The sequence below is a fragment of the Hassallia byssoidea VB512170 genome, assembly GCF_000817785.2.
Lineage (GTDB): Bacteria > Cyanobacteriota > Cyanobacteriia > Cyanobacteriales > Nostocaceae > Hassallia > Hassallia carrinoi.
This window is the reverse complement of record NZ_JTCM02000030.1, coordinates 1-57,547: the sequence shown is the minus strand read 5'-3', so window position 1 is coordinate 57,547 and position 57,547 is coordinate 1. Positions and strand designations below refer to the sequence as shown.

The window sequence follows — 57,547 nt, the reverse complement described above, 5'->3', positions numbered from 1 at the left end:
CCCTGGATCAACTTCACTCGCTGAGAAAGTTGATGATCAGACATTTTTTGTTTTGCGATCGCTTGCATCTTTTCTGAGGGGTCAATTCCTAGAAAATGCCATTGAGGACAAGCGTTACCTAAGCGTGCTAGTTCCATTCCCGTACCCGATCCTACCACAAGTAAGTCGGCAGTTTCGGGTAAATAAGCCTGCAAACACGCCAGAACCATTGTATGCATGACTTCATACCCAGGTAGCGCTAACTGAGCACCTTGATCGTATTCATCGGCAGAAATAGGTGGATTGTTGTCAAAATCTATTGGTTGAGACATATCTCATTCATTTGTGTTGTTTTGACTGTTGTTTCCAAAAAAAAATCATTGTTTAATACTAAGACAATTGTTAAAAATGAGAATACACTTGCCATAGTATTTTTCCTGACCAACAAGGTGAGCAAGGCAACCAGAGTAAGATAGCAGTAGCTTTTGACAGATGGACACTATCAAGTACACGCTTACAGAAGACCAGATGCCTGAATTCTGGTATAATATCCAGGCAGATTTGCCCGCTCCCATGCCGCCAGTGCTACACCCTGGTACAGGTCAACCGATTACACCAAAAGACTTAGAACCGCTTTTTCCAACGCAGCTGATTGAGCAGGAGGTAAGCCAACAACGTTGGATTGAGATTCCTGACCAAGTGCAATCAATCTACCGTCAGTGGCGACCAACTCCACTCTACCGTGCCAGACGCCTAGAAAAAGCTCTTGATACTCCTGCCAAGATTTACTACAAATACGAGGGAGTAAGTCCTGCTGGCAGCCATAAACCAAACACCGCTATTCCTCAAGCTTATTACAATAAAATTGCCGGAGTTAAACGCCTAATCACTGAAACTGGTGCAGGACAATGGGGTTCTTCGCTCTCTTTGGCTGGTGCTTTTTTTGGTTTAGAGGTAGTGGTTTACATGGTAAAAGTCAGCTACCATCAAAAACCCTACCGTCGTGCCTTTATGGAATCCTATGGAGCGCGGGTAATAGCTAGTCCCAGTAACGAAACTGAAGCGGGACGCAACATTCTGAAACAATATCCTGACAGCAATGGCAGTTTGGGCATTGCTATCAGCGAAGCGGTGGAAGTGGCAGTACAGGATGAGCAAACTAAATATGCTTTAGGTAGTGTGCTGAATCATGTGCTGCTGCATCAGACTGTAATTGGTATTGAAGCATTAGCACAGTTGGAAATGGCTGGTGATTATCCTGATATTATTGTCGGCTGTACGGGTGGTGGTAGTAACTTCGCTGGCATTGCCTTTCCTTTTATGAGTGCAAAGTTAAAAGGCGATCGCGATATCAAATTTGTCGCAGTCGAACCGGCAGCTTGCCCTACACTGACTAAAGGCAAATATACTTATGACTTTGGCGACACTGCACATCTGACTCCTTTAGTCAAGATGCACACTCTCGGTAGCTCGTTTGTTCCCCAAGGCTTTCATGCCGGCGGGTTACGGTATCATGGCATGGCACCGCTTTTAAGTCACGTTGTCGATTTAGGTTTGATTTCGGCAAAAGCTTATGGACAACTTGACTGTTTTGCAGCTGGTCTTACCTTTGCCCGCGCTGAAGGCATTTTACCTGCTCCTGAAGCCAATCATGCAGTGAAGGGTGCGATTGATGAAGCATTGCGCTGCAAAGAAGAAGGTGCTAGCAAGACTATTTTATTTAACTTATGCGGTCACGGTCACTTTGATATGCAGGCTTATATGGATTATCAAGCCGGGTTGTTACGCGATACTGAGTATAGCAGCGATGAAATAGCAATGGCGCTGGCTGGGTTGCCTGTAATTAGTCAATAACTATTGCCTGCCAAAGGCAGCAGCGCACTCGTGTTTCATCACACGCTAAGACATACTGTCACAAAATCTCTACAATAGACCTCTTGCAAAAGTCCTAATTTTCGGGTTCTTCTTTGCGTCTTTGCGCGGCAGTCGCTACAACGGGGGGAACCCCAACGCCAGATGCGTGACTGTCGGCATCTCCGACGGCAGGTGCTACAACAGGACTCCACCCCCCTTCGGGTTCGCCACTACGAATAGACGGTACAGGCAACCGCGCCCGTGGACTCACCGCAACGCACTGCCGGACCAACGCACTGGCTTTGCAACGCGCTGCCTTGACGAGTGCGATCGCTTTTCACACTATATTCAACAACGCCAAAATATTTATGCAAGAAGTCTAATGGTGCGATCGCCATCACCTAGATTTTAAATTGCTAAACGCAAGCAACAACACTTTTGCAGAAACCCAGACGCTTTTTGTTCAGCATCTGCATTATCAATATGTGCTGGTGTCGGTCGAATAATGCCGCCAAACAAGTCATCTAAGCCGTAGGGAGTTAAAAATTGCCATTTTCCCTCTGCATCTAGCTTCACGCCTACAGCAGTGGCGGTGTGGAGCCAATTTGCAATGCCATCTTCAGCACTGGTGTAGGTTTGGCGTCCATCACGCCAACGAGCGAAACTAGCTTGATTTTTGACATCAAATTTGTAGTCAGGAAATTGATTTGTCAAAGTTGTTTTTGCTGCTAATTCTTGAGAACGATTTCCTTGTTCATCAAAGAAGGCAATATCAAAGTCATTGATAACTAACTCACATTCTTCACCAAATATATAACGCCAAACAGTATTTCGCACCGCACCCCCTGCTAACCACCAATTTGGGAGGTTGCTTTGCGCGATCGCACTCAGTACCATCCCAACAGGTGAATCAACCAAAATCATCTGTAAGCGTGTGTTACCGTTCATTGTTAAATTTATATTGTAGTAAGCGCTTCAGCGCTTTATAAGCGCTGAAGCGCTTACTACGTGTTAAGCAGGCAATTTTCGTTGACTGGGATTGACAACAACTTCTTCCGGGGCTAAAAATTCCCGAATTAGTCTTGCTATGGCTTTTTGTACTAAGAGACTGCTAACTTGCTGACCCAATCGCTGCACACCTGGATTTACTACCAACTGTGCAAGTTGGGGAACAAGCTGTTTTGCATCAAAACCACGGGTTTCTTGAAGAATATTAAAGATACGTTTAATATGCTCTAAGGTTTGTTGCTGTTCAATTGATGCTGAGGGAGTTTCGTTAATTGCTGTCAAACCTACCCGTTCCCGCAGCAAATATGTAAAATTATGCAAAGCGTTTCTGCCTAAAGCATCGACTCCTTTGACAATTTCATCGACTACGCGATCGCGAATAAAAGCTCCTCTATCGGAAGATAGAAACTCCAATCCTTGATTCAAAACCACATTCAAGTCATAATCTTGATTGTTACGAGCATTTTTTAACAGATTTTCCAAACGATTCCAGCGGAATGTACCTTCTTTAAACAGCAAATCTTGCAAAGATGCTCTTAATTGCGGTGCTGGGTCGGTTAACAAGCGTTTGGAAACGTAAGGATAAGCTTCGCTGAGAACTTTGAAGTTCGGGTCAATATAAATCGCAATGCCTTCCAGCGTTACCAATGAACGGATAATTAAAGCGTAGTAAGGTGGAACGCGGAAGGGATACTCATACATCAAAGCTGATAATTCATCGGTGATGCTTTTGATGTTGAGGTCAGCAACGCTAGCACCTTCAGCATCGGCAAATACTCTGGCAAAAGCGGGAATAATTGGGGTTAAGTCGGTTTCTGGTGATAAGAAATCTAACTTGACGTAATCTTTCGCTAAACCTTCAAAATCGCGGTTGACGACGTGGACGATCGCTTCAATTAAACCATATCTTTGCGGCGGCTTAATTTCGCTCATCATTCCAAAGTCAAGATAAGCTAGTTTACCATCGGTTGTGGCTAACAAGTTACCTGGGTGCGGGTCAGCGTGGAAAAATCCATGCTCTAATAATTGTCGCAAAGAACACTGCACACCCACTTCAATTAAATAACGTGCATTGATGCCTTGGGCGCTAAGTTCTGCTGTATTCGTTAATTTAGTGCCGTTTATCCACTCCATCGTCAAAACGCGACGGTTCGTATATTCCCAGTAAATATTCGGCACATAAACGTCTTTCATGTTACCGTATAACTGAAAAAATCTCTCCGCGTTTTGTCCTTCGTGGATGTAGTCCATCTCTTCAAAGATGCGATCGCCTAATTCATCCAAAATCCCTACAAGGTCACTTCGCACTCTTTTGAAGTTTCTCTGCGCCCACCCCGCAAGGCGACGTAAAATATACAAGTCAATTGTTATACCTTCGCGTAAGTCGGGACGCTGCACTTTAACAGCGACTTCCTCACCAGTACTTTTCAATTTACCTTTGTAAACTTGTCCCAAAGAAGCTGCGGCAATTGGCTGTGGGGAAAGTTCCGAGTAAATATCTTCTGGAAGCGCACCTAATTCTTCTTCTATAAATTGATAAGCGATTTCATTGGGAAAAGCCGGTAACTGATCCTGTAGTCGAGTTAATTCTTCTAAGTATACTGGGGGAACCAAATCCGGTCTGGTAGATAAAGCTTGCCCAATTTTAATATAAGCCGGTCCCAGTCGTGTCAGCAGTTGTCGCAACTGAACCGCACGACGCTGGTCATTTTTGACGACAACTCCCCGTTTGCTGTCCAACCACAAGCCAAAAGCAAAGGATAAAGTCGGTGTCAAAATTGTGAAAATACGCCGCAAAACTTGCAGCGGTCGTCTTTTATAATACGCGGCGAGGGCGATCGGTTCGTAACGCAATTCCGGTTTGTGTTCTGGTGCGATCGCTATTTGAGATACGCTTGGTGTCACTACAGGAACTAGCGCACTATTCTCTGGCACTACTTCAACATCAATCGGTCGGTCAGTTGGGGAAATTGTCTTAGCACTCATGAAGTTAACCACCGCGTCGATACGTCCACGTTAAGTATTGTAACAATTTATTACAGTCGAGCATTGGGGGAAATAGGCTTTGATTTATGCCAAGTTGCGTTTACGGAGAATAAAACCGCCCTTCTCCCAAAGGGAGACGCTGCGCGAACGGGTTCGCCACTTTGCCATCGTGACGGAGACCGCCAAGACGGCAAGTGGACTCACAGAGGCACAGAGAGCGCAGAGAAAGAGATGAACGCAACTTGGTATTACATCGTCAATTCACGTCAAAGTCAAATTAAACTAGGTAGTGGGCAGAAATAAACGTAACTTGCTTTTCCCCATTCCCCATTCCCTATTCCCCATTCCCCATTCCTTTCTATTTAGTGTCTCTTAATTTAGAAAATCCGGCGTCTGCCTTAACGGAGAAATTGGTTTCATGTTACTCTGTCTGAGAATAGAAAATTTTGCCTTGGTTGACCAATTAGAATTAGACTTTGGCGCTGGACTAAATGTATTAACAGGTGAAACTGGCGCGGGAAAGTCGATTATCCTGGATGCGATTGATGCGGCTTTGGGAGGTAAAGTCTCTAGTAGGCTGATTCGCACTGGTACAAGTCGAGCGATGGTAGAAGCTACTTTCACGTCTAATTCTGCTTTTGCAGCTTGGTTGAGCGAACAAGAAATTGATTCAATAGATGATAACTGTGTAGTTATTAGCCGAGAAATCACCGCGACTTCGGGAAATATCCGCAGTCGATCGCGTGTAAATGGAGTGTTGGTAAATCGACAATTGATGACGGGGTTACGCGATCGCTTGGTGGAAATCACCGCTCAAGGTCAAACTGTACAAGTAGGACAATCTGCTCAAGTTCGTGACTGGTTGGATCTTTACGGTGGGGAAAAGTTGATGCAACAGCGTCAAGTTGTGACAACCGCCTTTACAGCTTACCAAATCGCGCATCAACAAACTGAAAAACGCCGCACCTCAGAAAGAGAACGTTTACAACAATTCGATTTACTAACTTATCAAGTTCAAGAATTGGGAACCGCAAATTTGTGCGAACCTGATGAATTGGAACAATTAGAACAAGAACAGCAGCGCTTGAATCATGTAGTTGAGTTGCAACAAATGAGCTACAAAGTTTATCAAGCGTTGTACCAAAACGATAATGAAGCTTTAACTGTCGGCGATTTACTCGCAGACAGCGAAGCCGCATTAAATCATATGGTAGAATACGATTCGCAGTTACAATCGCTGTTAGATTTGGTGAGAGATGCTCAAACTGCGGTGGTAGAAGTAGCGCGACAAATTAACGCTTATGGTGAAGGTTTAGAAGCAGATCCGCAACGATTAGAAGAAGTAGAAGAGCGAATTCGCGAGTTGAAGCAAATTTGCCGCAAATATGGACCGACACTTACCGAAGCGATCGCTTACTATCAGCACATCCAATCAGAATTAGCCGAACTTAACGACAGCGAACAATCCATAGAAACTTTAGAACAGCAAGAAAAAGTTTGTTTAGAAAAGCTGACTCAAGTTTCTGGGCAATTAACTGAATTACGTCGCACAGCAGCAGCAGCTTTAGAATTACGATTGCTAAATGAACTCAAACCTTTAGCGATGGAAAAGGTAAAATTTAAAGTTGAAATAGTGCTGACTCCTCCCACCGCATTTGGTGCTGATAAAATCACTTTTATGTTTAGTCCGAATCCGGGGGAACCGCTGCAACCTTTAACAGAAATCGCTTCCGGTGGAGAAATGAGTCGCTTTTTATTAGCGTTGAAATCTTGTTTTTCTCTCGCTGATAGTGCGGGAACAATGGTATTTGATGAAATCGATGTTGGTGTTTCTGGCAGAGTAGCACAAGCGATCGCCGAAAAATTACATCAACTCAGTCAACATCAGCAAGTATTGTGTGTTACCCACCAACCTTTAGTAGCAGCAATGGCAGATCGTCATTTCCGCGTAGATAAGCAAACCATCAATAATAACGGTAACGATCAAGTGCGTACAGTCGTGCGCGTCACCAGCCTAGATAATATTACCACCCGCCGCGATGAACTCGCACAACTAGCCGGAGGTAAATCAGCAAATGAAGCGATCGCTTTTGCCGAATCTCTCTTATTACAAGCTGCCAACCACCGACGAAGAGGAGGGGGAGAGGGGGACAAGGGGACAAGGGGACAAGGGGGACAAGGGGGAGCAGGGGGAGCAGGGGGAGATGGGGGGAAATCATAAAATCCTCTTTATCCTCTTCCTCTGTGTTCTCTGTGTCTCTGCGGTTCGTTATCTAAAAATTAGGAATAACCGGAAGTTTAGATTTCTCCGCTTGCAATATACTTAGAGTTAGATTACGAGCGTCTATAGCTTCCTTGTAATCTGGCTTAAACTTAATCGCTTGTTCATATGAAGCGATCGCTTCTTGATATCGTTTCAAATTATATAACGCATTGCCTCGACTATACCAAGTTTCGTAAGAATCTGCTTTGTAACGAACTGCTCTATTATAAGATGCGATCGCTTCTTGGTATTTCTTTAAATTAAATAGCGAATTTCCCAGATTGTACCAAACTTGATAATCGTTCCGTTTAATTTCTATCGCTTTATTATAAGATGTAACAGCATCATCATAACGTTGCATTTTATGCAGTGCCCAACCGCGATTAAACCATGCTTGATAGCTGTTGCGATTGTATTTAATTACTTGGTTGAAAGATTCAATTGCTTCTAGATAGCGTTGCAAGTTAATCAGCATATTGCCTCTAGACAACCAAGCTTGGTAATAATTATCTTTATATTGTACAGCTTTATCATAAGCTGTAAACGCTTCTTGATAGCGTTGTAAATTAACTAGCGCATTGCCGCGATTATACCAAGCTAGCGAATAATCTGGTTTTAATTCTACAGCTTTGTCGAATGCAGTAATTGCCTCATCATATCGTTTTAAATTTTGCAAAGCCAACCCTTTATGATACCAAGCTTCGTAATAATCTGCTTTTAATTCAATTGCTTTATCATAAGCTTTAATAGCTTTATCGTATTGTGTTAAATTACTTAAAGCTTCACCTTTAGCATTCCAGACATTTGAGTGATTGTTTTCTAATTGTAAAGCTTTATCAAAAGAAGCGATCGCCTCATTGTAACGCTGCAACTTATCTAAAACAAAACCTCGTCCACTCCAAGCATCTAAATAATCAGGTTTAATTTGAATTGCCTTATCGTATGCAGTCAAAGCTTCTTTATATTGCTTTAACTCATACAGAGTTTTCCCTTGACCATTCCATCCTTGAGCATATTTGGGTTTAATATCTACCGCTTGTTCATACACAGATAAAGCATCTTGATAGCGTTGCAAATCATAAAGCGTATTTGCTTGATTATATAACTCAATCGCATTATTAGAATTAATTTTATGAACAATCGCTAAAGAAGCTCCAATACTTACCCCGATAAAAGTTAACGCGATTACAGATTTTAGTAATATACCTTTTTGTTTTTCTTTAACTTTGCTTATTTGATTTTTTATCGGAGAAAAAGCTAATGTAACTGTTTTAGATTGTGGTTTCTGTAAATCCTTGAGTGTTTGTAATGCTAAAGTTGCCGAAGCATAGCGTTGTCGAAAGTCATAACGCACCATTTTATCGATAAAGTTTGCGAAATCTGGTATTACCGAAATATGATTTTGCCAGATAATTTCATTTGTTTCCGCATCTTTTTCAATTTGGTCGGTTGATAAACCTGTTAATGCTTGAATAGCAATTATCCCCACAGCATAAATATCACTACTATATTTGGGACTACCTTGAGCTTGTTCACCAGGGATATATCCGGGAGTTCCGATCGCAACAGTAGATTTTGTTTTTAGTTGCGGATTAATTACTTGGGTAGTAATTTCTTTAACCGCTCCAAAGTCGATTAAAATTAACTTATTATCTAGCTTTCGTCTGAGTATATTTCGCGGATTGACATCGCGATGAATAACCTTTTGTCGATGGACAAATTCTAATATTTCTAAGATTTCTTCTAAAAGAGAAATAACTTCCGCTTGAGTGATTTTTTGTGATGTTAACTCTTGACTAAGGTCATGACCTTCGATAAATTCTTGAACGAGATAGAATTCTTGATTTTCCTCAAAGTAAGCCAAAAGTTGGGGAATGCGATCGTGTGTACCCAACTTATAAAGAACTTGAGCTTCCGTATCGAATAAACGTCTAGCTGTTTGCAAAGATACCGGGTCATTTGACTGAGGTTTGAGTTTCTTGACAACACATTGAGGTAAACCTGGTAATTGAGTATCACAAGCAACAAACGTTTCCCCAAAACCACCACCTCCCAAATGTCTAATAATTTGGTATCGTCCAACAAGTGTGTTTCCCAGCATTTGCCTTGCCATTTCCAGCGCGATATTATCACAATTCCAATCTTGCCACAGGCAAACCGGATGAAGGGATGGGGAGGAGGGGGGGAGGGGAGCAGGGGGAGCAGGGGGAGCAGGGGGAGCAGGGGGAGAAATATTAATCTTAAATCCAAAATCTAAAATCTAAAATCCAAAATCCAGATGATTCCTATTAGTGATAACATTTATACGCGCAGAAAGCCGATTGTTAATTACTGGCTAATTGGCATTAACATCGCTCTATTCTTATGGGAATTAAAATTAGAACTGACTGGGGAATTGAGCTACTTTATCAGCAATTTAGGCGTGATTCCGGCACAAATTACTGAGGCGGCTACGCAAGCGTTAAATGGCAATCCAGCAGCTTGGATAGTAGTAGTGATGCGTTCCACTTCACTGCTATTAAGTATGTTTCTACACGGCAGTTTTAGTCAAATATTAGGCAATTTACTATTTTTGTGGGTTTTTGGGAAGACTGTAGAAAACATTTTCGGGGCTAGACGCTATTTAGGATTTTACCTGGCTTCTGGGATATTGACTGGGGTGATACAAATTATCGCCCAACCGAATTTGAGCGTATCATTGATTGGGGCGAATGGTGCGATCGCATCCGTTTTAGGCGCATATCTAGTAAAATTTTCCAAAGCGAAAATCGACTCAGTTTTACCCCTGCTGATTGTCTATATCCCCGTTCAAATACCAGCAATTTTCTATTTATTTTGGTGGTTTGCCCAACAACTTTTTTACGGCATCGGTAGTTTAAACATTCCTACCAGCATTAATCAACCTAGCATTGCTTATTGGGTACATGGCGTAGGATTCTTGATTGGTGCAGCTTATATGAGAATACAGCAACGACGTTAATATAAAGTCAGAAATTTACACTTTCAAGCTCAACTGCCATGTCAGAAATTATCTTAGCTGAATCTAGCGTGGCACTGCCCCCAACGCAAGCAGAACTGATAAGCGACGACGGTATCCCAATGGAAACTCAACGGCACAAAGTCCAAATGGACATGCTTATTGATACCTTATTTCTTTGGTTAGCGAGTCGTGATGATGGGTATGTCGGGGGCAATATGTTTGTCTACTACAGCTTGGCACAAGTCAAAAACCAAGATTTCCGAGGACCCGATTTCTTTGTAGTATTGGGAGTACCGAAAAAAGAACGTCTTTGTTGGGTTGTCTGGGAAGAAGGAAAAGGACCTGACGTAGTAATTGAATTGCTATCTGACAGCACCGCTACCCAAGACAAACACGAGAAAAAGCTAATTTATCAAAATCTGTTACGTGTCTCTGAATATTTCTGGTTTGACCCCTTTAATGCTGATGATTGTGCTGGATTTTTTCTCAATCGCGGAGTTTATCAACCCATTCCAGCAAATGCCCAAAATCAGCTTGTGAGTCAATCATTAGGTTTAGCGTTGGTGCGCTGGCAAGGAATATACAAAGGCATTGATGCCACTTGGCTGCGCTGGGCAACTTTGGATGGACAATTGCTGCCAAATGCCGAGGAAATAGCCGACTTAGAACATCAACGTGCCGAACAAGAACGTCAACGTGCCGAACAAGAACGTCAACGTGCTGAACAAGAACATCAACGTGCTGAACAAGAACATCAACGTGCCGAACAAGCAGAATCAATAATCAGGCAGATAGCTGTAAATTTGTTGCAGCAAAAAATGGGTATACAACAGGTAGTCCAGTTAACGGGTTTGTCGGAATCTGAGATAGAACAATTGCGATAAGCGAAATCACACATATTGTAGAGACGTTCGGTGCGGAACGTCTCTACGACGGTTACGCTGTTTTTATTAATGTTAATTTTTGGACATGATTTTCATCGCTTGATGCAAGATGTGCCATTACCTTCTACGTCTAAATTTTCTTACCTGCTTCTTCAAAAAGCCCAAACTGAAGTATTGCCGATAGCGTTGTGCGACTTCTTTACCCACCAACAGCAGACCCAACCAAAACAAAATTTCCGCAAGAACCAGCAACACAGGAACACAAGCCGCTTTTTGGGCAGCAGAAAGCGGTAAAAATGGCACAACAAAAGGAATTGCGACCCACGGCACAAATGACAGGACAATTAAAATTAAACCCAGTCTCTGCATATTTCCTGATTGTCACAGATTCTGAGTTTAGCGTTGTTGAATTCTGAAAAACTCCACCATGAGAGTTAACTTGATTGAGATTCTCAAAGGGGATTGATACGCGCGTTGCCTTCAGATAATAGCATCTAGAGGGACACAAGGGAGATGGGGACAACCCTGCAATGTCAATACATGCCGATGTTATCTTATAACGCCGCGATGTTATCTTATAACGCCGCGATGTTATCTTATAACGCCTCGATGTTATCTTATAACGCCGCGATGTTATCTTATAACGCCGCGATGTTATCTTATAACGCCGCGATGTTATCTTATAACGCCGCGATGTTATCTTATAACGCCTCGATGTTATCTTATAACGCCTCGATGTTACGCAATGTACTAAACTTTGCCTATCTCATTAATTCTAGGAGTCCGCCACAGCAACTTTGCGGGGTTTATGGTAAGAAAATCAAGTTATTTTCTCCCCCCGCTTCCCCTGCTTCCCCTGCTTCCCCTGCTACAGAAAGCCTGCCTTCACCCGTCATTTTTGGGTTGGTCGAGTACTAGGGTGTTCCATGCGAACATCTTGCCTGCCTTAAGAGCTTAATTCTTTATCCCGGTTGTCGCAATACCCTGGATGAACTGACGCTGCCCAATTAGAAATAATACCATGACAGGTACTGTTGCGATCGCCACTGCCGCCATCATCAAAGACCAATTACTCGTAAATTGCTCTTGAAACTCTGCCAAAGCAAGTTGCACCGTTCTTAATTCCGGACGTGTCGTAAACACCAAAGGCTTAAATAAATCGTTCCATTCACCGATAAACGTGAACAAAAACAATGTTACCAGAGCCGGACGCGCTAAAGGTAACATCACCCGCCACAAAATTTGTAGTCGGTTTGCCCCATCTATCGCTGCTGCTTCTTCCAACTCTACCGGAATTGTTTGGAAATATTGACGTAACAGAAAAATGCCAAAGCCACTAACCGCAGTCGGTAAAATCAATGCCCCGTAAGTGTTTATCAGGTGTCCCCACTTCAAAACCAAAAAAATTGGAATCACCAATAACTGAAAGGGTATCACCAACGTCGCCAAGATAATTAGCAGCAATGCTTGCTTACCTCGAAATTTTAACCGGGCTAAAGCGTAACCTGCTAGCGCCGAAGTCACAATTTGAAAAGCCGTCACAGCCACTGCCACCAAGGTAGAATTAGCAAACGCCAGCAAAAAATTACCTCGTTGCCAAGCCTCACGGTAATTGGCTAAAGATAACTTATTCGGTAAAATTTCCAAAGATGAACCAGTTGGTGCAAAGGAGGTAACAAAGACGACCACACACGGCAAAATAACGATAAAAGCCCCTAATATAAGCACTCCCAGGCTGAAAAAATCGGTATATTTAAAATTCCAACTTTGTTTTGACATAAATTTTGCTAACCGTATTTGTTTCTCTACCACTAGAGCATCGCGCTACAGAACCGCTAATCTATAACATAGTAAGTTGTTAAGTTAAATTAAATCACGGCAACTATTACCCTGAAAGATAGGGTCTACTCAACTCTGGTATCAATTAGATTCACATTTACAGGAGCGTTCATTTCATGCAGCTTGCAGCCGAATCGGAAATTAATTTTCAAAGCGAAATTTACAAAGATGCTTACAGCCGGATTAATGCAATTGTGATTGAAGGGGAACAAGAAGCACACGAAAATTACATTAAACTGGCTGAACTGCTGCCAGAAAGCAAGGATGAACTAATTCGCTTATCCAAAATGGAAAGTCGCCACAAGAAGGGATTTGAAGCTTGTGGACGCAATCTCAAGGTTACACCGGATCTGCAATTTGCTCGCGAGTTTTTCTCAGGATTGCACCAAAATTTCCAAGATGCAGCAGCCGAGGGTAAAGTTGTTACTTGCCTGCTGATTCAATCTTTGATTATTGAATGTTTTGCGATCGCTGCATACAACATCTACATCCCCGTTGCCGATGATTTTGCTCGTAAAATCACTGAAGGTGTGGTAAAAGATGAATATAGCCATCTCAACTTTGGTGAAGTTTGGTTAAAAGAAAACTTTACCCAATCCAAAGCCGAATTAGAAGACGCAAATCGCCAAAACCTCCCCATCGTCTGGAAAATGCTCAATTCTGTTGAGAAAGATGCCCACACCTTGGCAATGGAAAAAGAAGCTTTGGTAGAAGACTTCATGATTCAATACGGAGAAGCTTTAAGCAACATCGGTTTCACCACCCGCGACATTATGCGTATGTCAGCCTACGGACTCACAGCCGCCTAATTATTGCCCAGAGTTGGGGAAGCGTGGTGTGGGAGACAAGGGGACAAGGGGACAAGGAGACAAGGAGACAAGGAGGACAAGGAGGACAAGGAGGACAAGGAGGACAAGGAGGACAAGGAGGAATTTCTTTCCTGTCCTCCCCCTCTCCCTTGTCTCCCTTGTCTCCCCCATCTCCCCCTCTCCCACTCCCCCTCCCCCCCCTCTCCCCATCCCCCACTCCCCACTCCCCACTCCCCACTCCCCCTCCCCCATCCATTCCACGCTTTCGACAAAGCACACGTTTAATAACACTACATGTTTGGTCTAATCGGACACCTCACTAGTTTGGAACACGCGCAAGCGGTAGCTAAAGAATTGGGCTACCCAGAATATGCCGATCAAGGTTTAGATTTTTGGTGCAGCGCCCCGCCGCAAATTGTTGATACTATTACTGTTACCAGTGTTACTGGGCAGAAAATTGAAGGACGCTATGTAGAATCTTGCTTTTTGCCGGAGATGCTAGCGACTCGACGCATCAAGGCAGCAACTCGCAAAATTCTCAATGCTATGTCTCATGCCCAGAAGAATGGCATAAATATCACGGCTTTGGGTGGGTTTTCCTCAATTATTTTTGAAAATTTTAACTTGGAGCAGTTTCGGCAAGTCCGCAACATTAAACTAGAGTTTGAACGCTTCACGACAGGGAATACTCACACTGCCTATATTATTTGTCGGCAAGTAGAGCAAGCTTCAAAGCAATTGGGAATTGAACTCAAAAACGCGACTGTTGCTATCTGCGGTGCTACTGGAGATATTGGTAGTGCTATCTGCCGCTGGCTAGATGCGAGAACTGATGTTAAAGAACTATTGCTGATAGCGCGTAACTGCGATCGCCTGAAAAATTTGCAAGATGAATTGGGGCGGGGCAAAATCATGTCTTTGGATGAAGCACTGCCACAAGCTGATATAGTGGTTTGGGTTGCGAGTATGCCCAAAGGCGTGGAAATTGACCCCACTGTATTGAAGCAACCTTGTTTGCTGATTGATGGAGGCTATCCGAAAAACCTCGCCATGAAAATTCAGCATCCAGGCGTGCATGTATTAAATGGTGGCATTGTCGAACATTCTCTAGATATTGACTGGAAAATTATGAACATAGTCAATATGGATGTTCCCGCAAGGCAGTTATTTGCTTGCTTCGCCGAATCAATGCTGCTGGAATTTGAGAAGTTATATACGAACTTTTCTTGGGGGCGCAATCAAATTACCGTAGAAAAAATGGAGCAGATTGGTCAGGTGTCAGTCAAACACGGATTTAGACCGCTGCTAGTCTAGGGAGTGGAGAGTGGGGAGTAGCGAGTAGGGAGTAGGGAATAGGGACTAGTAACGCTGTCTTGTCCCTAACTTCCATTCTATTTCCTCATCTTCCCTCTAGCCCCTAGCCCCACTCCCTACTCCCCACTCCCCACTCCCCTCTTTCTTACTCCCTAAGTTATGACTACTACTGAGCGCAAACCGCTGTTGTTGGATTTTGAAAAGCCTCTTGCAGAACTTGCTAGCCGAATTGAGCAGATTCGTCAACTTGCTGAAGAAAATGGCGTCGATGTTTCTAGTGAAATTCGTAAATTAGAAGCTCGTTCTATGGAACTGCGTGAGGAAATTTTTACTAGTTTATCGCCGTCTCAGCGGTTGCAAGTGGCTCGTCATCCCCGTCGCCCCAGTACTCTTGATTACATTCAGGCAATCAGTGATGAATGGATGGAGTTACATGGCGATCGCTGTGGTTCTGACGATCCGGCTTTAGTTGGTGGTGTGGGTCGTTTGAGTGGAATGCCGGTTGTCATGTTGGGTCATCAAAAAGGACGCGACACTAAAGATAATATTGCCCGTAACTTTGGGATGGCAACTCCTGGCGGTTATCGCAAGGCAATGCGCTTAATGGAACATGCTAACAGGTTTGGGATGCCGATTTTATGCTTTATTGACACCCCAGGTGCTTTGCCGACAGTAATCGCGGAACGACAAGGTGCAGGTGAAGCGATCGCCTACAATTTACGAGAAATGTTCTGTTTAGATGTGCCAATTATCTGTACAGTCATTGGTGAAGGTGGTTCTGGTGGTGCCCTCGGTATTGGTGTAGGCGATCGCCTGATGATGTTTGAACACTCCGTTTATACCGTAATTACTCCCGAAGCCTGTGCCGCCATTTTATGGAAAGATGCCAGCAAAGCTCCTCAAGCTGCGGCTGTATTAAAAATGACTTCACATGACCTGAAAGGTTTGGGAATTATCGACCAAATATTACCTGAACCCATCGGTGGCGCTCATTCCGACCCCCTCAAAGCCGTTAATACTCTTAAACAAGCTCTGCTAGACAATTTGGAAGAACTTTACCGCTTAACTCCTGCCGAACGGCGTCAATTGCGTTATGAAAAATTCCGCAAAATTGGTGTTTTCACGGAAGTTTCTCATTCTTAAGGCTATGAGCTAATTTATTCGTTTTGCAGCAATGCTATAATTGCCTGTGGTATGTAAAGATTTTTAACAATCTTCAACAGCCATAGGTATTCACATTTTTGGTGTTTTAATTGACTAACTAATCAATTTTCACTTTGGACAAAGAATTTCTGTAGCGAAAGCTGTACAGTCTTCCTTTGGAAAACGTAAAACTGAGAACATACCTATCTTGGCAATGCAATATTAGCAGTTGTTGAGGAAAACTTATCAGATTTTCAGAATTGTTTAATCTATTCATTGGAAAAGTTTTGAATAATTAGGTGGCGGTGCAGTTTGGGAACCACCAAAAAAATTGGAGATAGCATGAGTGTTACGCAAAAACGACGCGCTCTAATTACTGGGGCAAGCAGTGGAATTGGCAAAGCAACAGCATTGGCATTTGCGAAGGCAGGAATAGATGTCGCCTTAGTGAGCCGTTCTGTTGAGAAGTTAGAGGCAGTAGCAGTAGCAGCTAGGCACGCAGAGGTGACAGCGAAAGCTTATACTGTTGATCTAGCAAATGTTGCCCAAGTACAAGAGTCGATGAGCGCGATCGCCCGTGACTTTGGCGATATAGATATTCTAGTCAACAACGCTGGGATGGGATATACAGCCACCTTGAGTGAAACTTCTTTAGCTGACTGGCAGCAGGTAATCGACTTAAATCTGACCAGCGTATTTCAGTGCATTCTGGGTATTTTACCTTCAATGCGCGATCGCGGGCACGGCACAATCATCAATGTTGCCTCTGTTGCCGGCAAGCAAGCCTTTGCCAGTTGGGGAGCATACAGCGTCAGCAAAGCTGGTTTGATATCTCTTTCTCAAGCTTTGGCACAAGAAGAACGCGCTCGCGGCATTCGCGTCACAGCTATTTGTCCAGGTGCTGTCAACACCGAACTCTGGGACACAGAAACTGTCCGCGTCAAACTTGACCGCGCAAGTATGTTAACTCCAGAAATCGTCGCTCAATCGATTCTTCACACCGCACTTTTACCACAACAAGCTGTTGTTGACGAATTGATTATTATGCCCAGCAAAGGCGTTTTATAAGTGCATCTCTTGAATTAGGAATTAAAAGTTAGGAGTTAGGAATTAAAAGTTAGGAATTAGGAATTAAAAGTTAGGAATTAGGAATTAGAAGGCGTGAAGTTAAAAATTAGAAGTTAAAAGGCGCAGAATTAACTCATAACTCATAACTCATAACTCATAACTCATAACTCATAACTCATAACTCATAACTCATGACTCACAACTCATAACTCATAACTCATAACTCACAACCCAAAAGTAATTCAAACCCTAATAAAGATTGACCTTTTATGACTACTGCTGGTTTCAACGGTTCCAATGCCTCTCAATCTCCTTTAATTCCCGACTTGTCAGAAGCCATTAATCCCAGACCCGATCGCAATACCCGCGACGGACGGGAACCTGATTTGCACGAACCCTCAGACGAACACATAAAGCAAATGAAGGATGCCGTGCGGTCAATTCTGGTGGGTGTCGGAGAAGATCCCGAACGTGAGGGACTTTTGAAAACACCGAAGCGCGTAGCAGAAGCAATGCGGTTTCTTACCAGCGGGTACAACCAATCTCTAGAAGACCTCGTGAATGATGCCATCTTTGATGAAGGGCATAACGAGATGGTGTTAGTCCGCGATATTAATTTCTTTAGCTTGTGCGAACATCATATGCTGCCGTTTATGGGTAGAGCGCACGTTGCTTATATCCCCAACCAAAAAGTAGTAGGACTGAGTAAGCTTGCTCGCATTGTAGAAATGTATTCCCGTCGCTTGCAAGTACAAGAAAGACTAACTCGCCAAATTGCCGAAGCCGTTCAAGCTATTTTAGAACCTCAAGGCGTTGCCGTTGTTATGGAAGCTAGCCATATGTGCATGGTAATGCGGGGTGTGCAAAAACCCGGTTCTTGGACTGTTACCAGTGCGATGATTGGTGTGTTTCAAGATGAGCAAAAAACCCGCGAAGAATTCTTTAATTTAATTCGCCATCAAGCAGCGTTTTTTTAAGGTTAGGGGTTAGTTGTTGGTTGATAGTGGTTAGTTGATAGTTGTTGGTTGTTGGTTGTTGGTTGGAGCGTTGATATTTGTTAGTTTTTCTACTAACAACGCTCCCACTACCCACTAACCACTACCCACTAACAAACAACCACGCTCCCCCTACTCGTCAAGAATCAATTACTCTAATCACTTTGTCAGTATAGAGGTTGCCATTTGGTAACTTGATAACTAGCTGATTTTTGTTTAAGTCAAGGGTGTAAGTATACTCGCCATTTTTGGCAAGATATACATTCTTTGCCTTGTTATAAGATACGGGAATAACTAAGCGATCGCCTGATTTCTTAGTTCTTCCAACGTAGAAGCTACCTTTATTTGTGTAGCAAATACCTACATAATAATTTCTCGTTTCCACAGAGAAACCTTCTGATATATCATTAACACAATCATTAAGAGCAGCTATCTGCACTGTTTGAGGTCTAGTTGAAGCCGAAACTACTGTTGGTAAAGAAAGCAACGGTATCAAGCACAGCAATGCACCTGCGCTAAATAACCCTAGCTTTAACATATATTGACGATTATAATTAGATTTCATAGCAGTTATTTTTACTTTTCTATAAGGCATTGACAGCAGGCGATTAAATCACCTCTAATTCTAGACTTCCCAAAAAGTAAGGACTGTTCCAGAAATAGCGAAAAATTTTCGTAGTCGGCGCTTCAGCGCTGAAAAAGGCACGCTTCGTGCCTACTACGAAATAAGCTTACCCATCCAATTGCGTTTTCGCTCGCAGTCGCGCAAACAACTGCGCTACCTTGTCTAAATCTTTATCACCAGGAGCGCGTTCTACACCGCTGGATAAATCTATACCACTGGGTTGAACTTGATTTAGAGCCTCAACAATATTATCTGGCGTTAGTCCCCCTGCTAAAAACCAAGGGCAACTAGGGCTAAATTGCTGTAGCATGTTCCAATCTAAGGTTTTACCAGTACCGCCTAACTGTTGGGGATGATAGGCATCAAGTAGCAAAGTATTTACTGAAGTTGTGTAAGTAGCAGCTAATTCAAAATCTTCTAAGCTGCGTATTCTTAAAGCCTTAATAATTTCTACCTTGGGTAGTGATTGGCGTACTTGGTAGCAAAAATCGGTTGATTCGTCTCCGTGGAGTTGAACCCCAGTTAAACCAGAATCGGCAACAGTTTGAGCGATTTCGTCAACTGTAGAGTTAGCAAAAACACCAATATTGTCAATATTTTCGGGTAGTTGTGTCACCACTGCGCGAATTTGCGCCGCACTGACGTAGCGCGGTGAAGATGGGACACAAATAAATCCTAGTGCAGTTGCACCTTCTGTTGCGATCGCTTTCCCTTGTTCTGGTTGAGTAATTCCGCAAATCTTAACCCGCATAAAAAATTAAAATATTTGTAACAAAATTACATTAAGTTTAACTTATACAAACAATTCCTAGTTTTCCTCTTTTTTTGTCTTTCTAACTTTATAATCTTTTATGAATCGGAAGGAGATACAAACTTGATTTCATCAATCTTACTTGCAGCTGCTACGACTGTTCCCGCTACACCTGAGTGGAATCCCACCGTAGCTATTATCATCAGCGTCAGCTGTTTAGTGGCACTCTTGCTAACTTTCAAAATTGAAAAACCCTTAGTTGGTCCCAAACTGCCTATACTGCCTATCAGCATTCCGGCATTCATCGGTGCGATGTGTTTCGGTCATGTTGTCGGCATTGGCATCGTTTTAGGATTGACCAATATCGGTAGTTTGTAAGTTTTATCACACATAGAGACGTTACATGTAACGTCTCTACATAAAGAAAATTCTCACCGATCCGCAAAGTGGGGATAAAGCAACTATTGTCACCCTTTCTGGGGGAGGAGGTATAAACCTCTCCTTTGAAGGAAGACTTAGCGCTTCATCAGACGCAGCATGAATGTAGCTGTAAAAAAACGAAATATCAGTTTTCTACAGCTTTAAATAAATTTGTTCATGCAGGAGAAGCAACTATGATGATGTCCTCAATCTTATTCGCTGTTCAATCAACTGTCGCTAAGACTAGCACCGAATGGAACTGGAGTGGAACACCATATATCATTGGCGCTTGTGTGTTATCTCTTTTAATTATTCCCCGGATAGTTCGCTTTCCCCACGTTGGTCCGAAGATGCCTTTACCTTTCCCCGAAGTCTTTAATAATCCCAGCGTGGGTGCATTCCTCGCTTCAATGAGTGTTGGTCACTTAATTGGCATTCCTGCGGTTTTGGGGTTGACCAATCTCGGCGTTTTGTAAATTTTTTTGCTTAACATATCGCTACTAATGCCCTCAAAAGGTGGCAGGTCTTTTAACCTTCGTTTGCTAATCACAGAAGGCGATCGCCTGTTACCTTTTTGCATTTTGACTTGAAAATGGGGCATTGGGCATTGGGCATGGGGCATGGGGCATTGGGCATGGGGCATTGGGCATTGGGCATTGGGAAAGACAGATTTTCATCCTTCTTTATAAACTGCGTTATTGTCTATTCTAGAAATTGAAGCGTATGGTTTCTTTGGCGTTGCTGAAGCGGCAAAAATTATTATTTTGTAGAAAAAATAACTTAAAACTCAAACGTCGAGACTGCTGCAAATATTGAAATTGTCGGGTGATGTAATGCAAAAAAGTTGGAAAATCGGGTCTTTGTTTGGAATTCCGCTATTTTTAGATCCTTTATGGTTTTTGATTGTCGGGCTGGCAACTCTCAATTTTGGGGTAGCTTACCTAGAATGGGGACCCGTCCTAGCTTGGAGTTCTGGGGTGGTGATGGCACTATTGCTATTTGGTTCTGTGTTGTTGCACGAACTTGGTCATAGCTTGGTTGCTAAATCACAAGGTATTAAAGTTAACTCAATTACCCTGTTTCTTTTTGGTGGCATTGCTGCTATAGAGGAAGAATCGAAAACTCCTGGAAAAGCATTTCAAGTAGCGATCGCTGGTCCATTGGTTAGTGTGACGCTGTTTTTTCTACTGGGTGTTATAGCTTATGTGTTGCCTGACACCAGCCCAGCGAGTGTAATGGTGGGAGATTTGGCGCGAATTAACTTAGTTTTGGCGCTATTTAACTTAATTCCTGGCTTACCTTTAGATGGAGGACAGGTATTAAAAGCAGCAGTTTGGAAAGCCACAGGAAACCGCTATCAAGCTGTACACTGGGCTTCGCGGGCAGGGCAAATTTTGGGTTATAGTGCGATCGCCTTGGGATTTGTGGTAGATTTCTTTACCAGGGAATTAGCATTAGGCTTGTGGATTGCTTTGTTGGGTTGGTTTGGTGTTCGCAATGCCAAAAACTATGACAGCGTGACTACATTGCAAGAAAGCTTGCTGAAATTGGTTGCGAGTGAAGCGATGACTTGCGAGTTTCGCGTAGTCGATGCCAATCAAACTTTGCGTTCTTTTGCCGACCTATACTTATTAGAAAGCACCGCACCACAGATTTATTTTGCTGCGGCTGATGGACGTTATCAAGGGATGATTTCAATTGATGATTTGCGCTCTTGTGAAAGAAGCGAATGGGAAACTAAAACTTTACAAAGTATTGTGCATCCCTTGACAGAAATACCAACTGTTGCTGAGTCTACAAATTTAGCGCAAGTAATCAACAAGTTAGAAAACGAACAGCTATCTTATATTACCGTGCTTTCTCCCGCCGATGCGATCGCTGGTGTAATTGACAGAGGTGACATTGTGCGAACTCTAGCACAAAAGTTGAATTTGCGGTTTAGCGATGCTGATATTAAGCGAGTGAAAGAAGAAGGAAGTTTTCCACCTGGGTTGCAGTTGGGAGCGATCGCTAAATCAACCACAAACTAATAAAATGTCGGATGCCGTATTTTCGTGTAATGCATCCGACAAAAATTAATTCCCAGTCACTTAACATTCACGCAGAAACTTTCTTTCCGCAGCTTGGACAAAAAGTGGGTGAAAGCTCAAGTTTAGCCCCACAATGACGACAGAAACTAGGTAGTGAAGTTAGCTGTATTTTGGTTTTGCGTTCTCGAACCGCTTGGTAATCCCCAGAGTCAATCCACTTTAAAAGTTCATTTGTTCGTGCGATATTTCCACAAAAGCTACTTCTTCAGGCAAAAGTTCCAGAAAGTCGGTTGCATCTCCAACAGAAAAACCCGCTGCTTCTAGTCGTTTACGCTTCTCTGCATCCATAGTTAAGCCTCAATCAAGGAATAAATTAAGAGAGAATATTTTAGCAAGGTAATTCCCAAAGATGGAAGTGCAAATCAACCGACTGACTCAACAAATTCAATTCATCATCGAAATCGACAAGCTAAAGTTGATTTTGCGTCAAACGCTGTTAACTGACGGTTCACGTCAAGAAAATAGTGCCGAACACTCTTGGCATTTGGCACTGATGGCAATAGTATTAGCAGAATATGCGCCGTCAGGAGTCGATCAGTTGCGTGCGTTGAAAATGCTGCTGATTCACGATTTAGTAGAAATTGATGCGGGTGACACTTTCTGCTACGATGTGCAGGCAAACGAAAACAAGGCAGCAAAAGAAGAATTAGCAGCATTGCGGTTATTTGGACTTTTGCCAGTCGATCAAGCAGATGAAATGCGATCGCTTTGGCAAGAGTTTGAAGCACGAAAAACGCCTACAGCTAAGTTTGCCGCAGCTTTAGACCGCATACAACCCTTGCTGCACAACCAACAAACTCAGGGTGGTACTTGGCGCATTCATGGAATTACAGGCGATAAAGTCATGAAACGGATCGCACCAGTAGAAACAGGTGCCCCTGAACTTTGGTTCTTTATTCAGCAACTAATTGAGGATTGTGTTGCAGCTGGTTATCTCCAAGAGACTGCTGCAAAGTAAAGTTTTGTGTAAAAAGCGCGTTTTTAAATGCAGGTCGATGCAATGGCGTTGTCACCCGATGCAATGGCATTGTCACCCGATGCAATGGCATTGTCACCCGATGCAATGGCATTGTCACTCGATGCAATGGCATTGTCACCCGATGCAATGGCATTGTCACCCGATGCAATGGCATTGTCACCCGATGCAATGGCATTGTCACCCGATGCAATGGCATTGCAGGGTATTATTGCCCAATTTAAAAAAGCGATCGCATTAATCAAATGCTCAACCTTGTCTGAATCTTGAGAAAAATTTGCGTCTCGCAATACTGTAGTATATATGTATCGTCGGTTCTTGTGGAAAACTGCCACCAGAGGTAACGGGGAAAGTTCGGTGCAAATCCGGCACTGTCCCGCAGCTGTGAGCAAGAATTTTCTTGTAAGTCAGAATGCCCGCCGACAAATAGGTAAGTTCCAACTCATCTACGAGGTATAGATGAAAACTCAACATGCTTTGTTTGTTTGTACCACTTGCTCAAGTGTCTGGAAAGATGGAAAGCGAGTTGGCGAAAGTGGCGGTGATAAATTATTCAAGCAATTGCAAGAACTGCACCAAGACTGGGAATTGCATCAAGAATTTCCGATTCAGCCTGTAGAATGCATGAGTGCTTGCAATCGCGCATGTGCTATTTGCTTTGTGGCAAATGGTAAATACACTTATTTATTTGGTGATGTCTCGCCAGATTTATCAACTTCAGAAATTGCGAATGTGCTGGAGTGTGCCAGTAAGTATTACAATCATTCTGAGGGATTGTTGCCTTGGGCAGAAAGACCGGAACCACTGAAAAAAGGAGTTTTGGCAAGAATTCCTTCTCCAAAAGCTGACGCAGGCGAATTAAACTAGTTTATCTTGCGTTAAAGAAAGCAGATGAATTAAAAATTAAAAAAGTTTACCTTCTGCCTTCTTTAAAAGCGCGATCGCATATTTCTTCAGTTCCCCGACTTCGTAAAAGTTGTCGGGGATCTTGTATGTTAAGTTGCCCGGAGCGCATTTCTGCGAAGGCTGCTAAGTTACTATTTAAGGAGTTAGTCAAAACGATTTGAAAGAGAGTGAATATTTTTATTTTTATGTTACAAAGCTTGACCGAGACCAAAAAATATAGTACAAATATACTATAAATAATTTCCCAAATTGCACCTCAACGTCAGTAGGAGAGTAAAATTAATGAAGCTATCTAAGGTTGACTTGAGCAGTTTAATAGCGATCGCTCATTCTGAAGGATACTTGCAATTATTACTCGACCGAGGCGATGAGTTAGAATTTGTAGAAATTCCTGCACCTATACAAGCTTACGACGGACTGCAAGATTTAAACGAAATTATCGCTGATTCTCCTGCACTGACCGCAGAAGAGGAACCAATTGCCATGTTAAGTGTGAATTCATCAATGGCTGCATCTATAGGATACGACAAAAACGAACAACTATTGCAAGTTGAGTTTCACAACGGGGCAGTTTATCAGTATTCTGGGGTAGAAGCGGATACTTGGCAAGATTTACATGACGCTGATTCAATTGGCAGATATTACAATCACGAGATTAAAGGCAGATATGAGTGCGATCGCATAGATAACACAGAAGATTTTGATGATTGTTGCGATTGAATAGGGGACTGGGGATTGGGTACTAGGGACTGGGGACTGGAAAAGACTCTTCATATTTCTTAATCCCTAATCCCTAATCCCCAGTCCCTAATCCCTAGTCCCTAGTCCCCAGTTTAACTTAAATTTGTCCTTGAGCTTCTTGGATATCGCTTTCTGCTTGCTCCCAAATAGCTGAACGGACTTGATTTAATTGAACGAATTTTTGCGTAAATATATTAGAACTTTCTTTCAGCTTATATTTTTTAGTTAACGGAACATTTTTTATTTTAAAAGAATCAGGTATCCATAACACATTTCTAAATTCTATAATCCCAGCAGATAAAGAATTCTGGCATTTTCGTTGCTGGCAATATTGCCAAACAATTAAAGCATCATTATATTTATTTAAAGCACTTCTCAACGCTTTAGCACTGGAATGATTTTTTGTAACTGGAGCTTCTTTGAGAATATCAGTAAACTTTTTATTCAAATTCTTAACTTTGTTTGCATAGTCTTGATATTCAGTTTTACTATTAAGCGAATCAGCAAATGTAGAAAAAAGCTTCACCAATGGTTCTAGAAATCTCGAACCAATTAGATAACGAATACCTTCTATTTTATCTTGATAGATTAATATAGTATCTTGACTTTTTTGGCTAACTGTTGTACCTTGCGGAATAGTTTTTATAAGTTTAATAGCATCTTTAACTTTTGATTCGGCTTCATTTAAAGTTTCTAAACTTGGGGAATTCCGAGTAAGTTGATCGGCTTCATTATTCAAATCTTCGGCACGATTAAAAGCGTTAACGGCTGTTTGTTCTTGCTGAAGTCTTTGATTTACTTTTGAAAATTGATTTTGATAAACTTTTAGCGCTTTTTGAGATTGAGGATAGGTATTCACATCATTGGGAATACTTTTCAATAAATCGATAGCTTTTCCTAAATCTGAGCGCATCCCCTCCCATTCTTGAACCGATAAAGTCATTTCATCATCAAACAAGAAAGCTTTTCTACTCAGCCTTTTTGCTTCAAAAAAGTTTTCTTTGGCATTAACGGTTTTTATACATGTAGAAAAATTATTCAATCCGGTTTGAGCTTGTTGATAACTTAAACCTGGTATATTTGGAACGCTATATAAAAGCTTGGTTGCTTCATTAACTTTTTTAGAGGCATCTAAAAAATTGCTATTTGCAGAAATATCAGTTTGACATGCCTGTGTCAACAAAGCTTGAGATTGCTGAACTTTTTTCTCTTGTTCTTGCTTAAATTTAATCCAGCCAATCAAGCCACCTGCGAACAGAACTACCGAAATCAATCCAACTAATACAAGCTTCTTATTTGGTATTTTATTGTTATTGTTTTCAGCAATATTCATTGTTTTTATTTTGATTGCGAATGATGCAAGCCCTAAAAAGTGTGAATGATGGGGAGTATAGGTAGTAAAAAAAGCAGCATCCCCTACTCCCCGACTTCCCCCATTTCTTTTTTGGGGGTTGTTGGGACTACTGCAAGATATAAAAGTCTCTATTTTAAATTTAAGAGTAAATGGTGCGTAACTTCTCAAAAAGTACACAAATGTATAAAAAGTACCTCTTACCGAAGTAAGCTTTTATCAGATTATAGCTGGAAAATCGCGGCAAACACGCATTCAATTCGTGTTATTGTTTGATGGATAGTATAAGGGCGATGTCTGACGAAAAGACGCTTTGCGTTTACGCACACTCATTACCTTAATCTGTGGGAAGCGAGGCAACTAATTCTTGAAAGCGCTTGTCTTGTGCAATCTCATCAAAATCTATGTCGGTTTCTGCATCTTGCTTATAACTTGGATTCAAGTCAATTGAGAAGTGCAGATTTTCTAAGGCTAATTCAACTTTCCTTTGCAGCGCATAACAGGCTGCTTTGTTGTAATATGCATTAGCATAGTCAGGTTGAATTGAAAGCGCTTTATCGAAGCATAAAAGCGCTTCTTCATCACGTCCTAGCCTAACTAGGGTATAACCTCGGTGATTCCAAGCTTTGTATGAATCTGGCTTCAACTCTATAACTTTATCAAAAGAAGTGATCGCCTGCTCATATTCTTCCAACTCTTCTAAGGCTAAACCTCGATTTAACCAAGCTACTGCGTCATCTTTTTTAAATTGCGTGGCTTTATCAAACGAGATAAAAGCTTCTTGGTGTCGTCGCAAATTTCCCAAAGCAACACCGCGATCGCGCCATGCTTGATGATAATCTGGTTTCAGTTCTATTGCTTTGTCATAGCAGGCGATCGCATCAGTGTATCGTTTCACCCTCGAATTAGCAATACCTAGCTTAAACCAAGCAACAGCTTTCTCAGGTTCGATTTTTATTGCTTTATTATAGCAGGCGATCGCGTCTTCATAGCGTCTTTCTGTTAAGAGAACATCTCCTTTTTCCAGATAATCATCAGCAGTTAATTTCAGCCGAGGAGATACAGGTTCTTCTAATACTTCTGGCTGTTTCGATTCGTGTATTTTTTCTTCAACTGCACGATTTACTGCTTCTTGAATTAATGGTGGCGAACTTTCCGAAACTTGCTGTATAATTAACTCTTTTCTTTGTTCAGCATTTATCTGTAATTTAGAAAGTTTAGCTACATCTTTTTCTAATTTATCTAGCTTCTTCCTGATTAGAGACTTTTCTTCTGCATCTGTTTGTAATTCCGAAATAAACTCTAAACCTGATTTTTCTAAATTCTCTATAATTAACTCTTTTTGATGAGCGGCATTTTCTTGAAATTCTAAATACGTTTTTTCTAACCTTTCAACATATTTATTTTTTTCCTGTTGTGTTTCTGATTGCAATTCGGCTTCTAGTTTTTTCAGATTCTCCAGCGTTACATCTTTTTGCTGTTGCGTTTGTGACTGGATTTTTGATATTTGAGATTGCAATTCGGCTTCTAGTTTTTTCAGATTCTTTAACGTCAGGTTCTTTTGCTGTTGCGTTTCTGACTGCAATCCTGATATTTGAGATGTAAACGTTTGTAAATTCTCCAGCGTCAGTTCCTTTTGCTGTTGCGTTTCTGACTGAAATTCTGATACTTGAGATTGCAATTCGGCTTCTAGCTTTTTCAGATTCTCCAGCTGGAAATCTTTTTGTTGTTGCGTTTCTGAGTGGATTTTTGATACTTGTGATGTCAATGACTGTATGCTTTGTAAATTTTCCAACGCTACATCTTTTTGCTGTTGAGTTTCTGACTGGAATTTTGATACTTGAGATTGCAATTCGGCTTCTAGCTTTTTCAGATTCTCCAGCTGGAAATCTTTTTGCTGTTGCGTTTCTGAGTGGAATTTTGATACTTGAGATGTAAACTCTGATTTTATGCTTTGTAAATTTTCCAGCGTTACATCTTTTTGCTGTTGCGTCTCTGACTGAAATCTTGATACTTGAGATGTAAACTCTAACCCGATGTTTTGTAGATTTTCCAGGATGCGAACTTGTTGTTTTTGAGCATCTAACTGTAATTCTGAAAGTTTATCTGTGCCCGCAGATTCTAACTTGACTAAATTCTCTAACGTTATATCTTTTTGTCTTTGAGCATTTGACTGTAACTTAGATAGTTGAGAAGCAAAATCAAATTCTAAATTTGCTACTTTTTGTTGAGTCGATTGAATTTGAGTTTCTAATTTTGCTAATAAGTTTTCTTTTGATACTAATAATTCTGATGTAAATTTAGATAAAGTATCTTTTTCTAATTTTATATTTTCTTGTAATGCTGCGGCTTCTGCTTCTAAATCATCGGTAATATCTTTAACTTGTTGTATAATATTTTCAGCTGATTGCTTAACAGAGATTAACTGATTTTGTAATTGTTCAACTTGCTGTAGCTGTTTCATCGCTTGATCGACGATCGCACGAATTACAGCGCGACGAAATAGCCAAAGTGAAGCGATCGCACTCACCGAAAGTAAAGTTAATATAACTAGCCAAACATTGCTTTGGATAGTTCTACGACTTAAAGCGCGATCGACTTCAGATTGCACTTGCTGTTGAATCTGAATAGATGTTGCATTCGTTGTTGACTGTGACGCAGGTTGACTTCTAGCAACACCAACAGACAGCACAAAAGTGGAAAAAATAACAGCGCTTCTCAATATTAAAGCAGAAACGCGCCTAGAGCCGCTTTGAGTTAATTTTTCTAAACGCGCTCCAGGCTGATTGCCGCAGGCTAGGTTAGAGTAGACGAGCTGCTTTTTGCTCTTCATACAAACCATCCGTATCCGTTGGTGAGTTTTTTTAGTGGCGAACCTATCTCTAATCTAGCAGCCCTGATAGAAACGCATATCGAGTCTAAACTTTATTTACCACTTTTGGTCTACATAGCAACCTTAAATCATTCGGTAAAACCCTCTTTCCTCTTCCTCTGTGTTCTCTGCGTCTCTGCGGTTCGTTAAAAAATAATTTTCACAATCCATATAGGATTGCGATATAATCATTCATCCTTTGAACCATAAAAAGTATCAAAAGCATCAAAAGCCAGTCCCAAACCCCAGCCCAAGATAGACCAATAAGCCCAATTTAACTTACCATCTGTCATAAAATCGATGACAACTAAGAAAGTGTTAATGATGAGATATAAAAAAAGATGTGTCTTAAATTTGCGGCGACGACTATTACTCATATTACTTAATACCTGCGTTGCACGTTGTTTTTCCGATTCCTGCATTAACTGTTTTTCGGCTGAAGCGATCGCCTCTTGAGAAATTCCCAAATCTGCCGCCATTTCCAACAATTCCTGACGGGAAAAATCTCTGCCTTCCGCCTTTTGTGTCATGGCTAGCTGGAGAATTTGTTGTACATCTTCTGAACGATACGAATTTGACATATGGGGAGTGGGGAGTGGGGAGTGGGAGAGTGGGGGAGTGGGGGAGTGGGGGACAAGGGGATTAATGCCCAATGCCCTATGCCCTATGCCCTATTCCCTAATCCCTAACCCTTTTACCTTTTTTTGATTTATAATTTTGTGCCTTATGCAGCCATCAGTTATTAGATAAATAAAAATATGCAGCGCTTTCTATTCAACTGTTTTATATCATGTCCGCACTTATTACTTACTAAACCCGGAAAACCCCACCCCGCCAAAGCTACGCTTTGTCTCCCCTCCCCGCTTGCGGGGAGGGGATTAAGGGGTGGGGTGCAATGACTATGGAAATCATAATTAATTACCCGGACATGATATTACTTTTTACCTTTTCTTGCACTTTGGCAATGATTTTACTAACCTTCTCTGCATGAGGAGATTTCAGCCGTTGTAATATCTCCAAAGATGGCTGTAAATAGTTTATTGCAGTCACAAAATCTCCTTGCTTTTGTGCTAAATATCCTAACCACCACAAAGTCATCGCTTTACCGTGAACATTGCCAATGCGTTCCTCTAATTCCAAAGACTGATTATAAAGTGCGATCGCTTCATCCACATCCCCACGCAAAGCGTAGATACCTGCAAGTTGGTGTAACGTGGATGCTTTTCCTTGAAGATTACCAATGCGTTCCTCTAATTCCAAAGATTGATTATAAAGAGCGATCGCTTCATCCACATCCCCCCTGTCAGCGTAGATAATTGCAAGACAGTGTAACGTCGCTGCTTTGCCTTGAAGATTACCAATGCGTTCATCAATTTCAAGGACTTGATTATAAAGTGCGATCGCTTCATCCACATCCCCCTTGTCAGCGTAGATAATTGCAAGACAGTGTAACGTCCCTGCTTTGGTTTGAACATCACCAATGCGTTCAGTTATTTCTAAAGATTGATTATAAAGAGCGATCGCTTCTTCTATTTTCCCCCTGTCAGCGTAGATATTTGCTAAATTGTGTAACGTCTCTGCTTTCCCTTGAATATCACCAATGCGTTCAAATAATTCCAAAGATTGATTATAAAGTGCGATCGCTTCTTCTATTTTCCCCAAATCATCATAAAGCCAACCTAAATTGTAGAGAATACTGGATTTTTCTTGAGCTAACTCTTGCTTATCATCAATCAAATATAAAGCTTTTAGTAAATTATCTTCTGCTTTTTCAACCTCTCCAATGCTGCGATAGACGATTCCTAGCTCTTTGTAAATATTAATGCTCCTACGTATATCAGTTGATGCTTGATAATTATTATCCGGGCTGTATTCCATTAACAACCGCTGAAGTAAATCAATGCGCTCTTGTTTCTCTGCTAATTCCAAACTTTCTCTTATTTTGTCAGACTCAAGCGTTTGTTCAATAGCGTAATCTTTAGTTCTTTCGTCTGTTTGAAAATGAAAAATTCCTGCTCTCCAATCCCAAAAATCTGGAGCGTACTTTGCCAAGCGAGTTAGGGCATAATTTGGTAAAAAGAATAAAATAGGATGAGGAACGCTAGTTGTAAAAGCATCGCGGACAAAGTTGAGGTCTTGCAATACAGGGGGATATTCCCCAGACATTCCTATTGATTTTTCTAAGCCGATAAGAATAATAACTAACTTTTTGTTATCTTCAATTTTTATGACGGCTAATTCTTCAACTATTGCATCCCGCAAAAACCGCAATTCTTTATAAAAATTAAAGATTTTAAATTGTATTTCCTGACATTGTGGATGATTCTGTAGTATGGCTATTAAAGCATCTCTATCTTTAGCAAAGTTGATTTCTACAAAACCGATTGTTAACTTCTCATCAGCAAAATCGATAAATGTCAGCAGTTCTGCTAACGACTGCTGATTGATTTCCAGAAACAATTCTATCTCTGAATTAAACTCAGGGATTTGCCGTGATGGATTGTAGGGCTTCTTGGAAGGCATCGCTTTGCCTCACAGTAGGGTTAATATAATTCCAGCGGGTTTTGCCGTTATATTCAAAAACCCAAAGACTAAACAGCATCAACCATCCATTTTCATCTTTAGGAACATCTTTAGTTAAACACACTTTTGCTAATTCAGAATAAAGTTCTGTCGGGATACTCCGTTCAAAGTTAAATTGCTCTTGCTTAATCGCATAAGTAACATCATCGGTAGTTACTTTATTATGTTTCCGAGTTGCTGCTGTGAGAAAAGCTTTTGCGGTTATTCGCATTAATTGACGTACATGACCACCGCTAGCTTTGACTAATTCGAGCAAATCTTGAGGCGATTCAAATACAGCGTCTATGTCAACTCGTTGCTCTATCAAACTCGCAACCGCTTTTATCCCTACATCATTATATTCTAAATCGCCGCGTTGCCGCTCTAATTTATATATATTTACCATCGGCACAATGTTGGGTGTGTCGAAAGCGTTACTTAAATTTTTTTCGGAATAAACTACAGAAATTGGTGCTGTCAAAACAATCGTACAATGTAAGCTCTGCAATTGTTCCGAATAGTCAAAAAATAAATGATTGGCGACATTGGGCGGAACCCGATCTAGGTTATCAAATATAATTAGAAATCCCTTTTCATATTCAGGATATTTTTGCTTGAGCTTAACGAAAGCATCACCCAATAATAAATTAATATCGGCTTGCAAACGCCCGATATCTTTTTGTAGTAATTGGCGAATTGTTTGCTTTTGTTTATCTGCCCCTTTAATTTGCGCTTGAATTTTTCCTAAAAGCTTAGAAATAAATGGAATTTGTCCCCCAGCTTCGGCACTGGCACTGATACTAACAGACCTTTCAACTGTTTGTTCTGTTTCTTGAGTAATTTCTTTAAACCAAGTTTCAAAGTTGTGTAAAAGTTGAGCGTCAAACTTTAAATTTAATTTATTTAGTTCATCAGCAACTTTTTTAATAATTACCAAATATAAATCTGTGTATTCAGCATCCAAAATATCAATTTCCGCATCCGCTTCGATATAAATTACTTTGTATTCAACTTCCCAACGTTTCTGAATCTTCCTTAGTTCGGTACTTTTACCACATCCCCGATGCCCAGTAAACAATATGCTGCAAAATTCTGCGGGTTCGAGAAAATCTAACCGAGTATTAAGACTTTCAATTGCTTCTGTGTTGCGGACGTTGGATAAGTCTACATAATATCGCTCAATGTCTGCACCAACCAAGGGTCCGACATCACAAGCGCGAAATGCTGCTTTCAAAGTAGTAGCACGGTTAGGAGGAAATGAAGCCATTGGTTAAACCTAGTTATATCGTGTCCATATAATTAGTTATATTATCCACGCTCAAGAAGCACCCCACCCCTAAATCCCCTCCCCGCAAGCGGGGAGGGGACTTTTGGCGTCAGCCAAAAGGGGGTGGGGTTCTGTGAGTATTATGACGGCAGCAAACGGACTTAATATTAAAGTCTCCATGTGCCAATTTTAGGCGATCGCTCACACACCAAACACGTTTTTTCCCAAAAAAGCTTGAGTGAACATTTGCTAAGTGGTAGCGTCTAAAAGGTGACACAGGAGTTGAACGGATTTCTCAAAGTATGAAACGTTTTATCAGTCTTGCCTTAATATCTACCTTTCTCGCACCACTCAGCGCGATCGCTGCACCACCCAGAAACCCAGACAAAACTGTAAATTGTGACATCTTGGTTGTCGGTGGTGGATTATCTGGGGTTGCGACAGCTTATGAAGCTTTACTTGCGGGTAGAACAGTTTGTCACACAGAAATTACCGATTGGTTGGGAGGACAAATTTCTTCTCAGGGGACATCTGCGTTAGATGAACGTCCTACCCAACGCGCAAAACAATTTTATTCTCGCGGTTATCTGGAATTGCGAGAGCGGATTGAAAAGAAATATGGCAAACTTAACCCTGGTAACTGTTGGGTAAGCGAATCTTGCTTTCTTCCCCGCGATGGACACGACATTCTCACCCAAATGCTCAAAGATGCGGAAAAACGCGGTAAAGGCAAGTTACAATTGTTTCCCAACACCGTAATTAAGGAGTTAGAACTTAGTAGCGATGGCAAAATAATTAATAGTGCGATCGCGATCGAACACAAACCAACTGCTTCTATACCGCTCAACACTTATACTTTATCTCAAAGCATCGAAGACGCTTATCGCTACGAAAATACATCCAAGTTCACTAAAAACATTATTCGCTTCGTCCCCAAGCAAACCAGTAAAGCAGGTAGCAATGCACCTAATTGGTACGTTATAGACACCAGCGAAACCGGAGAAATAATCGCTCTTGCTGATGTTCCCTACCGTTTGGGTATTGACGATCGCTCTTACTTAGAACCTTCTTCTTCTAGTGCCACAAATGACCAATATTGTCCTCAAGGCTTTACCTACACCTTTGCAATGGAGGCAACCAAAGACCCGCAACCGCAAACAATGCCTTCATTTTACCAGCAATATTCGCCATATTACAGTTACGAATTAAAGCGTTTAGCAAGCTTTCCTTTAGTTTTCACCTATCGTCGCATCTGGAGTCCCCAACCAGGACAGGCAGGACAATTTGGCGGTGTCAAGTTTACAAATCCCGCACCTGGGGACATTTCCATGCAAAACTGGACTTGGGGTAACGATTATCGCCCAGGAACCGCCCAAGATAATTTAATCTACTCGCGTCAACAGTTGCAAGCTAGCGGGCAATTGCAGCCAGGAGGATGGATGGGTGGACTGCGGACAGACGCTTTACGCAAAGCTGAAGAAAATGCCTTTGGATATTATTACTGGTTGGTAGCCGGCACTACAGATTCTCAATTGGGAGATGGTATAAAACAGCCACAACCCAATAACCGCTTTCTTTCCGGGTTAAATTCGCCGATGGGGACAGTGCATGGTTTATCGAAATATCCTTACATGCGCGAAGGAAGAAGAATTATCGGGCGTCCTAGTTGGGGACAACCCGCAGGCTTTATGATTTGGGAAATCGATATTTCTCGCCGCGATTACAGCGATCCCTATTACGCAACAACACTGGGAGATAAAGAATATCGCAGGTTACGAGCAGCACTTTCAGGTTTAGAAGCCGCATCCGTACTTTCCGGACAAACCCCAGCACAAAACGCTGCGCGGCGAACTCGTTCTACTATTTTCCCGGATGCTATAGGTATCGGTCACTACGCGATAGATTTCCATCCTTGCATGGTGAACAGCCCACCCGAAACACCTGGTAATAAAGAACGTCCAGGTGAAAGACGCGGCGCCGGACAAGCTTATCCCTTCCAAATTGCCCTGAGAGCGATGATTCCCCAGAAAATCGACAATTTGCTAGTTGGGGGCAAAAGTATTGCTACCAGTCACATTGCCGCCGCCGCATATCGAGTACACTCATTTGAATGGTCAGCTGGTGCCGCTGCGGGAACTATTAGTGCCTTTGCTTTGAAAAATGCGATCGCACCTTACCAACTAGTAGACAATTTGCCGCAACCAGAACCGCAACTCGAAGCGGTCAAACGTCTGTTAGAACAAAATGGCAATCCCACCGCTTTCCCGGATACCTCGATTTTTAATCAAAATTGGGAAGATTGGAAGTAATTGGTTAGTTGATAGTTGTTGGTTAATGCTTGATGGTTGATGGTTAATGTTTGATGGTTGGTGGTTAATGTTTGATGGTTGGTGGTTAATGTTTGATGGTTGGTGGTTAATGTTTGATGGTTGGTGGTTAATGTTTGATCGTTGATGCTTAATGCTTGATGGTTGATGCTTAATGCTTGATGGTTGATGGTTGTTGGTTGTTGGTTGTTGGTTGATGGTTGTTGGTTGTTGGTTGATGGTTGTTGGTTGTTGGTTGATGGTTGTTGGTTGTTGGTTGATGGTTGTCAAAAATTACTCCTATCCACCACCCACTATCCACTATCCACTATCCACCATCCACTATCCACCATCCACCACCCACCACCCACTATCCACCACCCACCATCCACCACCCACCATCCACCACCCACTATCCACTATCCACCACCCACTATCCACCATCCACTATCCACTATCCACCACCTATGAACTAAACTAGTAACTTATAGTGTAGTTTTGTAAAATCCTCTTTTATGGTTACCAGACTTTCAGCAGCTGTTTACGGAATGGCGACAGCACCAACTGTAGCTCCTGAACGGTCTAGTCAAGCTACTCAAAAGCTTTATCCAAACTTTAAAGTCATTGTTTTAAATGATGATTTTAATACATTTCAGCATGTGGCTGAGTGTTTGGTAAAGTATATACCAGGGATGACACCCGATCGCGCTTGGGATTTGACTAACCAGGTGCATTATGAAGGTCAAGCGATCGTTTGGGTTGGTCCACAAGAACCAGCGGAACTGTATCATCAGCAGTTGCGTCGAGCTGGCTTAACAATGGCTCCTTTAGAAGCAGCATAATCACAATGGGCAAACCTACTGATGCCAGATTAGTTTGGAATCACTCAACCCACATTCCCGGTCTTATCCCGATTTTAGAACGTCTCTGCCAGCACGAGGGACTGCAAACTGTCACACCGGGAGTGATTGGACGGGTGAAAGGTCACTGCCCAAAAATGCAATTGCGCGTGTCTGTACCGATTCGCGGAGGCTTTAAAGTAATCGCACGTCAAGGTAAAACGGTGCAAGAGGTGTTTATCCTGACCACTTTGGATCAGGATGAACTCGAACAAGCGATCGCGATCGCCATGAGAAAGTAATAGTAATTTGTCTTTAGTCACAAATAACAAAAAACTATTCTTCAACCTGATGCACTGCAAATTTGTGTAGCGGCAGACTGAGAATGCAAGAAAATGTTAATAAATATGACAATGCTGTTGTCATTCTCAACGACATTACTACTGCTGACCATTCCGGTAAAATTACTTTCTCAATACCAAAAGCAACGCAGTAAACTAACCAGTAAGTAAAGCTCATTCTCAACAGAATTCTTTCTGTTTCTTCCCATTCATCTTTTTGCTGCTTGCGATCCCACAGAAGCAACAAACCAGCAATACAAGCCACAAAAGAGACAGCAACGACAAACTCGTGACAAATTAAGTTTACTGAATGCATGTTTGGATGTCCCAACTTTTCCGATTGTTGATCAGTCTAAAGGAATAGTCCTTTGGGACACAAAAAACTTTAACAAACTGCAATATCAACAGAGAAAAGTGTAAATAATTGAAACAAATTATGAAGCTGGGTAATAGGGAATGGGTAATGGGTAATGGGGAATGGGGAATGGGTAATAGTAAAAAAATTCACAATTAGCGATTACCAATTCCCAATTACCAATGCCCAATTCCCAATGCCCAATGCCCAATGCCCAATTACCAATTACCAATTCTCAATTCCCAATTCCCAATTCCCTTTATTCACAATCTTGGGTTTCACAAGCACCAATGCTTACCCAGCTACTCGAACCGTCTTGCCAATGTTCTTTTTTCCATATCGGTGCAGTATGCTTGAGGGTATCAATCGCATAACGACAAGCTTCAAAAGCCTCACGGCGATGAGGACAACCCACCGCTACTAAAACGCTGATTTCGCCGATTTTTAAGTGCCCAACGCGATGATAAATCACAACTCGACTCACATCAGACCAAGACGAACGAATATCAGCCGCAATTTGATAAAATACCCGCAGCGCCATCGGTTCGTAAGCTTGATACTCCAGTGACATCACAGCTTTGCCATCTGTTTGATTGCGAACCATTCCACTCATCAGCACGATCGCACCATTGGCTTGATCGTCAGCTTTAGCATAGGCTTCCTCAACAGACAACGGCGCAAAAGTAATCGCAAAGCTATCTTTAGCACTTGGTTTAATCGCAGAGGCAGGTGTTGTTGTCTTAACTTTCATTTTATTCGGCATCAGTATCTACTCTTAAGTTTAAGTTTTGCTTACCTGCTGCTTAATTTAAACAGACAGGGGGGACAAGGGGGACTAGGGGGACTAGGGGGACAAGGAGGACAAGGAGGACAAGGAGGACAAGGAGGACAAGGAGGACAAGGAGGAAATAGCTACCTTGTCTCCCTTGTCTCCCCCCTCTCCCTTGTCTCCCCCCTCTCCCTTGTCTCCCTTGTCTCCCCCCTCTCCCTTGTCTCCCTTGTCTCCCTTGTCTCCCCCCTCCCCTCTCCCCCCTCTCCCCTTACTACTTCATTTACGCTATAAATACTAAGTAGTTCAACCTAAAACTCTAGTTTTAACAGCCTTTTTCTCAAAAAAAATGCCAATAAATACGTAATTGATGTATCTATTAGGTGCATTTGCGGAATTTTCCAAATAAAACTGTCATCCTCCTAAAGACATATTACTATAGGGACAGTGACGAACTGAGCTGCTGACTGTTTTAGATATCCGGATAGTGACTTGTTTGAAGCTCTTAAGCACAGTGCGATCGCCCTACTAGCTATGGGGGCAAATTAAGCGCAAGGCAAGTTTTTGGCAGATGTGTATGGCTGGAAGGAAAAATTTGAGGTTTGCAGCATTCTCAAGCCATGATTACAGCTTCGGTGCTTGTTGAAGCGAGCAACAACCATAAATAAGACAAGGGCAAGTTGTAATTAAGCGTAGTTTAGGAAAATTTTATGAATACTTTAACTGTTAAAAACGAAGCAAGAAGGCTTGAGGCTCTGCGTCAATATCAAATTCTCGACACTCCACCAGAACAGGTATTTGACGATCTGGTATTTTTAGCCGCGCAAATTTGTGGCACAGCGATCGCTTTAATTAATTTCACAGACAACAAGCGTCACTGGTTCAAAGCTAAAGTCGGGCTGGGTGTACAACAAATGCCTAGAGATATTGGGTTTTGTCCGTTTTGCATCGAAACAGGCGAAACTTTGGTTATTCCGGACACCTTGGCTGATGAACGATATGCTTCAGATCCTGTAGTCACCAGTGAACCCTACGTCAGATTTTACGCTGGTGTACCTTTGATAACACCAGGTGGAGAAGTGATAGGGACTGTGTGTATAGTTGATAGCCAACCAAGCCAAATTAATGACGAACAGTTAGAAGCACTTAAAACTATTAGCCGTCTGATAGTTAGACAATTAGAAACCCGGCGAAATTTAACTGAATTAGCAAGCATTAAAACTGACTACAAGCAAGCAAAAGAAGCACTACAGGAAAGTGAATCTACCCTCCGCAGCTTTTTCGACAGCGCACCAATGATGATGGGAACTGTGGAGCTAAGGTATGATGACATCAAACATATTTCTGATAATGCCGCTAGCGCCAAATTTTTTGGAGTCACTCCCGAAGCGATAAAAAATCGCTTTGCGAGCAATATGGGTGTACCTCAAAAGTATGTACGTGAGTGGATTAATCACTTGCGTCAAGCAGAAGAAACGCGATCGCCTGTCAGCTTTGAATATCTTCACGATGGGGATGCTAAAAAATGGCTTAGAGCAACTGTCTCTTCAATTGCTGTATGTTGCGATAGCCCCCAAAGATTTGCTTATGTAGTTGAGGATATCACAGAACGCAAACAAGCAGAACAGCAAATCCGCGAGCAAGCAGCATTACTTGATATCTCTACAGATGCAATTGTTGTGCGAGATTTATCCAACAAAATTTTATTATGGAACAAAACCGCCGAAAAGCTTTATGGCTGGAAAGCAGAAGAAGCTATGTGCGGGAATATTAATCAATTAGATAATAAACCTTTGCTGCAACAAGAAATTTCTCAGGCTGTTTTGTCAAATGGAACTTGGCAGGGAGAGTTACAAAAGCATACCAAATCAGGTAAACAAATCATTGTTGAAAGTCGTTGGACTTTAGTTCGCGATGAGCATCAAAAAGCTAAATCCATTTTGGTTGTAGATACTGACATAACACAGAAAAAACAAATAGAGGCGCAATTTTTACGTGCCCAGCGGATGGAGAGTATCGGCACACTTGCTAGTGGTATTGCTCATGATTTAAATAATATGCTGTCACCGATTTTAATGTCAGTGCCACTGTTAAAAGCAAAAGTTTCGGATGAGCGCAGTCATGCAGTTATATCGATAGTAGAAAACAACGCCAAACGCGGTGCAAGTTTGGTTAAACAAGTGCTTTATTTTGCGCGGGGAATTGAAGGCGATTCTCCAAAGGAGACGCTGCGCGATCGCACTGTGCTTCAGCTAAAATATCATATTTTAGAAATGAAGCAAATTATCGAGCAAACATTTCCTAAATCAATTACAGTTGAGAAAGAAATTCAGCCAGACTTATGGCAAATTTGTGGCGATAGCACCCAAATACATCAGGTATTGATGAATTTGTGTGTCAATGCTCGTGATGCTATGCCCAATGGCGGCACATTAAACATTTCTGCAAAGAATATTTTCATTGATGAAAACTTTGCCAGAATGCAACTTGATGCGAAAGTTGGTTCATATATACTCTTGAGCGTTGCAGATACAGGAATTGGCATTAGTCAAGAAACCTTAGAGAGAATTTTTGAGCCATTTTTCACCACAAAAGAGTTTGGTAAAGGCACAGGTTTAGGACTTTCAACAGTAATGGGCATTGTTAAAGGTCACGGAGGCTTTATCACCACATCAAGTGCGAAAGCCATTGGTACAAAATTTCAAGTTTATTTGCCAGCGGTGAATACAGACGCAATCCGGCAAGAAGAAAATCAAGAAATACTCACCGGACAGAAAGAATTAATTTTGATTGTCGATGACGAAGCCTCGATTCGCGAGATTACCACAACCTCTTTAGAAAAATATAACTACAAAGCAATTACTGCAAGTGATGGCATTGAGGCGATCGCACTCTACGCCCAGCAGAAAAACGAAATTAAAGCCGCAATTATTGATATGATGATGCCCAACATGGATGGAGCCACCACCATTAACACTTTGAAAAAAATGAATCCGCTACTGCCTATTATTGCAGTCAGTGGATTGCCAATAAGCGAGCAAGTTTTATTAAATAAAACATATAAACACGCAGCCTTTTTGCCAAAACCCTATACCACACAAGAATTATTACACACTTTACATCAAGTACTTGGGCATGGGGCAATTTGAGGAGGGGGCAGGGGGCAGGGGGCAGGGGGCAGGGGGCAGGGGGCATAGGGCATGGGGCATGGGGCATGGGGCATTGGGCATTGGGCATTGGGCATGGGGCATTGGTTAAAGTTTATAATCCATAATTAGAACTTACGCAAAAACGGCAACAAACTCTTATTTCTCTGTTAACTCTGTGTCGCGCCAGTCGCTACAACGGAGGGAACCTCCGCAACGCGCTGGCTTCTCTGCGGTTCGTTATCCGATTATTCGTGCGTAAGTCCTACTAATGTTAAAGTTTTGAGCCTCAAAACTCGAAACTTGATGTTCCGAACTCGAAACTTGATGTTCCGAACTCGAAACTTGATGTTCCGAACTCGAAACTTCGTGTTCAGAACTCGAAAGTTGATGTTCCGAACTCGAAACTTCGTGTTCCGAACTCGAAACTTCGTGTTCCGAACTCGAAACTTCGTGTTCAGAACTCGAAAGTTGATGTTCCGAACTCGAAACTTCGTGTTCCGAACTCGAAACTTGATGTTCCGAACTCGAAACTTCTCCTTTTTCTCGTTACAAGACTCTGCCTTGTAGTGTAACTACCGAGTCTGAAGCTCGTGTTAAATTTGGAGACAGCAGCCAGTAGTGAAACATTCCCAGTCAAACACTGCCAACGAGTCACCAATGCCCCCTGCCCCCTGCCCCCTGCCCCCTGCCCCCTGCTCCCTGCCCCCTGCCCCTTTCCCCCTCTTTAAAATCCCCATGCCCCATGCCCAATGACCAATGACTAATCTAATTCTGGTTGTAGAGGACAACGATTTAATAAGAATGCAGCTGTGCGACTTGATGCAAGAAGCAGGATATCAGGTGGCAGAAGCAAGTAATGGTTCCCAAGCGCTAGCTGCTTATACTCGCCTACAGCCAGAAATTGTGCTGATTGATGCTATCATGCCCGTGATGGATGGATTTACCTGCTGCACCGAATTACAAAAACTTCCTGGTGGGGCAAACACACCCATTTTAATGATTACCGCTCTTTACGATCAAACATCTGTAGAGCGAGCTTTTGCAGCTGGTGCGAGTGACTATATTACCAAACCAATTCAATGGGAAGTATTGCGGCAACGAGTCAGTCGTTTGATCAAAGCTAGCCTTCATGTGAAAGCGTTGCGACAGCAAACAGAACAAGCGCAACTGCGAGAAGCGCAATTGCGGATGGCATTAGATGCAGCTCGCATGGGTACTTGGGATTGGGATGTCCTGACCAATCAAATAACTTGGTCAGATAACTTAGAAGTGCTTTTTGGCTTGGAACCAGGTAGTTTTGAGAGTACTTATGCAGCTTTTATTGAATGCGTACATCCCGAAGATCGCAATTTTATCAGCCGCTCGATAATCCAGGCGATTCGGGAAGAAGTTGAATACGACATCGAATATCGCTTTGTTACCCGCGATGGTAGCCTGCGTTGGGCAGCAAGTAAAGGAGTTGTTTTTCGCGACTCCAGAGGGATGGCAGTGCGGATGTCTGGGGTAACAATCGACATCACCAAGCGCAAGCAAGCGGAAGAAAGTCTGGAACTTTACGCTAATCGGCAAGCGTTGGTGGCAGAACTTAGCCAAAGCGCTTTAGCTGGTACAAATTTAACTGCATTAATGAATTCAGCCGTGACGCTGCTTGCCCAATCGCTGAAAGTTGAGTATTGCAAAGTTTTGGAACTACTGCCTGACGGTAAGGCAGTATTGTTACGGGCGGGTGTAGGCTGGCAACCAGGGTTGGTAGGAAAAGCAACCGTCAGCACCGGCATTGATTCGCAAGCTGGCTACGCTTTGCTTTCCGCTGAACCTGTTATTGTCAATGATTTGCGTACAGAAACTAGGTTCAATGAATCGCAACTGCTGCACGACCATCAGGTAGTTAGCGGTATGAGTGTTATTATTCAAGGTAAAGAGCGTCCTTTTGGCGTTTTGGGCGCACATACAACACAAACACGCAACTTCAGCCGAGACGAAGTTTATTTTCTCCAAGCTGTTGCTAATATTTTGGCTACAGCCATTGACCGTCAAAAGATGGAAGATGCACTCAGGGAAAGTGAGCAACGTTGGCAGTTAGCCGTGCAGGGTACTAATGATGGTATCTGGGACTGGAATATTAAAACTAATCAAATGTTCGTTTCAACTCGTTGGAAAGAAATGCTCGGTTTTGAACAGGAGGAGATTTCCAATTATTTGGATGAATGGTCAACACGAGTGCATCCAGATGATATCGTTCGGGTGAGACAACTTATTCAAGACCACTTTGCCAAAAGAACTCCGTTTTACATCAGCGAGCATCGAGTGCGGTGTAAACATAATGCTTACAAATGGATTTTGGATCGCGGTCAGGCACAGTGGGATGAAGATGGTAATGTAATAAGAATGGTTGGTTCTTATACGGATATTACTGAGCGCAAACTCGCAGAAGAACAACTGCGCCAAAGTGAAGAGCGTTTCCAGATAGTTGTCCGTGCTACTAATGATGTTGTCTGGGACTGGGATTTATTGACAAATCAAGTGTGGTGGAATCAAAATGTGCAGACACTTGGTTACTCGACAGAAAATATCAGTTTAGATACTAAATGGTGGGGCGAACATATACACCCAGAGGATAGGCTGAGGGTTGTTTCTAATATAAACGCGGCGACGAAGAGTGGTAAACAATTGTGGTCGAATGAATACCGCTTTCAACGTGGCGATAAATCTTATGCTGACATTTTAGATCGCGGTTATGTCGTTTATGACAATACTGGCAAAGCAGTACGGATGATTGGGGCGATGATGGACATGAGCGATCGCAAGCGAGTAGAAGAAGAATTACTCAAGCAAAACATGCGATCGCAATTGTTCGGCGATGTGACTGTAAAAATTCGCGAGTCTTTAGATATTGACGAAGTTCTCCACACCAGCGTCACCGAAGTGCAACAACTGCTACACGCAGACCGCGTACTTATCTTTCGGCTGTGGTCTGATGGTTCAGGAACGATAGTCAAAGAAGCTGTAGTTCCCGGTTTTCCCGTGCTTCAGGCACGAAGTATGATTGACTCTTGCTTTAATGAACATTACATCGAAAAATACCGCCACGGCAGAATTGGTTCTATTCACGACATAGACAAAGCTAACATCGATCCTTGCTATTATGAAATGCTGCAATCGTTTGCTGCCAAAGCTAATTTAGTTGTGCCGATTCTCTTTAAAAATCAACTTTGGGGACTGCTAATTACCCATCAGTGCGCTCATCCCCGCGACTGGACTACCTGGGAAACAGAACTTTTGCGACAACTAGCAGACCAAATCGGTATTGCTGTCTCCCAAGCACAACTTTTAGAACAAGAAACTCGTCAACGCCAAGAATTAGCCCGTTCTAATGATGAACTGCAACAATTTGCTTTTATCGCTTCCCACGATTTACAAGAACCACTGCGGAAAATTAAAACATTTGGCGATCGCTTAAAAGCTACTTGCGGCGATGCATTCACTGTACAAGGACGCGATTATCTCGAACGAATGCAAAACGCCGCTCAACGAATGCAAAGTTTGATTGAAGACTTGCTGACACTTTCACGAGTTACCACTAAAGCACAACCTTTTGTATCTGTAGATTTAGCACAAGTAACACAAGAGGTATTATCTGATTTAGAAGTAATTATCCAGCAAACCAGCGCATGTGTGGAAGTCGGCGAGTTAGCCACCCTTCGCGCCGATCCGTTCCAGATGCGCCAATTGTTACAAAACTTGATCGGCAATGCTTTAAAATTTCATCGCCCAGAAGAAGTGCCTTTTGTCAAAATCTACACTGAACCTACTAGAGCGATTAACGGTTCAGAATTTTGTCACATAGTCGTCGAAGATCGAGGTATTGGATTTGAGGAAAAGTATCTATCACGCATCTTTAACGTTTTTCAACGTCTCCACGGTCGCAGCGAATATCAAGGCACCGGCATCGGTTTAGCTATCTGCCGCAAAATTGCCGAACGTCATAACGGAAGTATTACCGCACAAAGTCAACCCGGACACGGAGCAAAATTTATTGTTACTTTACCGATGTAATTCGCTTTCCCCATTTTTTATTGCTCGCCAGGGTTTATCATACCCCCATAGAGATATTTAATCATACAACACTACTTGATAATTTGTTGCGATTTAATACCAACTAGATACAATCACCAGCGCTAAGGGGAAAATTCATAGTGAAAGGTCGGCAAACAACCGTCACAATTTTGATGGCGGATGATGATGAAGACGACTGTTTGTTAGCTCGTGAAGCATTGGCAGAAAGCCGATTGTCAAATGAGCTACGCATCGTAAGTGATGGTGAAGAGTTGATGGATTATCTGTACCACCGTGGTCAGTATACCAACGCTAAACTAGCACCGCGTCCGGGTTTGATTTTGCTCGATTTAAACATGCCAAAAAAAGACGGACGGGAAGCACTCAGAGAAATTAAAGCCGATATTAATCTGAGAAAAATTCCGATTGTTGTTTTGACGACCTCCAGAGCAGAAGAAGATATTTACCGTACTTACGATTTGGGTGCAAACTCCTTCATCATTAAGCCTGTCACCTTTGCCTCTTTAGTTGAGGTAATGAAAACGATAGGCAAATACTGGTTTGAAATTGTGGAACTACCACTAGAAGCAGTAGGAGGCAGAAATGAACAACAGTCCAATCAAAGTTCTTCTAGTTGACGATGACGAAGATGATTATATTTTGACTCGTGATTGGTTCGATGAATTTCAGGTAACTGGTAGCGAACTCGAATGGGTCAGTAGTTATGCAAAAGCTAGAGAAGCGATCGCTCAAAATCGCCACGATATCTATCTAGTTGATTATCGTTTGGGTGAGGGGGATGGACTGGAGTTATTGAGCGAAGCGATCGCTAATGGTTCCACCGCTCCGATAATTTTACTTACCGGTAAAGGAGATAGAGAAATAGATATCGAGGCAATGAAAGCAGGTGCAGCAGACTATTTAGAAAAAAGTCAGCTGTCAGCACCTTTGTTAGAGCGTTCGATTCGCTATGCGATTGAGCGCAAACAAACAGAACAGAAAATTCGCGAACAAGCTGCTTTACTTGATGTCGCTACCGATGCGATTTATGTGCGCGATTTAGACAATAAAATTTTATTTTGGAACAAAGCAGCCGAACGTTTATATGGTTGTAGAAAAGATGAGGCGATCGGCAAAAGAACCCAAGATATTTGGCAGACAAAACATGCACTGCAACTGCAAGAAGCCCTCAACATTCTGATGAAAAATGGCTCTTGGGAAGGAGAGTTATATCAAACAACAAAATACGACAAAGAAATCATTGTCGAAAGCCGCTGGACATTAGTACCATTTGATAAAAAATCACAATCTATTCTAGTTGTTAACACTGACATTACACAGAAAAAACAACTGGAAGCGCAATTTTTACGCGCCCAGCGATTAGAAAGCATTGGCACTTTAGCAAGCGGTATTGCCCACGACCTAAACAACGTCCTCGCACCGATTTTAATGACCGCACAGCTATTGGAGACACAGCTGCATGATGCGCGAAGTAAGCGACTGCTGCCGATATTAGTAACCAACGCCAAACGTGGAGCGAATTTAGTTAAGCAAGTATTATCTTTTACTCGCGGTGTCGAAGGCGATCGTACAATCTTACAATTAAAGCACTTAATATTAGAAATTCGCCAAGTTATTAAAGAAACATTTCCTAAATCAATAGAAGTTGACTGCGAAACCTCACGAAATCTTTGGACTGTTTCTGGAGATGCTACCCAATTGCATCAAGTATTAATGAATTTGTGTGTTAATGCTCGTGATGCTATGCCCAATGGCGGAATTTTGACAATCTCTGCCGAAAATTTCATCGTAGATGAGCATTATGCTAAAATGCATCTTGACGCGAAAATTGGTTCTTATATCGTCGCTACAGTTGCTGATACAGGAATTGGCATTACACATGAAGTATTAGACCGGATTTTTGAGCCATTTTTTACCACTAAAGAACTCGGTAAAGGCACAGGTTTAGGACTTTCCACAGTACTTGGTATAGTCAAAAGTCACGGTGGTTTCATCAATGTATACAGCGAGGTAGGCAAAGGCAGCAAATTTGAAATATATTTACCTGCCCAAGAAACAGCAGAATCCCCCGAAGAAAAAGAACTAGAATTGCCACATGGCAGCGGAGAGTTGGTTTTGATCGTCGATGATGAACCATCGATTCGAGAGATTACCAAAACATCCCTAGAAGCCTACAACTACAAAGCGATAACCGCTAGTGATGGCATAGAAGCGATCGCTCTTTATGCAGAATATCGCGATAAAATATCTATAGTCTTAACAGATATGCTAATGCCCTCAATGGATGGCATCACAACCATTCGCACCTTGTACAAAATTAACCCTAACGTCAAGATTATTGTCATCAGCGGACTTGCTACCAGCGATAAAATGAATGCAGCATACGATTTAGGAATCAAAGCTTTCTTATCCAAACCTTACACCGCAAAGCAATTATTGGAAACAATTAATACAGTTAAAAATAGTTAGTTGTTAGTGGTTAGTTGATAGTTGATAGTTGGAGCGTTGTTGGTTGTTGGTTGTTAGTTATTAGTTGATAATTGATAGTTGTTCTTTGTCTCCCTTGTCTCCCTTGTCCCCCTTGTCCCCCACTCCCCCACTCCCCCACTCCCCATGACACCTGAAGTTTTAGCCGCTAACACAGCTTTTTATCGAGCTTTTGAAAAGAAAGACATCGAAGCAATGAGTGTAGTATGGTCGCTCTTAACTGGTAGTCTTTGTATTCACCCCGGATGGAATGTACTGCGGGGTTGGAAGCAAGTTCGCACCTCTTGGGAACAGATATTTAAAAATACTGCCTACATTGAAATAAACACAGACATAATTACTACAGAAGTTCGCGATAATATTGCCTGCATTGTACTTGTTGAAAACGTCTTTCAAGTCATTGAGGGTAGACGAATTCAAGCACAATCAATCGCTACCAACGTATTTGAACTTCTTGGTGGAAAGTGGTATTTAATTCATCATCATGGTAGCCCGATTATGCGCTAGGAGATGGGGAGACAAGGGGACAAGGAGACAAGGAGACAAGGAGACAAGGGGGAAGGGAAAAGGGTAAAGGGTAAAGGGTAAAGGGTAAAGGAAGAGGTTTTTCTTAACCTTTCCCCCTTCCCCCTTTCCCTTTCCCCTGAAGAAATTTTCCCATTCCCCATTCCCAATTACTAATCCCCAATTAACTCTACCGCATCTCGTCCATCCCAATCTTGCAGGTAAACTTTGACAACCTCTTCCTTAGCAGTGGGTAGTTGCTTACCGATAAAATCAGGATGAATTGGTAACTCACGATGACCTCTGTCTACCAGTACAGCTAAACGAACCACTTCTGGTCTGCCATACTCTTGTATTGCATTCAAAGCAGCACGAATTGTCCGTCCTTTAAAAATTACATCATCGACAAGGACAACCGTTTTTCCTGTCAGGTCAATAGAAATATCACTTTTTGCCGGAGTTCGCAAGCCAATTTGGTCAAGGTCATCCCGATATAATGTAATATCTAATGCTCCAACTGACACGGATACGTTTTCGAGTGTCTCAATCTGACGTGCTAGCAATTCGGCTAACAATGCACCTCTAGAATAAATACCCAATAGTACTAAGTTGGATAAGTCGCGTGTCCTTTCGACGATTTGAGAGGCAAGACGGGTTACGGTACGACGTATTTCTTCTGCTGAGAGAATTTCAACGACTTTGGCAGACATAATCATAAACAATACCCTGAGTTAGTGATTATACCGTTTTTCTGAGGTAGAGACGTTCCGACGGAACGTCTGTACAAAAGTGGGGGAAGGGGGAAGAGTTATTTTTATCTTGGGTTGTGTAGGCAGTTTATCGAGATTTATGAGCGATCGCTACCTTATTAGGAGTAAAAAGAATAGAGATGTAGTTAGGAATAACCACAGTAAAAAGCAATATCGAGTTAATTGCAAAGCTTTTTGGATGTGAGTTGGTGCGATCGCATAAATCGCGTCTCCTAGCAGTGGTTTATATGTAGCTATACCGCGATAGTAGTTTGTACCTCCCATTTGCACACCCAAAATAGCAGCATAACAGCATTCACTCCAACCCGAATTAGGACTGGAGTCTTTAATCGCATCTCGCTGACAAATCCTGAAAACATGCAATGGTTTACCTGATAAAAGCGCTAATGTTATCACTGTTAACCGACAAGGAAGCCAAGTTAAACAATCTTCTAACCGCGCACTGAACCAACCTAAATAAGTATAGGGATAAGAGCGATAGCCCACCATTGAATCAAGTGTACTACTAGCTTTATATGCTAGAGCTAGGGGCGCTGCCCCCACAAATGGCAAAAATGCTCCCACAATTGCATAAAAAAGAGGAGCCATCACCCCATCGGTAGCATTTTCCGTAACTGTTTCCAGAACAGCTCGCAAAATTTCGGCTTCGGTGAGGTTTTCTGTATCTCGTCCTACATAATTACTTAGAATAGACCGAGCCGAAGCGATTTGTCCTGCACCTAAAGGTAGTAAAACTGAAGAAGCGGCTGTTCTTAAACTTCTCAAAGCAAAACAGCTGGCAAGAAGAATACTTTCTAATATTATTCCCAATAGCGGATGCAGCCATCTCGCAGTTTGAATTATAAAAGCGCCAACAATGCCGCTACCTATTATGACAATTGTGCCTAGTAAAATTCCCGCTATTCGCTGTGTTATGGAATTTTGACAAAATTGAAATGCGAATTTGCTCAAACGAGAAATTACCCATCCCATAACTTGCACTGGATGAGGAAAACCCGAAGGATCGCCGATTAAGTAATCTAAAGTGGCGGCAATGATTAAAATAACAGATGGTGTCATTGGCTATGAGTCAAAGGTCAAGAGTCAAAAGTCAAAAGTCAACAGTCAACAGCTAACAGTTAAGAATTTTCGACTATGGACTATGGACTATTGACTCTTGACTATAGACTAAACAATAAAACTAGCTTCTTCCCCTTGAGCTGCTTGCCAACTACGAGCATCATAATAGAGGTCTGCGAGGGTAATACTATATAAAGCTTCTTTAAGTTTTTGCTGTAGCCTCTGCCATAAAGTATATGTTACCCAATCTTCAGCAAGTGTAGTTTTGATGTCAGAATGAGGTAATTGGGTAATGCTTTCACCGACAGCTTCTAAAATTTGTCCTACAGAGATTAGTTCGGGCGATCGCGCTAATTGATATCCACCAACACTGCCGCGAATTGATTTTACCAAACCAGATCGACGCATTTCTATAAGTAATTTTTCTAAATAAGCAGCGGGGATATCTTGACGAAGCGCGATCGCTCTGACAGATACAGGACCAATACCTGTCTGTAAGCTCAAATCTAGCAACGCTTTTACACTATAGTGTCCTTTGGTAGTTAGTTTCATTCAGCAACGCAAGAGTCAGCTTGTAAGTTGTTGGTTATTTAAGTTAGATTACAGCCACGCTCCCACGCTCCCACGCTCCCACGCTCCCACCAAACACTAGCTATTGACACAAAGGATCGGTTTTGCTTATCATTCTGCGTCTTGTATTATCGCCTGATGGCAACTGAACAACTTGCCAATCGCAACAAAGGCAAGGAAACTTCAACCAATATAGTGTAGCAGTATTTCACAAACTATAGATATATCCATAACAATCTTCTTTAAGATATATTGCCCTGGAAAATATTGGATAAATCGTAAAAATTCTGTCGATTCGTGTAATATACTTGGCTAGGCTGAGATAAAAACTAAATAATTCCCACTCACGATTTTGAGCGTGTGAGCTATTTGTCAGCTAAAATAAAATCGATTCAAAAAGTTCAACCATTCATTTTCGATCTAAGTTGATGGCTAAACAGAAAAAAATTGAACCCCTAGTCGGTGAAGATCTGCTCCATAAAGTCAAAGAGCTAGAAAACGTTAGCAAAGAAGACAAAGCTAAGAAGTGTGGCTACTACACCGTTACCAAAAACGGTATAGAGCGCGTCAATATGATGAAGTTCTTAAATGCCCTAATTGATGCTGAAGGCATTCAGTTGGACAGCGCTCCCAGTGCCAATGGGCGTGGTGGACGTAGTGCTAGTTATAGAATTAGCGTGCAGTCTAATGGTAACTTGCTGATAGGATCGGCGTACACAAAACAAATGGGTCTGAAAGCCGGAGATGAGTTTCTAATTACTTTAGGCAAAAAGCACATTCGTCTGCGACAGGTAGACGCAGACGAAAAAGAAGATGCTGATGTACTCGAAGAAGCTACAGCTTAATAACTAGTCAATAGTCAATAATCAATAGTCACGCATTCCATAGTCACAAGTCCATAGTCCATAGTCGATATTTTTTGACTGTTGACTATTGACTCTTGACTTGTGACTGTTGACTATTGACTACTGACGAATAGCTAGACCAGTTTTTTGGATTACTGGTAAATAGTGGTGAATTGCTTTGCGTGTTACTGCTAAATTGCAGGTTAAAGCAATTTGCTCTTTTTGTAGTAAACCTAAAATGCGCTCGTGGTTGTCTCGTGCTACCACGGGTAACTGTCGCAAACCTCGAACAGACATGCGGTCTAAAGCGTCAGATAAAAGTTCATCCCAGTAAGCATAAACAATTTCTCTGGTACAAATTTCCATGAGGCTTAGATTGGATATTTGCGCCTGCATTTCGCTCTGTGAATTTGGATATTCCGAAACAGAAAGGGCGCGGTTAATATTTTCTAAAGAAAGGATACCCACTAATCGCTCTTTTTCATCAACTACTAAAGCACTAGAAGCGCGATCGCGTGTCATTTCCAAAGCTGCCTCGAACACCTTCATGGTTGCCAGCAGCTTTTTTGGAGATGAAAGCATAGCATCTTCTACCAAAATTGAAGAAAGAATTTCTACTTTTTCATCTTTTAATTCCGCAAGACCGATTTGCTGTAAATTTGAGTTAGAGTTAAAAGTTGGCTTCATCCGCTCCACCAGCCAAAAACTCAAACCCACCGCCGCCATCAACGGTAAAACAATCCGATAGTCTCGCGTTAATTCAAACAATAATAAAATTGATGTTAACGGCGCTCTGACGCTTGCAGCCAAAACCGCCGCCATTCCCACCATCGCGTAAGCTGGGGGAGCCGCCATTTGTGCGGCGATTCCCGGAATAAGCATTGCCAAAATTTTGGCGTAAGCGCTTCCAAAAGAAGCGCCTAAAAACATTGCTGGGGCAAACACCCCACCAACCAAACCGCTACCAGCACTAATTGCTGTCATCAACAGCTTGACTATTAGCAGTACAACCAACAGTGAAAGCGAAAACTTGACATCTTGAAGCATCGCTTCCACAGTTCCGTAACCGATACCCAAAATTTGGGGTAATTTTAAAGCTACAGTACCTACTATTGCACCGCCAATAATTGGATGAATTGGCTGCGGAATTCGTCCCAAAAATTCAAAACCGGGAACTTTCCCGGCAAAACAGGCTTTCGCTAGAGAAATCGACTGGGTATAAGTCAAAGAAACTAAACTTGCTCCCAAACCCAAGCCAAGATAAAGTGGTAATTCCAGCGGACTGATGACTTGATAAACAGGTAAATCAAAAGCGGGTTGTGTTCCCAAACCAATTTGAGCAATCAACGCTGCCACCACCGCTGCTAACAGCACCACACTGACAGCAGAAGACGCGAAAGATGTCGCACCCAATACCACCTCTAAAGCAAAAAACACACCAGCGATCGGCGCATTGAAGCCCGCAGCCAAGCCAGCCGCAGCCCCAGCACCCAAAAGCAAGCGCTGTCGCTCTTGAGATACTTGCATCACTTGAGACATCAACATTCCCAAATTTGCGCCAACTTCCACACTCGGTCCTTCGGGTCCGAGGGAAGCACCGCTTCCTAAAGAAACAGAAGCCGCTAACATTTTGGTTACTGGTCGTAGTTGTCGCGTGACTTCTGTTCCTTGGGAGGCGATGAGAGTTGAAAGCCCAGGTCCAAAATCTTGAGTGCGCCAGCGCATCAAGCCGACAATTAAGCCGCCAAGGGTAGGGACACAGGCTAAAGTCCAAGCACCCCAATGAGCGATCGCGCCCATGAAATTTTCTAGCATCAAGCGGTGAATTAGCTCAATCAAATAGTGAAACGTGACGACACCCATACCCGTGCCGCCACCAATTAGCACCGCTAAAAAGAGTACAACAGTTTCTGGAGATGGTTGAAAACGATTAACCAAGCGAGTTAAGCGCAGGGAAAAAGTAGGAAAGGCAGGTTGTTCCGTTACCTTCCTAAGTTCGGCGGGAGGCAGGAGAGTCATTGATAGGCGGGGTAAATGTAAGAAAAAAATTAAATTTTTATGTGTTAATTCTTATTGTGAAGCATGATTTAGCATCTAGACAAGTAAAGAGTTTGTGTGTTAATTATTTAGTTTTTTTGCTTGCTTTACAAAGCTTTCGTAAAAACTTGCCACTACTTCATACTTTTATAGGGATAATGGTTGAATGGGAGAGAATTAATGGTCAATAGTGAGCTAAGGGAATGCTTTTTTAGCGCAGACTCTATTCTCTGAGCGCGAAAATGTAGTACCTGTAAGCTCACAGACGCACACCCACAGCAAAAGCAACTAGGAGTCATAACTACGCCAAATGTAGCTACACTCGTGTTGCAAAAAGAAGTGTCGAGCGGCAACTGCTCAAAACTTCGGAACTTAAGTGATGCTTAGTAAGATAAGCATCCCGCTTGTCGTAGAAATACTAAATGTGTGATTCATGACTTATGTCAGCAAGTTCCCGTCTTGGCGCTTTGCGTCGTTCGCTTGCGTCTCCCTTTGGGAGATGGGAAACTTGCTGACCCGAAGGGTCAAACCACACTCAGTAATTTACGAGGGTGTTCGGAAATTGAATATAGTTATTGTTATAGAGCGAGTGAGTGGACTAAGCGGACAAGGTAGATGAATACACACACCTTTGATAATCATTATGTTACTTGCCCAATTTGCCGGAGAAATGCAACGCCAAAGCCAGTTAAGACGTGCATTGGCTTATTTAGCTGTCCGTATTGCCAGGAACGCCTAGTAGTTTCTCAAAGCGGTCACTACGTCCGCGATCCGTTTATCTTGAGACAGATGATAATCTCATCATCGCTACGTCGTCAAAGCAGTCCTTTAGCTAGGATTATAAGAGATTTTATCGTCCTCAAGCGTCCTTTGCTAGCTTTAGCTGTAGTAAGTGCTATTCTTTTCGGGATGATTGGTGTCACTCAGCAAAAGACTTCCGAAGTCCCTAGTCTTCCAGGAACGGAGAAGGTGGAGAATAGGGAATAGGGATTTGAAGAGGGGGAAAGGGGAAAGGGGAAAGGGAAAGGGGGAAAGGGCAAAGGGCAAAGGGCAAAGGGGAAGAAGTGATTTGAAACATCGGTGTGAATTTTAAATAACTCCATACCTTTCCCCTTTCCCCTTTACCCCTTCCCCCTTCCCCCTTCCCCCTTTCAATATGTGTCTTTTGTAATCAGTGTGAAACCTTCGGTTTCGTCAATTCGCTTCACTGATTCTAAATGGAGATTTTTCAGAGCAGATGCATCGAGTAAAAAGTAGGGTTGCTCGTTGTATTGCCAATAATATTTTAGTTCAGCATCAGAAGCGGGAATAATGTTGCGATCGCTATAAAAATTCAATGACGGGCGATGATATGGAAAAGATGTATAAATCTTTCTGACTGTGGGTTTTGCCCGCTGAATCATCACAGCGACTGGTTTAACAGGATAGGCTTCTTCTAATTCCCAAACCCAATAGTTTGATTTCATCAACAGCAGCAGCGAAATATAACTTCCCCAAAACAAAATTTTCAGGAATTGTCCGTCACCTCGCTCTGCTAAAATAGCGGCTAAAGCCATAGTTACAGCTACAGCAGCAAAAATCATCTGTAAGTCAGATTTACCTGTTGTGCCCCAGCTGTAATAAATGCTGCCAGCAGAAGCTACTACAGCTAGTAATGAAAAACTAGCTACCCAAGCGCGGGGATAAGATGACTGTAAAGATGGATTTTCTGTCTCTGCCAGCAGCGCACCAAAAGCTAAAGCGAAACTGGGGTAAATCGGAAAGACGTACCAGGGTAGTTTGGTTCCCATCAGGGAAATCGCTAGCAGGTAAACAGCACTCCACACCAGTACGAGTTTTGCCCAGCTAAGATTGCGATTTTCCCAAGTTAAGCGTAACGCTTGCGGCAAAAACATCAGCCAGGGCCATGCGTACTTGAAAATTTCTAACAGATAATACCAGGGTGGTCCGGAATGATTCTCAACATTTGTGTTGATGCGGTTGAGGGATTGACCCATAATACCAATGCGGGCGAAACTTTCACCATAATGTATCCACTGGGAACCAGACCAGAAAACTATCGGTATACTGCCAATGATGATGGCTATCCACATATACCAACTGGTGAGAAGTCGTGGGGTATCCCACAGAAGAAATAAAAATGCTAAAGCTCCTAATAATATGCCTAACATGCCTTTAGTTAGACAAATTAAGCCAAAACCGATGCCAATGCCCAGACAGTATCGCAAATCGCGACGCGATCGCAATACACACAACATCATCACCATAAAAAAGCAGATTACCGCACCATCTAACATCGCCAAGCGTCCATGACGCACTACCGGCAACATCGTTAGATAAATCAAAGCACTGTAAATCGCTGCCCAACGTTGGCGAAATATCTCTCTACCAATGCAATACAACAAAGGTACAGAAATAGCTGTTAACATTGCTCCTGGTAAGCGCGTAGTCCACTCATTTACGCCCAACAGCGAATAAGTCCAAGCAATCAGCAAATGCATCAGCGGTGGCTTATTGTGATATGGTTGACCTCCTAGCATCGGGTAAAGCCAACGCATTGAACCAGCCGGCGCACGCCAAATTTCACGGGCAACTTGTGCCACAGTACCTTCATCCCAATCTCGCAGTGGCAATTCCCCAAGATTTATGCTAAAGAGTAACACTGCTGCCAACAACAGCACTATCACCCATCCCCAATCAATCCTTTTTTCAACCACGCGATATTGTTTTTCTAGGCGACTCCAAGTAAAGCTTCCTTCTTGCATAATCTAGGATAATAAGTATGAAAAGCACACTTCGATTACACTCCAGACGTTTTGGAGTCTCCAATGTTGCCAACACGTAACAATCACTGCCTTTGTGAATAATTCCTAGATTTAAAATTAGCTCAAATTTGCGCGATCGGGAATAATCTTTTTTAAGAATTTCTTCTCATAATTTTTTTTAAATTATTTAACAAATATTTCCCAAAAAAACTGATACCCATAATACAATACACAATATTCTACCGAAGAAGGAGAGTTTATCAATGAATCTACCTGTTATTTTCGATTTGGCGTTGGGTTTAGTATTTACTTACTTAATTTTAAGTTTATTAGCCTCAGAAATTCAGGAATTGATTGCCACTGTGTTGCAATGGCGAGCCGAACACCTCAAAAAATCAGTTGAAATCTTTTTAGCTGGTGATGTTGACAACTCAGAAGATGCTCATGTCATCCAACTAGCTAATGATATTTATTCTCATCCTTTAGTAAGAAATATTAACCAAGAAGCTAAAGGATTTCTTGTAACTTTACCGCGCAGACTTACGTGGGGAATTGGCTCATTATATCGTTCAATAAAAACAGCGCGACCAGGAGGTGATAAAGATGAAACTATTTTTGGAGAGAAAAAACGTAGCGGTCCTTCTTACATTCCCTCAGACATATTTGCGACTACGTTAATGGAAACCTTGCAATTACCGATAATGGTTCAAACATTAACTCAATCCAGGCTGGAAAAATTTAAGAATGCCCAATTAGCTAAAATAGAACAAGTTTTAACCGAATTGAAAGAACAGACAAAAGATGATGAAAGTTCTGCTTCATTCATCAATACTATGTTTCAGCAATATGCAGAAACTCAAGCAGACTTTGAACAAATAAGTTGGAATTTTCAAAATAAAAAAGCTGATTTGAATACTAGCGTTACTCGTTTGGGAGAAAGTCTGGATAGATATATAGAAACTTTTCAGACAGAGATGCCGAAACAAAATTTATTTGAGAAAGCATTGCGAAGAGTAAAATTTATCAAAAAAGATATTTTTGAAGATATCGAACAGGCAATTTTGTCAGGAGGTTTAAGACCTAATATCAATGAAGTTGTCGAAACTATTACAAGAGATAGTGCTGTTTATAAGGAAATTCAAGAAGCTGTCAGAGATAAAGATAGCGCTACCAATCAAGGAATTATAAATGTAGTTAAAACTATAGATTTAATTGACAAACTTCCAAAATCTGTTGTAGAAAATATTACTATTTTAGGAAAACGTGCCCAATCAAGGATTCAAACTACAGAAGAAGGTATTCATACATTACAAAAAGAAATTGAACGCACGTTTGATACTTCAATGGAACGAGCTTCTGGTGTTTACAAGCGTAATGCTAAAGGTGTAGCGATTATGCTGGGCTTAAGTCTTGCTATTATCGCTAATGCGGATGCATTTCACATGATTAGTAGATTATCAAAAGATTCGGCTTTACGAGAAACAATTACTAATAATGCTGGGGAAATATTACTGAGAAATCAAAATAATCAGGCGATCGCCGATCCAAATTCTCAGCAAGACCAAGTTAATTATGCTTTAAATCAGTTGACACAGCAAGCTGATGGTGCTTTAAATAACGTTGCTTTACCGATTGGTTGGTCTGATGTTAACTTAGATCAGCAGATTGCCTGGACACCTAAGAAAAACCAGAGTTTCCCTTTTTTGAGAATTTTATATATGATTCCTGGTTGGATTTTCAGTGGTATTGCTATTGCTATGGGTGCGCCTTTTTGGTTCGATTTGCTTGGTAAATTTGTGAATGTGCGTAATGCGGGGAGACGACCTGCATCTTATTCTAGAAGTCAAGTTGAGAACGATGAAAATGGGGGAGGGTGAAATTTAATGGGAATAATATACAGCGTATTGCAGGTTTATGAGGTACAGTAACAGCAATTTGTAAACCAGTTTTTTAAATGCTTGGGATTGACTAAATCCAGGGCAGTTGCAATC

58 protein-coding genes and 1 riboswitch (1 of these 59 cut by a window edge) are annotated in these 57,547 nt (G+C 42.0%); of the genes, 31 read left to right on the top strand and 27 right to left on the bottom strand.

Translation table 11 applies throughout. The features are described from left to right. Window positions 1-311 carry the beginning of a class I SAM-dependent methyltransferase gene (locus tag PI95_RS15410; RefSeq protein WP_039739387.1) on the bottom strand. The gene continues 388 nt to the left of window position 1, outside the view, so 311 of the gene's 699 nt are visible here — the first part of the coding sequence; it begins with the start codon at window positions 309-311; its stop codon lies off the left edge, out of view. A 160-nt stretch (window positions 312-471) separates the two neighbouring features. Here PI95_RS15410 and PI95_RS15405 point away from each other — a divergent pair, with 160 nt between their 5' ends. Next, window positions 472-1,833, top strand: a complete 1,362-nt coding sequence (locus tag PI95_RS15405) for a TrpB-like pyridoxal phosphate-dependent enzyme (RefSeq protein WP_039739389.1) — start codon at window positions 472-474, stop codon at window positions 1,831-1,833. 94 nt (window positions 1,834-1,927) lie between these two features. On the opposite strand, the gene PI95_RS15400 is transcribed toward PI95_RS15405, so the two are convergent. The 3 genes from PI95_RS15400 to PI95_RS15385 form a co-directional block, all read right to left on the bottom strand. Next, window positions 1,928-2,104 carry a hypothetical protein gene (locus tag PI95_RS15400; protein ID WP_163518917.1) on the bottom strand — a complete coding sequence of 59 codons (177 nt, stop codon included), beginning with the start codon at window positions 2,102-2,104 and terminating at the stop codon, window positions 1,928-1,930. Between the two features lie 137 nt (window positions 2,105-2,241). Then, window positions 2,242-2,781 carry a nucleotidyltransferase family protein gene (locus PI95_RS15390; protein WP_039739391.1) on the bottom strand — a complete coding sequence of 180 codons (540 nt, stop codon included), beginning with the start codon at window positions 2,779-2,781 and terminating at the stop codon, window positions 2,242-2,244. A 63-nt stretch (window positions 2,782-2,844) separates the two neighbouring features. Next, a complete protein-coding gene (locus PI95_RS15385) occupies window positions 2,845-4,827 on the bottom strand; it encodes an ABC1 kinase family protein (RefSeq protein ID WP_052324778.1) in 1,983 nt (660 codons plus the stop codon). 418 nt (window positions 4,828-5,245) lie between these two features. Between PI95_RS15385 and recN the strand changes: the two genes are divergently transcribed. Next, the gene (gene recN, locus PI95_RS15380; protein WP_163518915.1) at window positions 5,246-7,048 is read left to right on the top strand and encodes a DNA repair protein RecN; all 1,803 of its coding nucleotides are present in this window, start codon (window positions 5,246-5,248) and stop codon (window positions 7,046-7,048) included. 52 nt (window positions 7,049-7,100) lie between these two features. Here recN and PI95_RS15375 read toward each other — a convergent pair whose 3' ends face one another. Then, window positions 7,101-9,191 carry a serine/threonine-protein kinase gene (locus PI95_RS15375; RefSeq protein ID WP_039739400.1) on the bottom strand — a complete coding sequence of 697 codons (2,091 nt, stop codon included), beginning with the start codon at window positions 9,189-9,191 and terminating at the stop codon, window positions 7,101-7,103. Window positions 9,192-9,368: 177 nt separating this feature from the next. On the opposite strand from PI95_RS15375, the gene PI95_RS15370 reads away from it, so the two are divergent. Both PI95_RS15370 and PI95_RS15365 read left to right on the top strand, forming a co-directional pair. After that, window positions 9,369-10,070: a rhomboid family intramembrane serine protease gene (locus PI95_RS15370; protein WP_039739403.1), complete on the top strand. Its 702-nt coding sequence runs from the start codon at window positions 9,369-9,371 to the stop codon at window positions 10,068-10,070. Between the two features lie 38 nt (window positions 10,071-10,108). Further along, entirely contained in the window at window positions 10,109-10,954 is an 846-nt protein-coding gene (locus PI95_RS15365; RefSeq protein WP_039739405.1) for a Uma2 family endonuclease, read from the top strand. Window positions 10,955-11,071: 117 nt separating this feature from the next. On the opposite strand, the gene PI95_RS15360 is transcribed toward PI95_RS15365, so the two are convergent. Next, window positions 11,072-11,323, bottom strand: a complete 252-nt coding sequence (locus tag PI95_RS15360; RefSeq protein ID WP_039739407.1) for a transporter suffix domain-containing protein — start codon at window positions 11,321-11,323, stop codon at window positions 11,072-11,074. Window positions 11,324-11,467: 144 nt separating this feature from the next. Here PI95_RS15360 and PI95_RS15355 point away from each other — a divergent pair, with 144 nt between their 5' ends. Next, a complete protein-coding gene (locus PI95_RS15355) occupies window positions 11,468-11,872 on the top strand; it encodes a hypothetical protein (RefSeq protein WP_163518914.1) in 405 nt (134 codons plus the stop codon). 36 nt (window positions 11,873-11,908) lie between these two features. Here the strand turns inward: PI95_RS15355 and PI95_RS15350 are convergent, their stop codons facing one another. After that, window positions 11,909-12,733: a carbohydrate ABC transporter permease gene (locus PI95_RS15350; protein ID WP_039739411.1), complete on the bottom strand. Its 825-nt coding sequence runs from the start codon at window positions 12,731-12,733 to the stop codon at window positions 11,909-11,911. A 176-nt stretch (window positions 12,734-12,909) separates the two neighbouring features. On the opposite strand from PI95_RS15350, the gene PI95_RS15345 reads away from it, so the two are divergent. The 6 genes from PI95_RS15345 (at window position 12,910) to folE (ending at window position 18,104) form a co-directional block, all read left to right on the top strand. Beyond that, window positions 12,910-13,602, top strand: a complete 693-nt coding sequence (locus PI95_RS15345; protein ID WP_039739413.1) for an aldehyde oxygenase (deformylating) — start codon at window positions 12,910-12,912, stop codon at window positions 13,600-13,602. 23 nt (window positions 13,603-13,625) lie between these two features. Further along, window positions 13,626-13,925, top strand: coding sequence for a hypothetical protein (locus PI95_RS15340; RefSeq protein WP_163518906.1), 300 nt, complete (start codon window positions 13,626-13,628; stop codon window positions 13,923-13,925). After that, window positions 13,897-14,916, top strand: coding sequence for a long-chain acyl-[acyl-carrier-protein] reductase (locus PI95_RS15335; RefSeq protein WP_039739418.1), 1,020 nt, complete (start codon window positions 13,897-13,899; stop codon window positions 14,914-14,916). Before PI95_RS15340 ends, PI95_RS15335 begins: the two co-directional genes overlap by 29 nt. 159 nt (window positions 14,917-15,075) lie before the next feature. Next, on the top strand, window positions 15,076-16,059 hold the full coding sequence (locus PI95_RS15330) for an acetyl-CoA carboxylase carboxyltransferase subunit alpha (protein WP_039739420.1): 984 nt from the start codon (window positions 15,076-15,078) through the stop codon (window positions 16,057-16,059). A gap of 342 nt (window positions 16,060-16,401) precedes the next feature. Next, entirely contained in the window at window positions 16,402-17,127 is a 726-nt protein-coding gene (locus tag PI95_RS15325) for an SDR family oxidoreductase (RefSeq protein ID WP_039739422.1), read from the top strand. 269 nt (window positions 17,128-17,396) lie between these two features. Further along, window positions 17,397-18,104 carry a GTP cyclohydrolase I FolE gene (folE, locus tag PI95_RS15320; RefSeq protein ID WP_039739425.1) on the top strand — a complete coding sequence of 236 codons (708 nt, stop codon included), beginning with the start codon at window positions 17,397-17,399 and terminating at the stop codon, window positions 18,102-18,104. 157 nt (window positions 18,105-18,261) lie between these two features. Here folE and PI95_RS15315 read toward each other — a convergent pair whose 3' ends face one another. Further along, window positions 18,262-18,687, bottom strand: a complete 426-nt coding sequence (locus tag PI95_RS15315; RefSeq protein WP_039739427.1) for a hypothetical protein — start codon at window positions 18,685-18,687, stop codon at window positions 18,262-18,264. A 166-nt stretch (window positions 18,688-18,853) separates the two neighbouring features. Next, a complete protein-coding gene (locus tag PI95_RS15310) occupies window positions 18,854-19,498 on the bottom strand; it encodes a phosphoribosylanthranilate isomerase (RefSeq protein WP_039739429.1) in 645 nt (214 codons plus the stop codon). 123 nt (window positions 19,499-19,621) lie between these two features. Here PI95_RS15310 and psaK (PI95_RS15305) point away from each other — a divergent pair, with 123 nt between their 5' ends. The 3 genes from psaK (PI95_RS15305) to PI95_RS15295 all read left to right on the top strand — a co-directional run bounded on the left by psaK (PI95_RS15305) (window position 19,622) and on the right by PI95_RS15295 (window position 21,948). Then, window positions 19,622-19,876 carry a photosystem I reaction center subunit PsaK gene (gene psaK / locus PI95_RS15305; RefSeq protein WP_089126938.1) on the top strand — a complete coding sequence of 85 codons (255 nt, stop codon included), beginning with the start codon at window positions 19,622-19,624 and terminating at the stop codon, window positions 19,874-19,876. Between the two features lie 239 nt (window positions 19,877-20,115). Beyond that, on the top strand, window positions 20,116-20,394 hold the full coding sequence (gene psaK, locus PI95_RS15300; RefSeq protein ID WP_039740545.1) for a photosystem I reaction center subunit PsaK: 279 nt from the start codon (window positions 20,116-20,118) through the stop codon (window positions 20,392-20,394). 357 nt (window positions 20,395-20,751) lie between these two features. Beyond that, the gene (locus tag PI95_RS15295; protein ID WP_039739435.1) at window positions 20,752-21,948 is read left to right on the top strand and encodes a site-2 protease family protein; all 1,197 of its coding nucleotides are present in this window, start codon (window positions 20,752-20,754) and stop codon (window positions 21,946-21,948) included. 67 nt (window positions 21,949-22,015) lie between these two features. On the opposite strand, the gene PI95_RS37500 is transcribed toward PI95_RS15295, so the two are convergent. Both PI95_RS37500 and PI95_RS36840 read right to left on the bottom strand, forming a co-directional pair. Then, window positions 22,016-22,117, bottom strand: coding sequence for a zinc-ribbon domain-containing protein (locus PI95_RS37500; RefSeq protein ID WP_373695709.1), 102 nt, complete (start codon window positions 22,115-22,117; stop codon window positions 22,016-22,018). 50 nt (window positions 22,118-22,167) lie between these two features. Continuing rightward, on the bottom strand, window positions 22,168-22,296 hold the full coding sequence (locus tag PI95_RS36840; RefSeq protein WP_268896778.1) for a hypothetical protein: 129 nt from the start codon (window positions 22,294-22,296) through the stop codon (window positions 22,168-22,170). A 67-nt stretch (window positions 22,297-22,363) separates the two neighbouring features. On the opposite strand from PI95_RS36840, the gene PI95_RS15285 reads away from it, so the two are divergent. Further along, window positions 22,364-22,966: an HD domain-containing protein gene (locus PI95_RS15285; protein WP_039740547.1), complete on the top strand. Its 603-nt coding sequence runs from the start codon at window positions 22,364-22,366 to the stop codon at window positions 22,964-22,966. Between the two features lie 23 nt (window positions 22,967-22,989). Here the strand turns inward: PI95_RS15285 and PI95_RS37495 are convergent, their stop codons facing one another. After that, a complete protein-coding gene (locus tag PI95_RS37495; RefSeq protein ID WP_373695708.1) occupies window positions 22,990-23,319 on the bottom strand; it encodes a hypothetical protein in 330 nt (109 codons plus the stop codon). After that, a riboswitch (cobalamin riboswitch) is annotated at window positions 23,280-23,422 on the top strand. (Overlaps the previous gene by 40 nt.) A 21-nt stretch (window positions 23,423-23,443) precedes the next feature. Between PI95_RS37495 and PI95_RS15275 the strand changes: the two genes are divergently transcribed. Beyond that, window positions 23,444-23,851, top strand: coding sequence for a DUF1636 domain-containing protein (locus PI95_RS15275; protein WP_039739440.1), 408 nt, complete (start codon window positions 23,444-23,446; stop codon window positions 23,849-23,851). 321 nt (window positions 23,852-24,172) lie between these two features. Beyond that, a complete protein-coding gene (locus PI95_RS15270; RefSeq protein ID WP_039739442.1) occupies window positions 24,173-24,610 on the top strand; it encodes a KTSC domain-containing protein in 438 nt (145 codons plus the stop codon). Window positions 24,611-24,728: 118 nt separating this feature from the next. Here the strand turns inward: PI95_RS15270 and PI95_RS15265 are convergent, their stop codons facing one another. From PI95_RS15265 to PI95_RS15240, 5 genes are all read right to left on the bottom strand, one after another. Continuing rightward, complete coding sequence (locus PI95_RS15265) at window positions 24,729-25,964, bottom strand: hypothetical protein (RefSeq protein ID WP_039739445.1); 1,236 nt, start codon at window positions 25,962-25,964, stop codon at window positions 24,729-24,731. A 355-nt stretch (window positions 25,965-26,319) separates the two neighbouring features. Beyond that, window positions 26,320-28,815 carry a tetratricopeptide repeat protein gene (locus PI95_RS15260; protein ID WP_163518913.1) on the bottom strand — a complete coding sequence of 832 codons (2,496 nt, stop codon included), beginning with the start codon at window positions 28,813-28,815 and terminating at the stop codon, window positions 26,320-26,322. A gap of 227 nt (window positions 28,816-29,042) precedes the next feature. Continuing rightward, a complete protein-coding gene (locus PI95_RS15255) occupies window positions 29,043-29,507 on the bottom strand; it encodes a 2TM domain-containing protein (RefSeq protein WP_236117074.1) in 465 nt (154 codons plus the stop codon). Between the two features lie 265 nt (window positions 29,508-29,772). Beyond that, complete coding sequence (locus PI95_RS35235) at window positions 29,773-31,377, bottom strand: tetratricopeptide repeat protein (RefSeq protein WP_052324780.1); 1,605 nt, start codon at window positions 31,375-31,377, stop codon at window positions 29,773-29,775. Continuing rightward, complete coding sequence (locus PI95_RS15240; RefSeq protein WP_039739448.1) at window positions 31,334-32,683, bottom strand: P-loop NTPase fold protein; 1,350 nt, start codon at window positions 32,681-32,683, stop codon at window positions 31,334-31,336. Before PI95_RS15240 ends, PI95_RS35235 begins: the two co-directional genes overlap by 44 nt. Before the next feature lie 302 nt (window positions 32,684-32,985). Here PI95_RS15240 and PI95_RS15235 point away from each other — a divergent pair, with 302 nt between their 5' ends. From PI95_RS15235 to PI95_RS15215, 4 genes are all read left to right on the top strand, one after another. Beyond that, window positions 32,986-34,992, top strand: coding sequence for an FAD-dependent oxidoreductase (locus PI95_RS15235; protein ID WP_039739451.1), 2,007 nt, complete (start codon window positions 32,986-32,988; stop codon window positions 34,990-34,992). Between the two features lie 186 nt (window positions 34,993-35,178). Continuing rightward, window positions 35,179-35,460 carry a hypothetical protein gene (locus PI95_RS35960; protein ID WP_236117073.1) on the top strand — a complete coding sequence of 94 codons (282 nt, stop codon included), beginning with the start codon at window positions 35,179-35,181 and terminating at the stop codon, window positions 35,458-35,460. A 44-nt stretch (window positions 35,461-35,504) separates the two neighbouring features. Next, a complete protein-coding gene (gene clpS / locus PI95_RS15220) occupies window positions 35,505-35,831 on the top strand; it encodes an ATP-dependent Clp protease adapter ClpS (protein WP_039739456.1) in 327 nt (108 codons plus the stop codon). Between the two features lie 5 nt (window positions 35,832-35,836). Further along, window positions 35,837-36,130 carry a DUF2103 domain-containing protein gene (locus PI95_RS15215; RefSeq protein WP_039739458.1) on the top strand — a complete coding sequence of 98 codons (294 nt, stop codon included), beginning with the start codon at window positions 35,837-35,839 and terminating at the stop codon, window positions 36,128-36,130. A 34-nt stretch (window positions 36,131-36,164) separates the two neighbouring features. Here PI95_RS15215 and PI95_RS15210 read toward each other — a convergent pair whose 3' ends face one another. The 3 genes from PI95_RS15210 to PI95_RS15200 all read right to left on the bottom strand — a co-directional run bounded on the left by PI95_RS15210 (window position 36,165) and on the right by PI95_RS15200 (window position 37,275). Then, window positions 36,165-36,485 (bottom strand): hypothetical protein, encoded by a 321-nt coding sequence (locus PI95_RS15210; RefSeq protein ID WP_039739468.1) that lies wholly within the window; start codon window positions 36,483-36,485, stop codon window positions 36,165-36,167. A 118-nt stretch (window positions 36,486-36,603) separates the two neighbouring features. After that, entirely contained in the window at window positions 36,604-36,756 is a 153-nt protein-coding gene (locus PI95_RS15205) for a hypothetical protein (protein WP_163518910.1), read from the bottom strand. A 27-nt stretch (window positions 36,757-36,783) separates the two neighbouring features. Next, complete coding sequence (locus PI95_RS15200) at window positions 36,784-37,275, bottom strand: molybdenum cofactor biosynthesis protein MoaE (RefSeq protein ID WP_039740557.1); 492 nt, start codon at window positions 37,273-37,275, stop codon at window positions 36,784-36,786. Between the two features lie 166 nt (window positions 37,276-37,441). Between PI95_RS15200 and PI95_RS35955 the strand changes: the two genes are divergently transcribed. The 3 genes from PI95_RS35955 (at window position 37,442) to PI95_RS36830 (ending at window position 40,551) form a co-directional block, all read left to right on the top strand. Further along, window positions 37,442-37,594, top strand: a complete 153-nt coding sequence (locus PI95_RS35955) for a hypothetical protein (RefSeq protein WP_163518909.1) — start codon at window positions 37,442-37,444, stop codon at window positions 37,592-37,594. 409 nt (window positions 37,595-38,003) lie between these two features. Beyond that, window positions 38,004-40,442 carry a hybrid sensor histidine kinase/response regulator gene (locus tag PI95_RS15190; RefSeq protein ID WP_039739471.1) on the top strand — a complete coding sequence of 813 codons (2,439 nt, stop codon included), beginning with the start codon at window positions 38,004-38,006 and terminating at the stop codon, window positions 40,440-40,442. Further along, window positions 40,429-40,551 (top strand): hypothetical protein, encoded by a 123-nt coding sequence (locus tag PI95_RS36830; RefSeq protein WP_268896776.1) that lies wholly within the window; start codon window positions 40,429-40,431, stop codon window positions 40,549-40,551. Before PI95_RS15190 ends, PI95_RS36830 begins: the two co-directional genes overlap by 14 nt. A 484-nt stretch (window positions 40,552-41,035) precedes the next feature. Here the strand turns inward: PI95_RS36830 and PI95_RS35225 are convergent, their stop codons facing one another. Beyond that, a complete protein-coding gene (locus PI95_RS35225) occupies window positions 41,036-41,179 on the bottom strand; it encodes a hypothetical protein (RefSeq protein WP_201280458.1) in 144 nt (47 codons plus the stop codon). A gap of 19 nt (window positions 41,180-41,198) precedes the next feature. On the opposite strand from PI95_RS35225, the gene PI95_RS15185 reads away from it, so the two are divergent. The 3 genes from PI95_RS15185 (at window position 41,199) to PI95_RS15175 (ending at window position 46,988) form a co-directional block, all read left to right on the top strand. Further along, window positions 41,199-44,498: a PAS domain-containing protein gene (locus PI95_RS15185; RefSeq protein WP_039739473.1), complete on the top strand. Its 3,300-nt coding sequence runs from the start codon at window positions 41,199-41,201 to the stop codon at window positions 44,496-44,498. A gap of 140 nt (window positions 44,499-44,638) precedes the next feature. Further along, a complete protein-coding gene (locus tag PI95_RS15180) occupies window positions 44,639-45,136 on the top strand; it encodes a response regulator (protein WP_336507224.1) in 498 nt (165 codons plus the stop codon). Next, on the top strand, window positions 45,102-46,988 hold the full coding sequence (locus PI95_RS15175) for a hybrid sensor histidine kinase/response regulator (RefSeq protein ID WP_039739476.1): 1,887 nt from the start codon (window positions 45,102-45,104) through the stop codon (window positions 46,986-46,988). Before PI95_RS15180 ends, PI95_RS15175 begins: the two co-directional genes overlap by 35 nt. 10 nt (window positions 46,989-46,998) lie before the next feature. On the opposite strand, the gene PI95_RS36825 is transcribed toward PI95_RS15175, so the two are convergent. Beyond that, entirely contained in the window at window positions 46,999-47,127 is a 129-nt protein-coding gene (locus PI95_RS36825; RefSeq protein ID WP_268896775.1) for a hypothetical protein, read from the bottom strand. A gap of 5 nt (window positions 47,128-47,132) precedes the next feature. Here PI95_RS36825 and PI95_RS15170 point away from each other — a divergent pair, with 5 nt between their 5' ends. Further along, window positions 47,133-47,513, top strand: coding sequence for a nuclear transport factor 2 family protein (locus PI95_RS15170; RefSeq protein WP_039739480.1), 381 nt, complete (start codon window positions 47,133-47,135; stop codon window positions 47,511-47,513). Window positions 47,514-47,683: 170 nt separating this feature from the next. Here PI95_RS15170 and pyrR read toward each other — a convergent pair whose 3' ends face one another. From pyrR to PI95_RS15155, 3 genes are all read right to left on the bottom strand, one after another. Then, window positions 47,684-48,226, bottom strand: a complete 543-nt coding sequence (gene pyrR / locus PI95_RS15165; protein ID WP_373695707.1) for a bifunctional pyr operon transcriptional regulator/uracil phosphoribosyltransferase PyrR — start codon at window positions 48,224-48,226, stop codon at window positions 47,684-47,686. A 144-nt stretch (window positions 48,227-48,370) separates the two neighbouring features. After that, the gene (gene cbiB, locus PI95_RS15160) at window positions 48,371-49,339 is read right to left on the bottom strand and encodes an adenosylcobinamide-phosphate synthase CbiB (protein WP_039739483.1); all 969 of its coding nucleotides are present in this window, start codon (window positions 49,337-49,339) and stop codon (window positions 48,371-48,373) included. Between the two features lie 108 nt (window positions 49,340-49,447). After that, window positions 49,448-49,891 (bottom strand): RrF2 family transcriptional regulator, encoded by a 444-nt coding sequence (locus PI95_RS15155; RefSeq protein WP_039739485.1) that lies wholly within the window; start codon window positions 49,889-49,891, stop codon window positions 49,448-49,450. A 446-nt stretch (window positions 49,892-50,337) separates the two neighbouring features. Here PI95_RS15155 and PI95_RS15150 point away from each other — a divergent pair, with 446 nt between their 5' ends. After that, entirely contained in the window at window positions 50,338-50,754 is a 417-nt protein-coding gene (locus PI95_RS15150; protein WP_039739488.1) for an AbrB family transcriptional regulator, read from the top strand. A 120-nt stretch (window positions 50,755-50,874) separates the two neighbouring features. On the opposite strand, the gene PI95_RS15145 is transcribed toward PI95_RS15150, so the two are convergent. Continuing rightward, window positions 50,875-52,773 (bottom strand): chloride channel protein, encoded by a 1,899-nt coding sequence (locus PI95_RS15145; protein ID WP_039739491.1) that lies wholly within the window; start codon window positions 52,771-52,773, stop codon window positions 50,875-50,877. Window positions 52,774-53,406: 633 nt separating this feature from the next. Between PI95_RS15145 and PI95_RS15140 the strand changes: the two genes are divergently transcribed. Further along, window positions 53,407-53,778, top strand: a complete 372-nt coding sequence (locus tag PI95_RS15140) for a hypothetical protein (protein WP_163518908.1) — start codon at window positions 53,407-53,409, stop codon at window positions 53,776-53,778. Between the two features lie 164 nt (window positions 53,779-53,942). On the opposite strand, the gene PI95_RS15135 is transcribed toward PI95_RS15140, so the two are convergent. Further along, window positions 53,943-55,556, bottom strand: coding sequence for an ArnT family glycosyltransferase (locus tag PI95_RS15135; RefSeq protein WP_039739494.1), 1,614 nt, complete (start codon window positions 55,554-55,556; stop codon window positions 53,943-53,945). Between the two features lie 263 nt (window positions 55,557-55,819). On the opposite strand from PI95_RS15135, the gene PI95_RS15130 reads away from it, so the two are divergent. Beyond that, on the top strand, window positions 55,820-57,433 hold the full coding sequence (locus PI95_RS15130) for a hypothetical protein (RefSeq protein WP_039739496.1): 1,614 nt from the start codon (window positions 55,820-55,822) through the stop codon (window positions 57,431-57,433). The last annotated feature ends 114 nt before the right edge of the window (window positions 57,434-57,547 follow it).

Excerpts from the sequence above, each read along its gene's own strand:
- PI95_RS15260 (WP_163518913.1), bottom strand. The coding sequence starts at position 28,815 with ATGAAGAGCAAAAAGCAGCTCGTCTACTCTAACCTAGCCTGCGGCAAT.
- PI95_RS15310 (WP_039739429.1), bottom strand. The coding sequence starts at position 19,498 with ATGCGGGTTAAGATTTGCGGAATTACTCAACCAGAACAAGGGAAAGCG.
- PI95_RS15330 (WP_039739420.1), top strand. The coding sequence starts at position 15,076 with ATGACTACTACTGAGCGCAAACCGCTGTTGTTGGATTTTGAAAAGCCT.
- PI95_RS15175 (WP_039739476.1), top strand. The coding sequence starts at position 45,102 with ATGAACAACAGTCCAATCAAAGTTCTTCTAGTTGACGATGACGAAGAT.
- folE (WP_039739425.1), top strand. The coding sequence starts at position 17,397 with ATGACTACTGCTGGTTTCAACGGTTCCAATGCCTCTCAATCTCCTTTA.
- PI95_RS15355 (WP_163518914.1), top strand. The coding sequence starts at position 11,468 with ATGGGGACAACCCTGCAATGTCAATACATGCCGATGTTATCTTATAAC.
- PI95_RS36830 (WP_268896776.1), top strand. The coding sequence starts at position 40,429 with ATGGGGCAATTTGAGGAGGGGGCAGGGGGCAGGGGGCAGGGGGCAGGG.
- PI95_RS35960 (WP_236117073.1), top strand. The coding sequence starts at position 35,179 with ATGGTTGTTGGTTGTTGGTTGTTGGTTGATGGTTGTTGGTTGTTGGTT.
- PI95_RS15190 (WP_039739471.1), top strand. The coding sequence starts at position 38,004 with ATGAATACTTTAACTGTTAAAAACGAAGCAAGAAGGCTTGAGGCTCTG.
- PI95_RS15265 (WP_039739445.1), bottom strand. The coding sequence starts at position 25,964 with ATGAATATTGCTGAAAACAATAACAATAAAATACCAAATAAGAAGCTT.
- PI95_RS15350 (WP_039739411.1), bottom strand. The coding sequence starts at position 12,733 with ATGTCAAAACAAAGTTGGAATTTTAAATATACCGATTTTTTCAGCCTG.
- PI95_RS15365 (WP_039739405.1), top strand. The coding sequence starts at position 10,109 with ATGTCAGAAATTATCTTAGCTGAATCTAGCGTGGCACTGCCCCCAACG.
- PI95_RS15185 (WP_039739473.1), top strand. The coding sequence starts at position 41,199 with ATGACTAATCTAATTCTGGTTGTAGAGGACAACGATTTAATAAGAATG.
- PI95_RS15240 (WP_039739448.1), bottom strand. The coding sequence starts at position 32,683 with ATGGCTTCATTTCCTCCTAACCGTGCTACTACTTTGAAAGCAGCATTT.
- PI95_RS15145 (WP_039739491.1), bottom strand. The coding sequence starts at position 52,773 with ATGACTCTCCTGCCTCCCGCCGAACTTAGGAAGGTAACGGAACAACCT.
- PI95_RS15335 (WP_039739418.1), top strand. The coding sequence starts at position 13,897 with ATGTTTGGTCTAATCGGACACCTCACTAGTTTGGAACACGCGCAAGCG.
- PI95_RS15150 (WP_039739488.1), top strand. The coding sequence starts at position 50,338 with ATGGCTAAACAGAAAAAAATTGAACCCCTAGTCGGTGAAGATCTGCTC.
- PI95_RS15370 (WP_039739403.1), top strand. The coding sequence starts at position 9,369 with ATGATTCCTATTAGTGATAACATTTATACGCGCAGAAAGCCGATTGTT.
- PI95_RS15315 (WP_039739427.1), bottom strand. The coding sequence starts at position 18,687 with ATGAAATCTAATTATAATCGTCAATATATGTTAAAGCTAGGGTTATTT.
- PI95_RS15155 (WP_039739485.1), bottom strand. The coding sequence starts at position 49,891 with ATGAAACTAACTACCAAAGGACACTATAGTGTAAAAGCGTTGCTAGAT.
- psaK (WP_039740545.1), top strand. The coding sequence starts at position 20,116 with ATGATGTCCTCAATCTTATTCGCTGTTCAATCAACTGTCGCTAAGACT.
- PI95_RS15405 (WP_039739389.1), top strand. The coding sequence starts at position 472 with ATGGACACTATCAAGTACACGCTTACAGAAGACCAGATGCCTGAATTC.
- PI95_RS15135 (WP_039739494.1), bottom strand. The coding sequence starts at position 55,556 with ATGCAAGAAGGAAGCTTTACTTGGAGTCGCCTAGAAAAACAATATCGC.
- pyrR (WP_373695707.1), bottom strand. The coding sequence starts at position 48,226 with ATGATTATGTCTGCCAAAGTCGTTGAAATTCTCTCAGCAGAAGAAATA.
- PI95_RS15360 (WP_039739407.1), bottom strand. The coding sequence starts at position 11,323 with ATGCAGAGACTGGGTTTAATTTTAATTGTCCTGTCATTTGTGCCGTGG.
- PI95_RS15295 (WP_039739435.1), top strand. The coding sequence starts at position 20,752 with ATGCAAAAAAGTTGGAAAATCGGGTCTTTGTTTGGAATTCCGCTATTT.
- PI95_RS15390 (WP_039739391.1), bottom strand. The coding sequence starts at position 2,781 with ATGAACGGTAACACACGCTTACAGATGATTTTGGTTGATTCACCTGTT.
- PI95_RS15385 (WP_052324778.1), bottom strand. The coding sequence starts at position 4,827 with ATGAGTGCTAAGACAATTTCCCCAACTGACCGACCGATTGATGTTGAA.
- PI95_RS15140 (WP_163518908.1), top strand. The coding sequence starts at position 53,407 with ATGAATACACACACCTTTGATAATCATTATGTTACTTGCCCAATTTGC.
- clpS (WP_039739456.1), top strand. The coding sequence starts at position 35,505 with ATGGTTACCAGACTTTCAGCAGCTGTTTACGGAATGGCGACAGCACCA.
- PI95_RS15345 (WP_039739413.1), top strand. The coding sequence starts at position 12,910 with ATGCAGCTTGCAGCCGAATCGGAAATTAATTTTCAAAGCGAAATTTAC.
- PI95_RS35235 (WP_052324780.1), bottom strand. The coding sequence starts at position 31,377 with ATGCCTTCCAAGAAGCCCTACAATCCATCACGGCAAATCCCTGAGTTT.
- PI95_RS36840 (WP_268896778.1), bottom strand. The coding sequence starts at position 22,296 with ATGGATGCAGAGAAGCGTAAACGACTAGAAGCAGCGGGTTTTTCTGTT.
- PI95_RS15270 (WP_039739442.1), top strand. The coding sequence starts at position 24,173 with ATGAAGCTATCTAAGGTTGACTTGAGCAGTTTAATAGCGATCGCTCAT.
- cbiB (WP_039739483.1), bottom strand. The coding sequence starts at position 49,339 with ATGACACCATCTGTTATTTTAATCATTGCCGCCACTTTAGATTACTTA.
- PI95_RS15275 (WP_039739440.1), top strand. The coding sequence starts at position 23,444 with ATGAAAACTCAACATGCTTTGTTTGTTTGTACCACTTGCTCAAGTGTC.
- PI95_RS15130 (WP_039739496.1), top strand. The coding sequence starts at position 55,820 with ATGAATCTACCTGTTATTTTCGATTTGGCGTTGGGTTTAGTATTTACT.
- PI95_RS15215 (WP_039739458.1), top strand. The coding sequence starts at position 35,837 with ATGGGCAAACCTACTGATGCCAGATTAGTTTGGAATCACTCAACCCAC.
- PI95_RS15235 (WP_039739451.1), top strand. The coding sequence starts at position 32,986 with ATGAAACGTTTTATCAGTCTTGCCTTAATATCTACCTTTCTCGCACCA.
- recN (WP_163518915.1), top strand. The coding sequence starts at position 5,246 with ATGTTACTCTGTCTGAGAATAGAAAATTTTGCCTTGGTTGACCAATTA.
- PI95_RS15325 (WP_039739422.1), top strand. The coding sequence starts at position 16,402 with ATGAGTGTTACGCAAAAACGACGCGCTCTAATTACTGGGGCAAGCAGT.
- PI95_RS15170 (WP_039739480.1), top strand. The coding sequence starts at position 47,133 with ATGACACCTGAAGTTTTAGCCGCTAACACAGCTTTTTATCGAGCTTTT.
- PI95_RS15375 (WP_039739400.1), bottom strand. The coding sequence starts at position 9,191 with ATGCTGGGAAACACACTTGTTGGACGATACCAAATTATTAGACATTTG.
- PI95_RS15200 (WP_039740557.1), bottom strand. The coding sequence starts at position 37,275 with ATGAAAGTTAAGACAACAACACCTGCCTCTGCGATTAAACCAAGTGCT.
- PI95_RS15210 (WP_039739468.1), bottom strand. The coding sequence starts at position 36,485 with ATGCATTCAGTAAACTTAATTTGTCACGAGTTTGTCGTTGCTGTCTCT.
- PI95_RS35225 (WP_201280458.1), bottom strand. The coding sequence starts at position 41,179 with ATGGGGATTTTAAAGAGGGGGAAAGGGGCAGGGGGCAGGGAGCAGGGG.